This window comes from Microbulbifer maximicatervae (SeqCode) (assembly GCF_052467815.1).
Window position 1 is genome coordinate 4916640 of sequence record NZ_CP174326.1, and the last position, 57671, is coordinate 4974310.

The window sequence follows — 57671 nt, forward strand, 5'->3', positions numbered from 1 at the left end:
AAAGCCTGATTCGCGGTCGCCAGGCCAACCGAGCTCTGGAGCAATGGCTCTACGCTCAATTTATCGAGAAAAAAGTTGGCCAGGAATTTACAGGGAAAATTACCCTGGTAAACGGCGCAGGCATCGGCGTGCGACTCGACGACTTTGGTATTGACGGCTTTGTGCGCATGAATGGCGATAAGAAGAATCTGCCCACCTTCGATGGCAAGCACCTGGTTCTTACGCACAATGAAAAACGCTTCCACCTAGAACAGGAAGTTTCAGTTAAAGTAGCGTCTGTCGATGTAGACAAACGACGCATCGCCTTTGAACTGAACGCTGAAAAAACTGAGGCTGCCGACGCGGCTCAAAAATAAATTCCTGCACATTTACCCAAGCCCGGCTCTCGCCGGGCTTTCCTGCCGGGGGCCAAAGCCCACCACCTTTGATCGGCCAGCTAGCTTATAGCTCCGGCACCAATAGAATAAATCGAGGCCACTCATGAGCAATATTGCTGAATTGAACCCAACTCCACTGTGGGCACACTTTTCCAAGCTCTGTGAAATTCCACGCCCATCCAAGCATGAAGACCGTGTAGTGGAGCATATCGTTAACTTCGCTAAAGCACGCGGCTTAGGCGTTCAGCTGGATGAAATCGGCAATATTGTTATCAAGAAGCCGGCCACTCCAGGTATGGAAAACCGCAAGACACTGGCCCTGCAGAGCCATGTAGATATGGTGCCGCAGAAGAATGCCGACACTGAGCACGACTTTCTCACCGACTCAATCAAACCCTACGTGGATGGAGACTGGGTAACTGCGGAAGGCACCACGCTCGGCGCAGACAATGGTATTGGTGTTGCCGCAATCCTGGCCCTGATGGAATCTACTGATATTCCCCACCCCGCCTTGGAAGCCCTGCTGACAATTGACGAAGAAGCAGGCATGACCGGCGCCAAGAATCTTAAGCCTGGCTATTTTGAAGCTGACCTGCTCCTCAACCTGGATACTGAAGATGAAGGTGAGCTGTATATCGGCTGTGCCGGCGGTGTCGACGTCAATGTCAGCCTGCCCTATACGCCAGAAGCGATCCTGCCCGGTGCCGAAGCAGTAAAACTCTCTGTTCGCGGCCTCCGTGGCGGGCATTCAGGCTTGGATATCGACAAAGGCCGAGGCAATGCCAACAAGATCGCAAACCGCATTATCCACGCCGTTCTAACCCAGGTCCCCGAGCTGCGTATTGCCAGCCTGGATGGCGGTAGCCTGCGCAATGCGATTCCCCGCGAATCCTTCACAACCCTGGTCGTGCCTTCAGTAGCGGTCGATAAAGTACAGGAAATTGTAAAAAGCGAGAGCGCTCAAATTGCCCGTGAACTGGACAATGAAGCGGCACTGGACATCACCCTGGAAGCTACCGAAACTCCAGCCAACACCCTGGACGCAGATAGCCAATTGACCCTTATTCGCGCAATCCGCTGCTGTCCCAATGGTGTTGAGCGAATGAGCACTGCTCTCGAAGGCATTGCTGAATCATCCAACAACCTGGCCCGTGTTGTAACAATGGAGGAGAACGGTGAGCATCGAGTAAAAATCCAATGTCTTGTACGCAGCCTCTCTGACAGTGCCCGCGACCAACACGGCCTCAATGTCGCCGCCACCTTCCAGCTGGCAGGTGCGGAAACGACACTGGACAACGACTACCCTGGCTGGACACCAAATCCCGATTCACCGCTGTTGGCGATGATGAAGGATGTCTATAAAGAAATGACTGGCGAGGAAGCTGAAGTAAAAGTTATTCACGCCGGCCTGGAGTGCGGATTGCTGGCCAAACCCTACCCCAACTGGGATATGGTTTCCTTTGGCCCAACCATTCGCCGCGCTCACTCTCCTGAAGAGAAGGTACATATCCAGAGTGTCGCCAATTTCTGGGATTACTTTATTAAAGTGGTCCAAGCAATTCCCACTCGCGACTAATCGCCCAATCGGGCCTCGGGTTGCTCCGAGGCCCCACACTTTGCCTTCCCTCTCCACCCTCCAATTACTACACCCAACGTATCAATCACACTAAAAACTGCTTTCTAGCTATTGTTAGAGAGCCACTGGGCTATTTTAATATTTCTTGACTCCGCAGGTGGCCGGGGGAAGTTGCAAAAGCCTCAGAGCAGAAACGGCTGCTATAACAGAGGAAAACTTACGGGGATACAGAAGGCCTAAATTTTCCGCACACAAGCAATCTGGAAAGCTACCGCCCAAGTTATCTAGCGGTAGAGAAATTGGAGATCCAATGTTGCGCTACCTCGTTGCGGCGACAAAGCCAAATGGGTTCGAATCCCTGGATATATTTCAAGAAACGATAAACTCCAGCAGCCCTGGCAGGGTGGCCGCTGACTCGCCCATGTAGTCCAACACTCATCAACTTAGGACTCACGCTCCCTTCCCGCCAAAGCTGATCGAAAGCACCTTTTAGCAACAAAAAGAAATCATCGGCAGTCGTGCACCCACTGGGCAGCAGGTACTGAATATCGTTATTCACCAAGGTGTAGGGAATCACCAACAATGAATCTGATTTCTGTTCCCAAAATGGTAAATCATCACTGTAGGAATCTGACGTATACAGTAATCCATCAATTTCTCGTACCAGTGATCTAGTATGGGAGCTTACCCGACCTGTATACCACCCAAACGGAGTCCTAGCCGTTAATTGTTCGATTATCTTAACAGTGAGCTGAATATCGTGTTTCTCCCGACTCTTAGGAGTATCTTTATAATCAATCCACCGGTATCCATGGCCAGCAATCTCATGTCCCGCTTCAACCAGGGCCAGCGCTAAATTCGGATTAAGCTCTAACGCCTGACCGGTAGCAAAAACTGTTAAAGGTACGTTGTAAGTATTAAAGATATCGAGAAGCCGCCAGACACCAGCGCGAGAACCATACTCATACATACTCTCTACACTGAAATCCCGCCCTCCAACCCGTGCAGGCCTGCCAGGAAGTTCATGCAGGTAAGATTCAGATTGGGTATCGCCGTTTAGCTTGGTGGATTCTGACCCCTCCTCTAAATTCAAGACAAACTGAATTGCAATGCGGGCCTGATCAGGCCAGCGGGGATGAGGCGGACGCCCAGCGTAACCCTCCAGATTTCTCTTGTGCATCAACCCAGCTCAAATGTCGTTACACCAAAAATTCTATCCCGCGCAATATCCGGCATTGGCCCCAGGTACATTCTTGCGCAGCCAAAAACCTCCTCCATTCCATAGTGCTTGGCCAGCGACATAGCCGCAGGATTATTTTCCGGCACATCCAGAAAGATAGGCCCATCATCTGCAAATGAGACCAGTCGCTTCAGCAACATATCTGCCACTTTATAGCTATTTGCAAACAGAGGACCTACTTTACATCCATTGCGGCAACGTCTGATTACACCATAACCACAAAGACTTCCAAATTGGACATAGCCCAAACTCAGAGCCTCTGGCTGGGAAAGCCATGCTTTCAGAAATATCCGTCTACTTGCGGGAAAGCAGGTCCTGTCGTAAGCAATTATTTGATCGAAAGAAACTTCACTAAGCGGGATAATTTCATCAGGGCATTGAGTACTCACACCCTCAAAAGCAGAGAGCTCGACTCGATAACGGAGATTACGATGGGAGAAGTTAAAACCGCCGCGGGCATAGTAATCCTGCATCGCAAATACCCCATCCATACCGATGCTTGCATCAGGTCTCAACCGGGTTTTTAAGCGGTCCCGTCGGATATGCCAAAGCCTGTTACCAAACCCATGACCCCTGAATTCAGGCCTAACGATAAAAAACCCCATAAAACCAAAATCATCACCGTACGCAGTAATTGCCCCTCCTCCGATCAAGTCACCCCGAACTTCCGCCGCAATGTAAGCTTCTGCATCTGTTTTCCAGAAAATTTCTGCATCGTGCAACCCCGGATTCCAGCCTTCAAGTGCAGCCCAGTCAACCAGTAAATCCACTTCTTTACGTGTCATCTCCCGAACAGTAAATGATTCATGCATTGACTTAGACTCTTCTCGTTATCGTATTTATTCAGCTACTTGGAGCGAGGAACTTAAAGGGTTCTGAAGGACTCAACTTAGATGCCACTTCCCCACCAGTATCCATTGGAGTATCTAATTTCATTGTCATTACTTTAGATCCCGGCTCAATAGAAACACTATCCATATCCAGCCAAATTACTGATGGATTAATAACAGAGTCGAAATAGTAGCGGCTACTTTTTTGATCAATAACCGACCGCCACAATGTTGAGGCTATATTGGGTTTATCGGGATCATCCATTCCCAGCGGCACGCTGACAGCACGAATTTGGGAGAATGCGGATGCTAATGCATCGCGATACTTTTTATATTCTGGTGATGTTTTTAAAGCATAACTCGCCCGTACAAATCTGTCCGCCGCACTAATTGTACCCGGTAGAAAGTTTTGGCCTCCAATTGAATTCCAATAGGAATTGATTGCCAGTTGCTGATCATAAGGAGGAGAATTAGTCATTACCGTAAACTGCTTACCGTGATGGATCTTTAGCACACCATCAAGATATTCAAAAATAGCGGAATCACCACTGGGGTCTGAAATTGCAATATGTGTACTTGCCGGTCTCCCATTGGGAAGATCTGCGCCAACCACAGTGAATGGGTCACTCTTTAACCCCTTTACCGCAGCATCAACCGTTGCGTAGTTATCCAGGATGTATTGCAACCAGGCCCCAACAGAGATAGTCGGCTTATCCCTATCGGCAGCACTCCCATAATCTGCCTCAGCCAAGTATAAAAGGTTGCCTACGAGGCCCTTTTCATTGAGCCCATCAGTTGTAGCCGCATCGTAAATACTGATAACAATTGAGCCAAACTTCGATGTCCAAGTAATAGATTTTGGGCCCAAGCCACCATTGCGCTCCATCCCCTGAGGGAAAACCCAAAATGCCATAGCTGCATCGGTATCACTCCAGTCCATGCTACGGGCAGTAATATAGGTCTTATCGCCAGTTTCATAGAGTATTCGGGTACAAGCAATCGAAGACCTGGGCTCGAGTAGGCACAGTACTACAACAACAAAAACCATAACGGAGTTTATAGCTTTAGGAAAACATGAAATCCTTTTCACTTTGTCAACCATCCCTCAAAATCATTAATTAATATACTGATCGTTTACAGTCACTGTAATCGGCTATAAACAATAGAAAGTCCGGTTTCCATCTTAGATGGCCAACAATGGGGAGACTGTCTTTCATTCCAATACTTAGCAACCTTGGCGTAAAGGTCCAGAAACTGACACCGCTTTCGACATGTACAGTTCAAATATTTTGTAACTTCAGTAAACTTTTACAGCTTATCAGCTTCACGCTAAAAGCATTCATTTTGGTATAGGCCACTCAAATAAAAACTATTTGAAAAACTGTACACCTATTAACCAGAAAGAAGTGACCCCTCTTACTCGAAGTAGCAATAAGGCCAATCACGGAGCCCCTAATGAACTCAATTGGCAGACTGGTAATCCTAGTCAACAACTATGAAGAAGCTATTGCCTTTTATCGTGACAAATTGGGGTTTGAAGTATTTATTGACTCTCAAGCAGCACCACATCGATTTGTTCATATTCGACTTCCGGCACAAAAAGATATGGGTATATGGTTACTTCAGGCAACTTCTGAAAGCCAGCAAAAGAAAGTGGGAGCACAAACTGCAGGGCAGCCTTGTGCCGTTATTTATACAGATAATTTTGACAGAGAATATAAAAAACTTGCAAAAAATGGCGTTCACTTCAGCAAGCCACCCACTTCTGAAGGGGGTGCAGAGTTTGCCCACTTTGAAGATCTCTACGGCAACGAATTTATTTTAGTTGAACTACAAAAAGAAACCGTAGAGTAAATTTTAACCTGTCGCTTCTGATTCCCCCATAGAGTGCGGTGTAAGCAGCGACAGATCTTCACCTTCGCTAGTCTACCCCCTTAACCGCGATGAAATAACTTCCGACAAGTAATTTAAGAAAAGAAGTACGAAGCGGCTTTTCCTCTCCCAATCAATAAATCTTTTTCTTTTCTATATTTACATCTCGTTTTGTATCACATATAAATCGAGTAACATTCAGTTGACATGCACCTATATCCAATGTCCTTCGGTTAGTATAGAGCTGGCCATCGCACAAAATTTCACCACTGAGATACACCGTAGCTAGCTACTGGCTAGCGTACTTATATATGGAAATACTCACTTACTGAAACGATTTTCACACAGAAAAAACAAAGGCAGGAGCAAACCTTGGCAGAAGGTTATATCTCCAGAATAGAGCCAATTGGAATAACAATGAGAAGAAGCTTAATTATGCTGGTGCCCGGACTGACACGAGTCACCAGCACCGCCCAACTGTCAGAGTTCACCGAGGGAATGATCGCAGCCAGTGAGCGTATGCCTCTCACTCAGATTTCTGATCCTACCGTCCCTGCCGGCATCAACCGCCTGAGGGTCAACGATAAGCAGGAGCTTGATCTGGTTGAAGCTTACTGGAACGACTTGGTTCCTAGCATTACCCAGCAGAGCCTGAAAGTCCGCTTAGCCCGAGGCTTCTCCCTAATCTGGTTCTGGCTGGCCAACCTCCATATTTGGAAAGGGGTGCTTAAACGAAAGTACCTGACATTTGGTCTAACCCTTTCAGCATTAGCCTTTATTGTTTGGTACATTGGTACCATCATTTTGTTTGTCGAAGCTGTTGAGCCCACCAGTGACAGCCCGTTTTATCCCGCAGTACAACAGCTCAAGCAAGGTGTTGAGTATATAGGGGGCTGGCGGATCTGGCTGATTGCTACTGCCGTTGTTGCCGTTATGCCGGTTGCCTTACTAGTAGATATTTCTGACTTTTGTAAGCGCTATCTCACCAATGAGCCGGCGGCCAAGGGCAAGCCTGCAGTCCGCTTTGAGATTATCCGACGGGTCAGAGAACAGCTCGAAAACAGTATTAAACTTTACGACTACGATTCCGTAACTATTGTCGGACATAGTTTTGGCAGTGTTGTTACTGTAGACCTTTTTGCCGATCTTCCGCCAATCGGTAAACCAATCCGTATCCTAACAATGGGGTCCCTAATCGAAGTTCTGGGTAAGCAGGCTCCTTGGCTGCAGAATGAAGTAGAGCAACTGTCACAAAGAAAAGATCTAATCGAGTGGATTGATATCAAGTCTCACTCAGACTGGTTTGCCAGTGGTTCTGCGGTCCCAGCACGCCACCACTGTTATGAGCGAATTATCGGGTCTTACGGTACTTTTCCGGACAAATTGGCAGCTCGAGTTCACTCCCGATATTTCGATAATCAGGAGGCTGTTCGCTTACTGCTGACTTACTTTGAAAAGCAAAATGATCCCAGTATTTCGCCAACCTCGCACGAGATTTTGGAACCGGTATAAAGGGGTACCCAGACGACCAAATCAGAAATAAATGTATCTATACCTCAGCCCCCTTCCGGCGACTGGAGAGGGCCGAGCAGGACTATTAAAATGAAAATTAAAGAGGGAGCGATCATGATAAGGCAGCCAATAGCAATCTTTGCAGTTTTAGCCTTTCTTACCATTCTAGTTAGCGGATGCTCACAAATGGCGCCGCGCTATGATGCTGCGCTATACTCCGATTTAACCACTGTCAATGTAGAGATAATGGAATTTTTCTCTTCAGTTTCCAGTGGAACCAACAAAGATTCTTACTCAAAAAGAGATGAGAGATACCATGCATTGATCGGCAAAGTAGATGCGCTGGCAATGCAATCGAAAACCCGCCCTGCGCCTGAAAGTAAACTACTCAAAAAGATTAACAACTATTTGGAATCCTCTGGCAGGAATATTAGCTTTGAGCGGGAACCCCCCAGTGTTGCGTCATTGGAGAAAATTTCAGAGAGTTTGAACATGATGCGCACGGTAGATGAAGATAAGGGCCTAAACGCAACCGCTGTTTCTCTATTCAAAAATGAAATTGTTGTTTCCATGGACCAAGCACTCACTTATGAGTCTTTTCTGAATCGCTGAGGAAATTACTATGTCTATTGACGTTAACCAACTCGTTGCAGATATCAAAGGGGCAGCTTCTGCGGTAATTAACAGTGATATTTCTGAACTCAGGGGGTTTTCCGAGCGCCAGTTATCCGCAATGGCTCAGCAAACAAAAATGATTGCTAAAGCAATTGCATCTGATGAAATATCTGGCGATCTGCAAGATTACTTTCTCGACTCCCTGGAGGATATGGCCAAGAACTTCGCCAACACTTTACGTGGACTCCTGTTAGTCACCATTGAGAAAGTCTGGAATGCAGTTTTGGGAGTTCTCTGGGGAACAATTGAAGCTTGCACCGGCATTTCCTTGAAAGCTGCTATCTGATTTCTATTTAAATTGGGCTGGGGTAACTCAGCCCTCCCCCCTACACTCAATCAAGATTACTCACCGGATCACCCCCACTACCAAGGACACTATTCAGTCAGTCTGAAACAGCTCATGTTTCTGGCTCTCAGGATTTATTGAGCATTCACCAACGGGTAAAAAGAGTTTAACCCCCCTGTAAAGAATTATTCATCAAGACGCGTCAATGTACGCGCGCAAATAACTCAAGCCGCTTACCAGGCTGGTTAACACTTGCTGAATCACTACAAACTGGGGTATCCCGATGAATACTAAAAAGACCTACCTGGCAGCCGCCATTTCGGTGGCCACAATAATGAGTGCCAGTCCCGTGACCGCTGAAGACCTCAGCAACGCACAAATTGAAGAAGTAATGGTTCTGGGCTCCGGTAGCACTTTTAACAGCAGCGAAGTATCTGAGGCAATGCGCAAGCAACAGTCCTCTATCACCAGCGTTAATGCATTGATCGATAACCTCCCCGGTGTCTCAGTCAATGAAGGAGATACTTACGGCTTTGACGACTGGTCAACCAATATCAGTATTCGCGGATTTACTAACAGCTTAGATGAACAGCAAATTGGCACCACCATCGATGGTATTCCCAATGGCGGTTCGAATTACGGTGGAGGCTCAAAAGCAAACCGCTTTGTTGATCCGGGTAATATCGGTTCAGTAGAAGTATCACAGGGTACTTCAGATATCGCTTCACGTTCCCACGAAGCCCTGGGAGGCACTATTGATTATCGCACTGATGATCCTTTGGACACACAGCGCAGTCGAATAGAACTGTCCACAGGCGAATTTGATGCACAGAGAGTATATTTTCGCTATGACACTGGTATTTTTGCCGGGAACAGCAAAGCCTGGATCTCATACTCTAACCAGGAAGCGACCGACTGGATTACTGAAACTGCTGAGAATGAACGAGAGCACATCGCGGCAAAACTAGTGACCAGCTTGGAAGCTGGTACCATCAAGGCCTACCTATCTTACGACGATATCCACGAAGATAACTATCAACGAGTCTATTCGGACGCCCAATTTGAAGAGTACCCTGAAAACGATTTCCTTACCGGCAACTGGTCCGGTATTCCTTATATCGATCAACTTTATCGCCGTGGCTGGTCTACCTTGCGTGAGAACCTGCTGGCCTACACCCAGTTCGATTTTGACCTGACAGATTCATTCAATCTACAGGCCGGACTCTATTACCACAGCAACGAAGGCCGCGGGGACTGGGTGCCCCCTTACCTGGTTGATATTACAGATGACAGTGAACAGGGCGAGTCCGAGTTCCTCGGCGGCTCAACTGCCTACGGCGGTAGCCAGTCGGGCATCATTTATTTTGTTGATGTTAATGGCAATGCCCTTACTTACGATGAAACATGTACAGCGTCAGTCACCAATATCTATGGCGATTCAGGACCGGCCTACAACCCAGATTGCTATGCAGTAGGTGCTATACCCGCAATGTCTTATCGGCACACTCATTATGAGAAAGAGCGTGCCGGACTGACTCTAGACTTTACATACGCTACCACCATCGCCGGATTGGACAATGAGCTACGAGGCGGCCTCTGGTATGAAGACTCCACCCGTGACGAACACCGCGATTGGCACAAAGTCACTGATGCAACTCAAGGTGCCAGTTTCAATTCAACACCTTACTGGGTGCAATACGACCGCAGTTACCCCTCAAGCAGCACAAAGTGGTATTTACAGAACTCCCTGACCATCGACACTCTCACTTTGACACTGGGCGCCAAGCAGTTCTTTGTCGATGTTGAAAGGGAAGATCTATTTCAGGAGTCTTCCGATGTAAGTGTTGACTCTGACTCAGATATCCTGCTCTCCGCCGGTTTGATTTGGGAAACACCCCTGGAAGGTGCAGAGCTGTTCGCAGGCTACGCTGAAAACTTTAAGGCGATTGGAGACAGCGTATTAGAGCGGCCCGATTCAGATCTCGACAATATCGAACCGGAAACCTCAGAGACCACAGAGCTCGGGCTTCGCTATACTGCCGATAATTTCTCGGCAACTGCCACCTACTTTCAAAATGATTTTGAAAACCGGATCATTTTCCTGGATAACAACACTGCCGCAGGTAATAACTATTTGATTGGTACCAATGGGACCTATTTTAATGCCGGCGGAATCGAATCTGATGGTCTGGAACTTTTCCTGGACTACAATTTATCAGAAACTCTAAATCTCTATACATCCTATACCCTGCTGGACACTACCTATATTGGCTCAGGAAACTCAGCAGTAGATGAAACTCAAGGAATAACACCAGGGAATGACGTAGTCGGAATAGCTGATCAACTCTATGTGATTGGCCTGGATTGGAATTCTGAAATATTTTACGGTGGCATCTCCAGTAAGTTTACCGGAGATCGCTTTGTCGACTTAGACAATAGCTGGGCAGCTGACTCCTATGTAGTTGTCGATGCCTACCTGGGCATGAATCTGGGAGAATTTAGCCCGGCACTACGGGGAGCCAACCTGAATTTAGTGATAAATAATTTACTGGATGAGGATTACTTAGGAACTGTCGTTTCTGGCGGTGCCTGGATAGGTGCTCCACGGACAGCCTCACTCTCTGCAACTATTGATTTCTAAGATTTTTTTGGCAGCCACACAATCGGCTGGAAATGCTAGCCGATTGTGCGTATGTTTAGTCAAGCAGTAGATTCAAAAATAAAGTGCAATAAATAATAAATATAGTCGAAAAATAATTTTGATTATTTGCGACAAATATAAATAATCCAAAAATATGCAAAGAGCTCTTTCAATGAACAGATTGGCTACAGCAATCCTGACCCTGTTTCTTTCTACTCAATCCCTTGCCGCAGACAACCTCGTATTAGTTACTATCGACGGCTTGCGCTGGCAGGAAGTGTTCTCCGGTTATGACCCTGAACTTCTCAATCACACAGAGTTCACTGAAAATAAACAAGACCTTATCAATCACTTTCACGGCGATTCACTCACCGAAAAACGTCAAAAATTATTGCCTTTTATCTGGCAAACAGTGGCTAAAGAAGGGGTTTTAATTGGCAATCGCGACAAGGGATCTAAAGCACAAGTTACCAATAGCTGGTGGTTTTCCTATCCCGGTTACAATGAGATTTTAACCGGCTCCGCCGACCCCAAAATCAATAGTAACGACCCAACTCCCAATGCCAATACTACCTTTCTCGAGTGGCTAAACAGCAAATCTGAGTACAAAGGCCAAATCGCTGCATTCGGTAGCTGGGGGGTATTCTCCTCGATACTTAATCGTGATCGCAGTGGTATTTACATTAACGCAGGGCTGGAAGCTGCCAATTGGCCAAAATTGAGCCAAAGAGCAGGGTTTCTCAATGATTTGCAGGGGCAACTGCCGGTTTTCTGGGAAAACGTGCGGCCCGATGCATTTACCTATGGATTTGCAAAAGAGTACTTAATTAGCAAAAAGCCCAAGGTAATGTACATTGCCCTGGGTGAAACCGACGATTTTGCCCACGATGAGGAATATCACCAGTATCTCCACTCCGCACATCGGAGCGACATGATACTCGCCAAACTCTGGCAGACACTGCAATCTCTTGATCAATACCGAGACAATACCAACCTACTCATTACCGTTGACCACGGGCGCGGCAACACCGCTGAATCCTGGCCCCACCACGCCAGTGGCCCAGCCCTGACCCAATACTTCGGTAAAGAAGACCACCCCCACAAAGCGGGTATACCCGGCTCCAATGAAATCTGGATTGCGGCGCTGGGCCCAGACATTAAGGCCTTGGGAGAAGTATCCAGGGGAGAAGCCATTTTTCAGGATCAGATAGCCGCAACCGCACTACAACTGCTCGGCCATAAGTCAGAAGAGTTCTCGCAGGATAGTGGCAAAGCAATAGACAGTATTCTCAAATAAACCTTTGTTCAGCCAGGCCTGGCAAGTTCGGCTGAACAAATTTTCACCGCCTTGGACCAGTAATATTCTGGAGCCTGATAACAACTTAAAGAACCCATCAATTTAGTGTTAACAGGCTCTAGCTGCCCCGCCCCGGTTTCCGCATAATGCAGGCCGCACTCGCAACTGAAAACAGATGGCCTGATGTATGTGGTTTAAAAACCTCCGTATTTATCGTTTGACGAAAGAATTTTCCCTGGATGCTGAAAAATTGAACGAATTGCTGGAGCCCCATGCATTTGTTCCCTGTGGCAGTCAGGACAGCACTCGCTATGGGTGGGTGCCTCCACTAGGGCGCCACGGCAGCCAGTTGGTGCACGCAACGAATGGCTACCTAATGGTCTGTGCTAAGAAGCAAGAAAAAGTGATTCCTGCTGCGGTAGTCAATGAGAAAGTTGAAGAGCTGGCACAAGCTATTTCTGAAAAAGAAGCCAGGCAGGTAGGTCGCAAGGAGCGGCAAAACCTTAAAGACGAGATTCTCCTTGAAATGCGCCCCAAGGCATTCGCTCGCTCCCGTCTGCAATATGCCTATATTGCACCTCAGGATGGTTGGGTAGTGGTTGACGCCTCTTCTGCCTCCGCCGCCGAGGAACTGCTGGAGAACCTCCGCGAGGCTATCAGTAGCCTTGCCGTGGTACCACTCTCCGCTAAGAATCTGCCACAGCAAACAATGACCCACTGGCTCAGTGCCCCTGAAGCACCGCATCAGTTTGATTTTGGCCACGAATGCGAGTTGCGCGATCCCAAAGACAGCGGCAGTGTTATCCGCTGTAAAAACCAGGACCTCTGTGCCGAGGAAATTCACAATCACTTGGTAGCGGGACTACAAGTGCACAAGCTGGGGCTGACCTGGCGTGGGGGCGTTGAATTCCTGGTAGATGATCAGCTGTCTCTAAAGCGTATCAAGTTCAGTGACGAGCTTCTGGAGAAAGCCGATAGCGCCGATGCAGAAAGCGCAGCCCAGCGATTTGATGCAGATTTTGCGGTGATGACTCTGGAGATCTCAGCACTGACCAAAGACTTGCTCTCCGCCTTCGGTGGCGTCAACACCGAGTCGGCTAGCGTTGAGGAACTGGTGGCCAAAGCCAGCCGCCAAGAGGCGGAGGCTCTGGCCAAAGAGGTAGAAGAGGTCGTTCTTTAGGGAGCTCAGATAGTGATACGTGCCTGAAAGGCACGTATCACCTGCTCCCTTCCCCACCAATCAGATCTCAACCATTGGGCGGCCAGGTTCGGTCCACTGAACGTGGTACTTGCGTTGCTCAGGCTGGTCCACACGCGCAAAGGTATGGGCTCCAAAGAAATCCCGCTGTCCTTGTAGCAGGTTCGCCGGCAGCGACTCGGTGCGGAAGGCATCGTAGTAATTGAGCGCCGATGACAGGGCCGGTACCGGAATACCATTCAGAGTGGCGCTCGCCACCGCTTGGCGCCAGTTGGCCTGGTGATCGGCAATCTGCTGAGTGAAGAAATCATCCAGCAGTAAGTTGGAAAGCTTGGAATCTCGATCGTAAGCATCACTGATAGATTGCAGGAACACTGCTCGAATGATGCAGCCTGCACGCCAAATTCTGGCAATTTCAGAGAAGTTCAACTGCCAGCCCTGCTCCCGTGCAGCCAGCTTCATCAAATCGAAGCCCTGAGCGTAAACACAGATCTTTGCGCAGTAGAGAGCGTCGTGCAGCTGTGCAATCACTTCTTCCCGTTGCTCTGGAGCCACTGGTGTCAACTCAGGCCCTTGCAGTTTCTTCGCTGCGCGGGTACGCAATACCTTCCGGGTAGATAATGAACGGGCGTAAACCGCTTCGGCAATACTCGGGGCCGGACAGCCCACTTCCAGGCTGCTCATGGCTGTCCAGAGACCAGTACCTTTTTGCCCTGCTCGGTCGAGGATAACGTCTACCAGCGGTTGTTCTGTCACGGAGTCCAAGGTAGAGAGCACTTCCGCACTGATATTGATCAGATAGCTGTTCAGCGGGCCTCGGTTCCACTCGCGGAATACTTCTGCAATTTCCTCTGGGGCCATACCCAGCGCCGTGCGCATCACATGGTAGGCCTCACAGATCATCTGCATATCGGCATATTCAATACCGTTATGCACCATCTTCACATAGTGGCCTGAGCCTATCGGGCCGATATAAGCCGCACAGGGCTCACCTTCGCGAACCGGGTTGCCAGGCTCAAAGCGCTCAATCGGCTGGCCGCTGGCTTTATCCACTTTGGCGGCGATAGCATGCCAAACTGGCTCAATACGACTCCAGGCATAACGGTCGCCGCTGGGCATGAGGGACGGCCCAAAACGAGCACCCACTTCGCCACCGGATACTGCGGTGGTGAAGAAAATCAATTTGCCTTCATACCGTTTAGCCCGCTCTACAGAGTCGGTCCACAGGCTGTTACCAGTATCAACAACGATGTCGTCAGCCTTCAAGCCCGCATCGAGTAGCTTGCTGCATACGTCATCAACGGGGGCTCCAGCCGGAACCGAGAGAATAATCAAGTGCGGGGCTTTAACCTTCGCCAATAGCTCTGTGTAAGAGTTGCAGGCTTCAACACGCGCAGGCAGGTCTCCACGCTCTTTCTTGTCCTGCTCCAGCAGCGCATTCAGCCGGTTGTGATCCAAATCAAAGGCACAGACCCTATAGCCATTGTCGGCCAGGTTCAGGATCAGGTTCTTACCCATCACACCGGCGCCGATAAAGCCAATATCGCACTGTGAATCAGACATCAAGTTCTCCATATAAAGACAGGGGGCTTTCAAGGGCGCGGAGTATAGCAATATGAATCTGGAGCAGGGAGAGCAAAAACCAAACAAAATTGCCCAGAGCCCCGTAAATACAGCCTACAAGCGACAGAAATCGGCAAAAGCTTGGCTCTTCCCTCATACACTCCTCAATACACCTTGAAACAGGGATGCTTTTGCCTTTTAGTGCCAGGCAGCGATTCAATTGGGTCTATCTAAGATTCCGAGAGCAACTTTTGACGCTTGATGAACTATAGCGGGCGTTTTAACAACCTGAGAAGCAGGGAATAAGGCTTAATGTACTTCCTCATTCCGGCAATTAGTCCCCTAAAGATTGTAAAGATGGCAGGGTATAAGTATCTGCACCCAAATCTCATTCGAAGCTACTACATCAGTGAGGTTGTTAGATCCACCGCTAACGTTAATCTTCCATATAGCCACACCTTAATTTACTTAGCGATAAAAAAGCGCTTATTATCATCGACACCGCAAATATCCATAGTGATCCTAATTTACAAGTGAACTCGCAGGCTGTACCAGCCAGAAGTGAAACAGCAGGTCAGTGTTTATTTGGATCTATTCTAGACCTCTTTCGAAATATTCCTATTACAAGGAATACATACTAAACCAATCAGAAACTCCCACCGATAATTCTACAATACACTAAGACGGCCACCTTATATTTAAATTTTCAATATTGATTAATTAAATTTTAAATCACTTACATTATGAGATACCTCACCAGCCTAAACAGCAATAAAATACCAATATCAACTCTTACTTTCCTACAACTACACAACCTTAAATTACAGAGCTTTACAATAGACATTTTTTTAATAACCCACCAAAAGCATAAAATATTTTCTTATATGCGCACTTAAACCTAACAACAATTAAATCCCGCGAAAATAAAAACAATTAACCACTTAAATCTAGAAAAAATTACGACTGAAAATTAAATTCACGTCTATTTAGACAGGACACCCCCCCAACAAATGCCTCAATTCGTCTTTACTGGTGGGAGGTATTGGGATTTGTCCCAAGCTTATTATTGAATACAACCAAATTTCATTACCCCCAGCGATGATGATCACTTATAAAAATGACGCATATAAAGTGAAGTACAAGCGATGCGTCTAAATCAATAATTAACAGAGACATAAGGAATATTATTACCATGAAAAACATCCTTACTGCAGCTTCTTTCTGCATGGCATCTTTTGGGATAATCGGGCTAGCAAATGCGGAAACCTGGTCGCCCTCAGGCGCTATAGGCCTCGCAAATGTAGGTACTTTCACCGTTCAAAAAGGCATTTCGCTCAACTGCTCACTATCTGGCAGTGTGAGTTCAACTGGAGCCAGCGCTGAGGTAGGCAGCATGGCATTATCAGGGGGGTTCCTAAATATGTGCAATAGAGTGGTATTTAATAACTTACCCTATGACCTCGTCGGAAATGCTAACAATACTGTAACCATACAAAATGTATCTGTGAAAGCGGTAACAGGTGAATGTGCTGGAAATCTTACTGGATCATTTAACCAGTCAAATGGAAGAATTACTTTTTCCAATGCTCAAATCCCTAGTGTGGGATCCGGTAGCGCATGCGTAATCAACGGTGTAATATCAACAAACCCTCAATCTTCCTACACTGTCCCCTAAGCCACACCTAACCTCCAAATACCACTAGTAAAACTAGTGGTATTTGGGATCGTCCTAAGGTAGAAATTTATATTTTTATCTTCGACTTAAAGATATTTACCTTTACTAACATAACAACAAGATAACAAATCCAACATTATACAGAGGTACCTACAACCTCACCCGAACAATAAAAATACATGGGAGAAAGCTAATACGGGGCGTTATAGGAATAACAGTAGGCTGGCAAAAATTCCCCACACCAACCTACCGCTACCTCTCACCATCCAAATCATAAAGAATGTAGCAATTCACCACGTAAAAATCAGAACCCTTTACTAATATTAAAGCCGACGATCCGTGGTTCTAAAGTAAAGACATTAGTTGTAAGACCCGAATCATCACTATTGGTAAACATATCCGTGATAGGCGCATCATCAAATATATTCTTTACATAAAGCTGCATATATAGATCGGAATTCGGATTACTTAAGCTGACAGAAGCATTGAGATTACCCCAAGCCTTCAAACGGTCATATTCAGTATTATAAACCCGAGCATAAGTCTCTGATTGGCGATAGTAATCTGCGCGCAGAGTTAAATCCCAATTCTCAATAGGTATCGTATGCTCAACACCGAAATTAAAAGTAAAGCGTGGCGCATTGGGTAGCTCATTGCCACTTAAGTCAGCAGCAAAACCCCGACCTCCATTTGGAGCATCAGTTAGAGGGTTATAAGGGTCGACCCCGTAAGCCAAATCATGTCTCAACCAGTCTTCGACCTCAATCTCGGGTGAAAATGAACCATACCGCGCGGAGCCAGAACAGAGTGACCAGATAGCAAATATGTTAGGTGCACTCATAACTGTTTCTACTAAATCTACAGGAGCAATACAATTAGATGGGACTTGAATACTGGGGCGTACCAGTACCCAATCTTCATTGCCCTGTGTACGATCCATTACATCAATAGACTCCTCTCCATCGGCAATTCGGGTTTTAAGATATCCTAAATTCATATCTACCCGAGTTGCTTCTGTAAGCTGCCAGGCTAGCTCCAGCTCAACTCCCATCGTCTCTGCGTCAAAGTTTTCATTGAGAGAAATTCTGTCAACAATTTGAGAGACCTGGTAGTCGGTATAGTCGTAGTAAAAGGCATTAGCATTTAACGATAAACTGCCATCGAATAGAATGTTCTTACTACCAAATTCAATCGCATTTACAAACTCAGGCTCAAATGAATCCTCTAATGGCTGAAATTGAACTATTTCTGGATCAACCTCAGCTCGAGGAGGGTTAGTACCACCTCCCTTGTATCCATGGGCAAAAGATACATAGAGCATTGTTTCGTCCGTAAAAGGCGTTTCCGTACGCCAATCCAGAACTGCACGTCCAGTGTATTCACTCCAGTTTTGCGTGACTTGCTCACCCTCTGGATAACCACGATGTACAAGTCCTCCAGAGAGATTACCAGAGGAAACTTCGCCAGTTTCTGGATCATAATAAGTCCCCAGTAGTAACTGACTGGGAACTGGCGTAGAGCGTTTTCGATCATCAGTATAGCGAAGACCGGTAGTGAGTTTTACATCCTCATTAATTTGCCAATATGCTTCACCAAACAATGCCCAGGAACTAACTTCTACTAAATTTCGGCTCAGAAAATAGTTGTGCCCTTCCTCATCAATATTCTCTATTGAGTTAGGATCAACATACATACAATCCGAACCAATATTTTCTTCCGGATCAGTACAGTTTTGTGAATATAAGAGGAAGTTTTCATCGTACCCAGAATTGTATAGATACTCTGCTAACATACTGAATATGTTATTAAATACAAAATAGTCATCCTGGGTTTTGAAATCCAAATAGTTTGTGCCTACCGAGAAATTCCAAGGACCGTCAAAGGATGTCTGCAACCGGAATTCCTGGCTCCACTGCTTGTTATCCGATCGACTAATATCAACCGCTAACAATCCTTCTGCCGGCCCCAATTGTGGGTCGGTATAAATTCCTCCAGGAGTGGGCTCTAGGTCGCCACCATCATTAAAGATGGGATCTGATACATAACGGTTATAATCTTGGGAGGAGTAGTAATCATCCTTCGCATAGGTTGACTGAGAGTAAAATGTGAGGGAATCCGACAGGCCCCATTCAAAATTCAGTTGCACCAGGTCATTCTCGGCACGAAATACCGGGTCATAACTAGTCTCAATCTTGCGAAGATCTCGAGACTGAGTCGTACCTGCATAAGGATCAGTATACCAATCGATGACCTGGCCATAGCTCGTGAAAATTAACCCTGTGGCCAAAATACTTGCAAAACCTTGAGCATTGGGTGCACTGTAAGCCTCCTCACTATAAATCGAACTCGGCAAACAACCCTGACTAAAAAACACAGGCGTAAAGCCTGTTAGTTCAGTGTCACCAATATGTGTTCGGCCTGGATCTTTAGTACAAAGCTGCTTGCCCGTACGCGAGCGCTTATCATCCTCCTCAAAGTGCTGCCAAATTAGATTGGCACTAAAAGATTCACTAGGCTCCCACTCAAATATTGCACGAGTAGAATACAAATCACGGTCATTAACATCATTGCCGGTATAAGTGTTGTAATCAAAGCCATCGCGTTTGGTCATAGCTCCGGATAAGCGCAGCGCCATAGTTTCACCAAGAGGCATATTAAACATACCGCTGGCGCGTTTGGAGTCATAACTGCCTACCTCTGCCTTAATCTCAGAGGAAAACTCGTCCTCAGGCATAATTGGCAACATGTTAACCACACCCGCAGTAGCATTACGACCATAAAGCGTCCCCTGTGGGCCGCGCAACACTTCTACACGCTGGACGTCAAAAAACTCTTGCTCAAATAATCGATTACGAATTAAAGGCGTATTATTAAAGCTCACCGCAACTGCCGGGTCAGAAGCAGCAGAAACCGCCTTAGTGCCTATACCGCGAATAGAGAAGTTGTAGGTACTGAAGTTGGACTTGGAAAAATTAGCATTGGGGACGGCACGAAGCAGCTCTTCTCCACGCTCAATTTTAAGATCATCCATATTGTCGCCACTGAGTGCAGATACTGCAATTGGTACATCCTGAATACTCTCTTCAATTTTCTGCGCGGTAACCGTAACTTCCTCAATTGCCTGGCCGGGACGTTTAGTTTCTTCATTCTCCTGGGCAATGGAAATGGTAGGAGCAACTGCAATTGCCAGAGAGGCAAGAATAGTACTGTACCAAGGAGTAATTTGGTATGAATGTCCAGATTGATAAATCGCTTGTGCAATCAATGTTTTCTTTTTGACAGGTTTCATCATCACACTACGTCTCTCTTTATTGTCGGTATTATTGGGTTATTGACCTGATATAAACCTTTTTCAGGTACAACAAAACCTAAGACGCACAAATGATAAAGAAGGGGGGATAAAAAAATAAAATTTATATTTCTTAAACTGTAGCAGAATTTCAGACCAAAAAATCGCTAGACTACAACGGCATCCTCTATAAGAATACGCAAATGATATAGCGGTTTATCACTAATTATTCCAAGAAGTCTCATTACCCAACTCTATACCCCATACAGAATCACCTGCTAACCGGCACAACCTCAGAATAATATTCAATGGAGATCAGTACCCTCATGGTATTTCTTCCACCACTTGCCTAACCTTGACCAATGCGCGCTGTATTAGCTCTTTAACCGACTCCTTAGAAATCCCCATCTGTTCAGCAATTGCCTGGTAAGTCATCCCCTCAAATCGGTGAAAACGAAAAGCTGCGCCAGCCCTTGGCGGCAACCCCAAAATGGCTTCGAGTACACGAGCATAGGCCTGTATTCCCATTACCGTACGTTCAGGACTGATCATATAAGGAATATCCACCTTGTAATCAATTGAATCATGAAGACCACCGCACCGCGACTTCTGATGCCTGCCATGACTAATTAGAAGATTTTTTGCCATAGCATAAATATATATTCTTGGATTTTCGATTTCCCCCCCATACTTTTTGATTCGAACATATAACTGAATAAAAACCTCTTGTACCAAATCATCAACATCGGACAGGTTAACCCTGGATGAAAAGTAACGCTTCAAATCTAATCCATATTCCCCTACCCAGTGAGCCACATCATCCTGATAAGAATTTTCCATTTTCTAGTAAACCGCCTCATCTGATCGACTAGTTTTTTCGAGCTTCTGGAAAATTTTGCAATATCATCTTGCAATCTACAGAGATTCACCAGGGGCCACTAAGAAAACAAGCAGTCGACCAATTTTGCTTTTGATCAAATTATTTTTGTTGTACAAGCATAACCTTCTTTTTAAATCGCACACTAATCTAAGACTTTAGTTTTATCGAAATACAATCCCCCCTTCAACCCAAAAGAACAGACAAAGAAAACACACGATAAACGACCACCTCCAATAGGTGGGAAAAACCAACGCCTAAATTGCAACCAACAAAAAATTTGATAGTAAGGCAAAAAAACCAAAACTAATCAAATCGTAGCCTATTAACCTTCAAAAGGAGGAAAAATAAAAGAGCAATAGGTGGCACCACTAACAGAACAACCTCAAGCGCAGAAAAACTACATTGCGGAATACAAAAATAGCATTACTAACTTCTTCCAACTTCATAGTAATAAATTAAATTCTCATACTTATCTGAAATCCAGAAAAGATTCATACTCTTCATCCTATTAGAAAAAAATCACATTTTTTTGACTAAAAACTTATGCAAACGGTTTTCAATCTACAATTATTTCGCTATGCTGAAGCACTTTCCTGACTTTTTATTAGAGCCGACCTAGTGGTAACTTACTAAGCAAGTGGCACTTTCGTTTATGGGATATATCAAATCACCTTACAAAAAGCCCAGATTTGCAACTAGATTTCTTTTTGGCAGGCTGCTAAGTGCTGAGCCGATTGCTTCATAATGAATAAACTCTATGCTTGTTTATTCTTTATTCTATGCCCTGCCCTAGGCCTGTCGAGCTCGGTCAACACGGATACCATCCCCTTCCAAATCCCCCGCAGCCATAGCCTGGAACTAGCGGACCCAGCCAGTAAAAGGATTTACCCCCTATTCATTAAACTGCCAAAAAGTTACATGAACGCCCCTCATCGTCGATATCCTTTGGTGTTGATAACAGATGGAGACTCGGCCTTTCAGACCATTTCTGGTGCAACCCAAGTGCCGATGGAATTTGGTAAGCTACAAGAAGTCATCCTGGTTGGACTGTCATACTCAAAAGGCTCAAGCGATCAAGTCAGCCGCATTCGAGATTTCACCCCCACTACAGACAACAACTGGAAGTATTTGACAGGCAAAGCAACTGAGCATGCAACTTTCATCCATGACGTCATTTTGCCCCACCTGTCCAACTCTTATCGCCTAACTGGAAGTGGGCATACTTTTATAGGACATTCTCTAGGAGGCCTACTAGGTACTTATATGCTGCTTACCAGACCAACCGGTTTTAACAACTACATCCTCGGCAGCCCCTCTATATGGTACGACAGTGAGAACATTCTCAGCATCAAAGCCGCTCCCAGCCCTATTCCCCGGAAGGTGTTTGTTGGAGTAGGCTCCCTAGAAACTCCAGTAAAGAGTCAAACCCGCAACGATATGGTAGGGGGAGCAAAGAAACTTCACAGAAAGTTAATCGAAGAAAAAGGAGTTGAGATAGAAAGCAAGCTACTCATTATTCCCGGAGCAAATCATGGCACTTCATTTCCAACAACAGCTATTCAAGGATTGGACTGGCTATATAAAACAAACCTACAGCAAGGGAGTAGCAAGCCCCAATAAGAGAAAGCTGCTTTAGTCAGTATCCCATAGCTCGAACATCTTAAGTCAGAAAGAGGAAAATAATAAAAATAAAACAGCCTCTTGAATTATAAAGCCTGCTTTTATCACTGTAATTCCTATAACAAAAGCATACAGGAGTCATATGAAGAAAAAAGCCACCCCCGAAGCCTGTGGTTATAGAATCCAATGGTACCACTCTTACTGTATGCCAAAAAATACAGCCCACATATTGTATTTTGCGTGGCTTTTCAGAACCCACCCTCTCTTGAGGCCACCAAATTGATGCTTTTACCATGAGAATATATAGAACTTTTGCCCCTAGCTTATTTAGTTCCGGCTTAAGCAATAAAATTAATGATGCATCAGCATATGGGACTACCGAAATCCACAATTATCTCATAGGCTCAATGAACGACTTAAAAATGAATGGAACTGTATTTTTCGGCCGTGACTGAGAAAGTTTCACTTAAGGTTATTTAGCGGCTTCCCCCCACTTGGAAAAATAAAATATTTAAACAGAAACCTAAAGAAATACCTAACAACAATGAAGAAAAAGCTCCAAAATATATTTACTCTTGCAGCAGCAGTTTTCATGCTACTAGCCAGCTCTATTAAAGGGGCCGCAACTCCTATTAACAATGAGGAAGCCTATACTTTTACCACATGGAGCAAACAAACGGCAGAAGGCTATAGTGGGGCTATTCAGGTACTTGAAGATCGCAGCAAAAAGAACAGTCGTAAAATCTCCCTTCACTATATAAGATTTCCGGCCACAGGAGAGAAAGCAGGGCCACCAATTATATACTTGGCGGGAGGCCCTGGCGGCTCAGGAATTATGGCAGTCAACTATCGATTCGATATGTTTATGGCATTGCGGGAATATGGAGATGTGATCGCACTGGATCAACGTGGCACCGGTCGCTCTAACGACCTCCCCAATTGTGAATCCAAACAAATTGTACCGCCTCTTGAAGCCACCACTGACTCTCAGTATATCGATTACCACCGCAAAGCCCTGAGGGAGTGTTTGGATTTTTGGGAAGCCAATGGCGTAAATTTAACAGCCTATAACACGTTAGAAAGCGCTCGCGATCTCGATGATCTAAGAATCCACCTGGGCGCCGAGAAAATGGTATTATGGGGCACCTCCTATGGAAGCCATCTATCTCTGGCAGCGATAAAAGAAATCGAAGGAACCATTGATAAGCTAATTTTATCCAGCGTTGAAGGTTTAGCTCAAACTATCAAGCTACCCGCCCGAACAGACTACTACTTAGATCGACTGCAACAAGCTATCGATCAACAGCCTAATGCAAAAGCACGCTATCCAGATATCAAGACTCTAATAAGTAGAGTCCACAAAAAGCTGGAGTTGCAACCATTGAAAATTCAAATCCCTCAACGAGATGGCAGTAAAGCCGATTACCTTCTACAGCGTAGGGATATGCAACAAATTGCTTCGGCATTTATTGCTGATCCCAAAAGTGCCAGCCTTCTTCTCCGATTTTACCGCGACTTGGATCAAGGCAAGACTCTAAATTTTGATAAAGTCCCCAGACGCCATTTTCCTAGTGAATTCCTACAACCCGGCACTCCCATAACCTTACACCCAATGTCAATAGCAATGGATATAGCCTCCGGAATTACCAGGGAACGTAAGTCACAAGTCGTAGCACAGGCTAAACAATCCCTACTTCAAGATTATCTGAACTTCTCACTTCACTACGATAACATGGCGCCACATTTGGACCTCGGTGATAAATTCCGGAATAAGCCGACCAGCAACATTCCCGTCTTATTACTAAGCGGCACCTTGGATGGAAGAACCTACCTGGAGAGCCAGCATGAAGCTATATCAGGGTTCAAAAATGCCATCAAAGTAACAGTGGAAAATGCAGGACATAATTTATTTATGGCCTCCCCTGAGATCCAGAATACGATCAACCTTTATATGGAAGATAAGCCTATTACCAAGACCCATATCGTAGCCAAACTACCTGATTTAGCACCATAGTTACCATTCATGGAGAGAAACTTGCAGCCATAAAGTACTAAGCTTCATAGCAATTTTCTCTCTTTCTCGCATCCAGAATCCCTCCACATTACCCTTTCCATAGATGCAACTGGAGGCTGGGGGATGACCAATATTACCGACGAAGTTCATCGCGGAGCCATCTGTGACCTCAGAGCGTTACAACAACCCGGCCTAGCCACATTTAAACGCTATATTCGTGGCAGCTTACCTGGTCCCCCATTTTGGCGCCTAACCGGAATGACTCCCACTGAGGCAGGTCTGGGAAAGGCCACCTACTCCATGCCCATTACACCCTGGCTGGCCGATGGCACAGGAATCTATTGGGGAGGTATTTATGCCATGTTTGCGGACGCCCCCTTGGCATCCGCCATTTGGACCACCTTGCCAGCAGGGAAGGTACTGAGCACGTCAGAGTTAAATATGTGCTTTATCCGCCCCATCACCAGCAGTACCCAAAATATTGTAGGCAGAGCTACGACTGTTCATTCAGGTAGCCAGGTGGGGTTATCAAGTATCCAGATTAACGATCAGGAGGGGAGGACCTTGGCTTTCGGTAGTACCCGCTGCCTTATTGCCGACTTTCCAGTCAACCCAGATCAGGAACTGCCCATGCCTGACCTAGGGCCAACGGACACACCCGACCCCTATCTTCGCCCTCCCCCAAAAACGTTCTTCTGCGATATGGCACACTTATCAGAGCAGGTTCCCATAGAGCTCCAGCGAACCACTATCAGTGAAGGAAGAACCCACCCCATCTGGATGCTTACCGGCTACCGTGCAGTGGAAGTGGAAAATGGTCGCTGCATCTCGACAATGCCCTCATCCCCCTGGTTTTCCAATGGAACCCTATCCATCTACGGCGGCCTGTTGGCATGGGCAGCAGATTTCACTATGGGAGGTGCGGTTTACTCAACTTTACCTGCCGGATCAATTTTTGCCACCCTGGACATGCACATTCGCTTTGCACGTCCCGCAAAACTCAACAGCGGCGACTTGATTTTGGAAGCTCAGGTCCTCCACCGGGGACGGCAGCTAAGGGTATCGTCTTGCAATATTGATACTCCCAGTGGCAAGCGCGTTGCAATTGCTACCGGTTCAGCCCTGGTGATTCCAGGCGGCGCACAAATGCTGACTGACGGCAAAGAGCCCGATGAAATCATCGCAACCGCTACCTCAGGTAAGCCATGGACCCCTTAAAAATCACTATCGGTTGCACAGCGATCTTCGGGTAAAATACTCCCACGAGTATTCACTCACACAATTGATCGTTTTTTAACCAGGCGTGTTAGCAAAACCTACTCAGGTGACAGCTGCCAAACCTTAGATTGTTACGGGGAAGAAACTATGGCCTCATTGCAAGACCAACTACTCCAGGCAGGACTTGTCGATAAAAAGAAAGCCAAACAAATCAGCAAAGATAAGCGGAAGCAACAGAAAGTTGCGAAGAAGTCTTCACAACCCCAGGTTGATGAAACAAAGCTCGCAGCACAAAAGGTTCAAGCAGAGAAAGCCGCTCGTGATCGCGCCCTCAATGCTGAGCGGGATGCGGCAGCGCAGCAAAAAGCTATTGCCGCACAAATCAAGCAATTGGTGGAAAAAAATCGCCAACCTTATTCGGGCGAAACTACTTACAATTTCACTTTCGACAAAAAAATCAAAACCATCTATGTCAGCGAAGAATTAAGGGATCACTTGATTGCGGGGCGCCTGATGATTGTTGTCCAGGGAGAACAATTTGAGCTGGTTCCACGGGTTATTGCCGAGAAAATTGCGGAGCGCAATAGCGATATCGTAATCAGGCCTGCTGAAAGTTCAGCAGTGGTAGATGAAGATGATCCCTATGCAGACTTTCAGATCCCCGATGATCTTATGTGGTAAGCAGTCAAATGGAAAAAGCTGTTACTCAGGCGGTAGAACAATGGCTTACTGATGTGGTTGTCGGTCTCAACCTCTGCCCTTTCGCACGCAAACCTCTGCGTGCAGGGCAAATTCGACTCAAGGTGAGTCCTGCCACAGGAGACGAGGCGCTACTCAGTGATCTATTGACGGAGTTACGTCGGCTCGATACCACTTCGGAATCTGAATTGCTTACCACCTTATTGATTATCCCTAATCACCTAGGGAAATTCAGCGACTACAACCAGTTCCTGGATTTAGCAGAGTGGTTACTGGAACGCAACGACTATGTAGGCACCTATCAATTAGCCAGCTTCCACCCAGATTATCAATTTGCTGGCACTGCAGCCGCCGATGCAGAAAACCTAACTAATCGCGCACCCTATCCTATCTTACACCTGCTGAGAGAAGAAAACCTGGAAAAAATGATTGATCTATATCCAGATCCAGAGAGTATTCCAGAAAATAATATCCGTCGCATGGAATCATTAAGCCATGAGGAAAAACTAAAGTTATTTCCCTACTTATTTCTTCAGGGCAACAAGAAATAATGAAGCCTCTGGCAGAATTATTACGATTAAGGAAGCAGATCCGAGTTATCGGTTTTGATGACGCCCCTTTTGAAAAACGAAGGGGTGCGCCGGTAAAAGTAAGCGGTATTGTCTGCACCAAAACTCGCTTTGAGGGGATGCTTTGGGGGCAGGTAAGCAAAGATGGGATGGAAGCTACAGAAACACTTGCCACACTGCTGAAAGAAAGTAAATTCTACAGCCAGGTAAATGTCGTATTGACCGATGGAGTAGCAGTGGGTGGTTTCAATATTATTGATCTACCCAAGCTGGCCGATATCTTACAGCGCCCTTGTATCGCGTTAATGCGAAAACCACCAGACATTCAAGCCATTGATAAAGCGCTGCAAAATTTTCCTGACTATCTACTGCGTAAAGAAACCCTGATGAAAGCTGGGAGTATCCATAACTACAATAACTTCCATTTTCAAGTACAGGGATGTGAACCGGAGATTGCCGCCCAGGTGTTAGAGCAAACCACTGACACTGGGTATGTCCCTGAAGCTCTACGTTTAGCCCATATGATTGGCGCGGCAGTAATGACCGGACAAAGTGGCAAACGCGCATAATTCCAATAGCATAACAGATCTACCATTTGTCGCGGGCGGCTATAGCTCTTCTTTTACCGCGAAAATTATTATATTGCCCACAAATCCTGATATACCCACCTTAAACCTTTTGCCAACCCCACCGGGAAAGTGGAATAGTGGTCCGTACCGCTCACCACCTCTTCACTAAGCTTTAATCCACGATAATTACGCGACTGTAATTTAGCAAGAAATCTCTTATGCCCATCTACCATATCATTACGCATGTGGCTCTTTTGTATTGTCTCCAAAGCGCCAGTGGCAATATAGACGTTTACAGGCAGTGTGTTGTTATGGCTTGCATATTTATTCTCCAAATCAAAGATCATTTCATCCTTAAACCAAAGAGAAGGACTTGTCAGGATATAAGTGGAAAACAACTGTGGATTGGTAAGTAATACCCAAGCACCAAAAGATCCACCCAATGAATGACCTGAAAGAATCCTACGTGTGGGATCCCCCCTAAAGCTCCCCTCAATAAAGGGCATTACTTCTTTTTCAATAAACTGTAAGTACTTACTGGCTCCACCAGTTGTATAACGCTTCCACCCACTATCGACTACGGGAGTGAGATCTCGAACTCGACTATACTGCCCGTTTTCTCCGTGAGCGAATGAAATAGCAACTACGATGGCTTTATCCATATCCTTAAAGTGTGTAACACCCGAGGCAACCTTAAATGTATGAGGCCCATCATTAAGGTAAATTATCGGGTAGGTCTTATTTTTATTGTCATCGTTCGAGTAACCTGATGGTAACTTCACGTACAAGTCGTATTTGCGTTTGAGAATATCAGAGTCAACTGTGTATATTTTAGATCCACTTAACTCAAAAGATTCAGAAACCTTGGTAATGAGGGGCTTTGCATTTAGTGAATTAGACAGCACCAGAATGGCTATCAGCAGAATAGCTCTAATCATATTTAACCTAGTTTAATTTTATACTCAATATTGCTTTAAGAAAAAATTCGCCACCAACAAAAATGTAAGTCATTTAAACTCTGAATATAATAAGGTGAGAGAGAAATAAAAAAGATAAAAAAAAGCTTAATTATGAATCAAACTGATTTTGTTGAGCGTACTTTATCAATTCATCTTGAATCTTTTGAACCTGTTGAGAAAATTGATTTAAAGAATCTCCTACCAGCCCCTTACTAATAGGGAGGTCAAGCCTTAATGGATCAACAGCCGTACCATTTTTATGAATCTCATAGTGCAAGTGACGCCCCTGCACACGACCTGTAGCGCCAAGGTAACCGATTACCTGCCCTTGTTTTACTCTTCCCCCTTTACTAATTCCTTTCGCGTACCCCTTAAGGTGCGCATAAATAGTCTTTATCCCGGAGCCATGGCGAATACGAATATAGTTGCCGAAACTACCAAAATAAGAAGCTCGCTCAATAATACCATCACCTGCAGCCAATATCGGCGTGCCCAAAGGGGCTCCAAAGTCCAAACCTTTATGTACTCGGGTATACCCTAGGACTGGGTGCTTGCGGCGCCCAAAATAAGATGACAACCTTGCATTCTCTAACGGAGTACGCATTAGAAACCCTCTAGAGCCTTGGCCATCAGGGTAAAAATAATCCACCCCCTGAGGTCCCTCAGTAGAAAACCGATATAAACTTATCTTTTCTCCACTAAGAATAAGCTCAGCAAATAAAATTCTATTTAGTTTTTCCTTTCCAGTTTGGCTATTGAACAAGGTATCATAGAAAACAGAGAATTGATCACCTGCTCGAATCTGCCGTTGAAAATCTACGGAATAACTAAATATTTCATTTAGTTTTGTGAGCACAGAATTAGATAGGCCAGACTCTTTTCCACTTTGGTATAAACTGCCAAAAATTTCACCTTTAACGTAGTATTTCCTGGCATCGACAGGAGATTCAAATTGATTAGTTCTATAATTGTCTCCATGTCTAACCAACTCCAAACTCTCTGCAAAGCCAACAACTAAGGTAAGCTTATTAAGCTTTCCAGTGGTATCTATTGTTAAGTTAAATTCCTTACCAACTGGTAGGATACTGACATTGACATGTTCCGACAAAGCCTGAATTATTTTATACGCTTCTGCACGATCGACTCCACTATCCACCAATAGTGATAAAACCCCTTGGTTTTTAGCTAGTTGAACTTTTTTTGTGCGCTCTAGATATTCTTCCTCAACTCTATATGGAGGGGCCACCTCCCTACGCTGCATCCCTTCATCTTGATGTACCAAGGATAGATCATTGAGTAGGGGCAATGTAAAAGATAAATCATATTGTACCGATTTAACATTGGAATTGTTTTCCAATAACGGCCCTGCTATCGCCAGTGATTGAATCGATAAAAGAACCAGCAACAAAGCCATCCTCCAGATATCGATCAGAAAGAAAATAGTTAATCGCCTCACGGGTAACCCTACTTTTCTTAAGTAATAAATCACACTCCCCCCTTACTTCGCAAGCAAAGTGTCTGGGTTGATTCGCTTGCCTTCTTTGATAAGTTCAAAGTGAAGATGTGGCCCTGTTACACGCCCTGATATACCCACAGTTCCTATCGCCTGGCCGGCACGTACTGACTGCCCTGCCTCAACCTCCCGCTCATTTAAATGGGAGTACAGAGTTTTCGTATTATTACCATGATCAATAATTATGATTTTCCCATAATTTTTATGCTTATAATCATCAGTAGAGACTATTACAACACCACTTTCAGCTGAAACCACCGGAGTACCAATCGGTGCCGCAAAGTCAGTACCTTCATGGGGTTTTTTGCGAATTTTACTGAAATCACCAAAAGGGCTACTAATACGGGCACTCTCAACCGGGACTGTCAATTTGGTAATCTCCACTGAAGCCATTGTTAATCCCGGTTTTAACAGTAGTCCTCCGAGTATTAAAATGGTTGAAAAACTGCAGAACAACATAGCGCGTAAATAGACACCTAATTCGCCATTATTAGACCCCGCCCTTGGGGCTTCCATAATATTCAAAAGTCTGCGTCGGAAAAAAGGAGCCTGACTCGTACCACCAGAGAAAGAGAAAGATACAACCCAGTCACTTGTTCTTTGTGAAGAGTTCCGTCGAAGAGTGTCAATCATTGCTTGTGCATAAACACGGTGCAATTCTCGCTTACATGACTTTAGAACTTCGCGATCGCACCCCAACTCTATCGCCCAGCTGAATCGAGACTTCATCCAACCTAAGAAGGGATTGAACCATAGGATGCAAGTAAATATATGCACAATCAGAATCAACAAGGGGTCAAGCCTTTTCAAGTGCATAATTTCATGCTCAATGATTAGATGACGCTCCGTTTCATTCATTGATAAAATATAGGAGGGAAGCACCAATTTACGACTGAATAGCTGCATCACAAATGGTGTAATCGTTGAGTGTGTTATAAACACCTGAGTCTTACTTCCGATTAGAAAATCACTTTGAGATGAAGTAAAAAACTGGTCAAATTTAACAACAGAAAGCTTATTATTTGCTATTAAACGCAATTTCTTGCCATAGAAAAACTGACTCACTACCACTTTAGATAAGGTAAAAAACACCCCGGACAGATATATAAGCAACCAAAGAAAAGCCAGTAATTCAACAGAACTCAAAGAGGTCGATACATACTCATGCAGAACTATGTTAATTGGTGGTATAGAGGTAGCCTCATAAGCTGGCGGTAATTCAAAATTCAGATCCGGAGCAATACCCAACGTTAACTGGTCGCTCAATTGCGCAAGAAAAAATGGGGAACCAGCAGCAACCATTGCACACAACCAGAAACTTCGCCAATGGTATATCGCATTAAAGCTGTCTTTATTTCTAGCTGTTGCCAGCCAAATAACAATAAAAACCAACCCCGCCCAAAATATTGAGAAGAAAGAAGTAGCTAGAAAATCCAGTGCAAATGGTAGAACTGTAGAGACTATCTCGGCCATAGCCTATTCACCATCCTTGCTGACCGGCTCAGAGTTAGGCCAGGAATCGAGTACTGCCTGAAGCTCCTCGATATCTTTATCACTCATTAACTTACTGCCGGCAAACATCGACACAGGAAAGGGACCATCAAGCTCTAATACTCTTTCAGCGAAATCTTTTGCATATGACGCCAGAGTTTCCACCTTCTCAATCGCAGGGCTATAAACATGGATTCCATGGATCTCAGATTGAGCCACAAACGACTTATCCCGCATCCGATCTAGTGTCTTTCGAGTAGAGGAGTATGACCAACCCAATTCAGGTCCCACCCGATCATGTAACTCTCTGGCACTCAGCGGTTCTTGCCTCCAAAGGGCTTTCAACAGCGCAAGTTCTGATGGGGACGGTTTTACCTTTTTCATTTTATCTTCCCGTGTGACAGTCAGGGCTAGTGTGCGACAAGTGTCGCATTCGGTCAACCACCCTGCAGGGAAACTTGTTAGGTTGTTTTTTATACAGTCAGAATCGTAAACAGTTCTTGCCGGCTGGCAAAAAGTTAAAAGCTATCGATAGACCAATCGATTTTGATCAGTTTAAGCACCAACCAATATAAGGTTTGAAAGCGCTTGCAACCAACTCAAAGCCTCAGGGCTTGCTGCACCAGCGCCAAGCAAAGCCCCAATCCAAAGATATAAGTGCCTACGGCACCCAAGAAGCGCATTGGGTTAGGCTTTGCCATAGTGGAGGGAAATAAGATGCCTGCAACAAAAAGAAATCGACAAGCGGTCAGCAGAATAACAAGCCACCAAACCCAGGCAGAAGACTGCCCTAAGCTTACCAAGTAAATAAGCACCATCAAAAGGGGAGCATATTCTGCTGTATTTGCATGGGCCCTTACCCATTTGTGCAGGGTATTATCGGGGTCGAAAGAATGCCCAACTAAAACCTCATACTTACCGCGCCCAACAGTAACCAAGGCACCAAGCAGAAGAGATAATGCCGCTAAGAGCCCAATACACAAATAGTAAACATTCATAGAAATCTCCATTTTCTATGTTATTTGTACAGGGAGGGCATTTTAAGCCTCGCCTCCCCGTCCTAGTTGTTCACACTATATAAGCATCGCTTTCAGCTATATTTTAAAGAATCACAGCAGTATCTCTGGAGCCTGCCGCGAACAATGCAACCAGAGAAAACTGTGAAAAACCTTGATCAGTAGATAGATACTCTTTACACCAAAACCTAAGTTCATCCGACCATTTAACCAAAGCCTCCTGCCTCTTCAGCTCAGCATCATATTGGGAAGCCAGTCCAGCAAAGTGACAGTGCACAACTACTTTAGAGTCATTGCTCCGACTATCATCAACTACAGATACAGTCATAGAAGCAGATACAGACTCCCAACTAATCAGGAAGTACAGAGAAGTATCATTTACATTTTCATCAAGCTTGGAAATTGCAAGCTGTAACACCTCGGAAAGGTCCTGATAAATATCATCAGTCGCCAAGGCAGTACTTTCCGATCGGTGTAACTCATGCTCCGTAACAGCTTTATTTTCACCACCAAAGACGCATGTCGAATTTTCTATCTGCCAAGCCAATCTCATAAACCCTCCAAATACATCAAGACTGAACAAAGAAATATTCTACGAGATTTATGAGTAGAGCACACTTCATCGCCTCCTAGCCTGCATACTCTTCTCCATACTCAGACCCAAAGTAAGGCAATTTCCCTTGTAACCACACCAGGAGTTGACCTCAAATGACAACTCTACTACTTCGCACTGGGGCGCTCTGATACATGCATGGTAATATCGGCATGAAACACCTCCTCTCCATTGGTATCAATAACGCTCACAGGCATAACAACATCGCCAGCCTCAATGGATTTAAACTCTGGATACTCACAAACGGCTCGAAGATTAGTCTTCGCCATCTTTAAATACTTGACCTCCATCCCTACCGGTATCCAGCGAAAGCGTCGATCCAATGACACATCCAAACAAACACCGCCAGCTAATTCAGCGGCATTACACATGGCGATAGCATGTACAGTACCAATATGATTTGTCACGCTCCAACGCTTATTCAGTAAAACCTCCACTTTACCCGGTGATAATTCCAGGAAACGTGGCTTGATTGAACGAAAATACGGCGCCTTAAGTGCCACTAATTTAGATACCAGCCAGCGGCCCAATGCTGAGCTACCAAATCGCCCCCAAAGATTAAGTACCGGGCTTTTAGAAGATCGATAGTCCACCTTACCTCTCCATCCTATACATCGAACCGCCACTCTATATGGGCGGTCTTAAGCTATTTAGGCCACTATATATCAATTTCCGGTAGTCCAGGATAATCAGATCTATCAGATTTATTGACATGGGCTATTCCAAGCACAGAGATATCCCAGAGGAGGTTTGACTCACAAGCGAGTGCAACTCATAGGGCTAGAGCTAATAATTTGTATTCCTTAAGATCATATCCATTAACAGGTAGAGTAAGTATATCTGCAAACCAAGAGGCATACTTAATGGCAATCGCTACTGCGCACCTTGAAAGATTGTTTTTGATGTCCAAAAAGTTTACCCAGACAAGCACTTACAAAAAAGTTTAGATTGAGTAGCTAGTCATATATTAATTTATACGGGAGAATAGATATTTAAAATTATCAGACCAAAAAATTTGGGTCTACATTCTGAGTACACGCCTAGCTGTGGCACTTGTTTTAACGAGCTTAAATACATCTAGTTTTCAACGACAATCCAGCCAAAATTATGGGACGTATTGAATATTTTTCAAGAATCCAATATTACAAAGGGTATGGCAGAAATTCCTACAGTGTATCAACAATATCAGGGCCTCAAAAAAGCTACCCCACCAAAGGCTTCCTCCCCTTTCGTATACCTAACTTTATAGTGCTAAAAATCTTGCGCTATTTTTCTCATCCCACTTATATAGATACCGTGATTATAATCTCAAGGCTGTATCAGCTACCATTCGCTACCGAAGCAACTCTAATAGAGGCCGAGAAGATCACAGTTCATCCATTTATCATTTACTTCGCTATTAATACCATACCCCCAAATATGGACAGCCCTCCATCTGCGGGAATTAGTACTTCAAGTTTACGTGAAAACTTAATTTCTACTAATGAAGCCTGCTGAGCCAGTCTCAGCAGAACCCTATTATGGGAAGAACCAAACTGTGTCAGTTTTTATGTAAGAATGAAAGCCAACTAAAAGGTTTTTACTCGGTTACAAGGCTAAAAAAGGGCTATTATATAGTGAAGGCTTATTAGATCTACTCAACTCAGATTCAGATATATATCTAGTGGATGCACACTCAGAGGAAAGCAAATCAAGGATCAGATGAGAAGAACGGAAATCTCTAAAAGAAAATGAGGCAGCTCTATTGACTAAGCCGCCTCCAAAATCATTTATGATAATTTTTGACGGTATTCCCTTGGCAGCATACCTTTATTTCGGCGAAATGCTCTTCTAAGCTGCTCTTGAGATTTAAAACCACAGATGGTAGCTATACGCTCCTGAGTCAACACTTGAGTGGCTAAAAGCTGACAAACCTTTTCAATACGAATTTTCTCAACGAACCGACCTGGCGTTACTCCCATATCTCGAGTAAAACAGCGAGCAAAGTTTCTCGGACTCATTGATGTCTTTTCCGCGAGACTATTAACGCATAAAGCTTTATCCAGATTATTGTGAATCCACTGAACCAGCTCTAAAAATCGATCACTTTTTAACTGACTCATAAGATAAGTACTACTTTGCTTCTGATCTCCATCTCTCTTGAGATATAAAACCATCAACTGAGCAACAGCTAAGGCAATACCCCGACCAAAATCATCCTCCACCATTGCCAAAGCCATATCAACACCAGCACTGACACCCGCTGAGGTATATATATGATCATCCTTAACAAATACTGACTCTGAATCAACATCCACCTCTGGAAACTTCTTCAGATGGTCAATGTATCTCCAGTGGGTTGTAGCCCTCCGACCATTAAGCAAACCTAGTTTTGCAAGGATCAGAGCCCCGTTACCAATAGAACCTATACGTTTAACCAAGCCAGACTGCAGAGACAGCCATCGATTTAGACATTCACTTATCTTAAGATTATCAGTAGCTCCAAGATTACCGCTTACAAGAAGTGTATGAATTCCTGTTGAATCAGTGAAACATCTGTCAGAGCAGATCCTTAAACCTGATGATATTTGCTTGGTGTCTCCATCTTCAGCTAAAAATTCTACCTCATACTGATCATCACAACTAAAGCCCCTATCCTTTAACTGTTGATTTGCAAGTGAAAAGACCTCCGCTGGCCCCATCACATCCAAGGAGTGCGCCCCAGGATAAAATACGATAGATACTTTCTTTTTACAGTTCATTTTAAATTGCAGAATAAGCGTAAACTATATAACAACCTCAAAATCAATGTATGCTTTACTGACCTATTACGGGAAACTTCAGGGATACTATCTTGGGTAACCCACACCCCAAAAGATGTGCAAAACGCTATAGCAGAAGCTGAAATATAAACCAGCAATAAACCCCAGCAACAACTGGGAATAATAAAAATAAGTTAATTCTTCACTATACCCGAGTAATCTACTGGGTATTTACGACTATCCAATAGCTAGAATTATTCATACAGTGATTTCTTACCCCAATTAGAGAGTTGTGACAAAACCACATCAGCAACACTCTCAACACCCAGACATATGTGGGTACATCGCCTACAAACAAACTCCTTTAACATCTGTATTAACGGTTATTAGACCTGCTCAAATAAACAATCTTGCACCTAAGGTACCAGCTTTTTCTATTCTGTAAAGTAATAACAGTATTTTTTTTTGGAATATACAGTCGCCCATCAAGCAGCCCAACTTCCTGCCAAATAAACCCTAATTGCAGCCACTTACCCTCATGTCTACCAATTTAAAAATCACAGGAATAGTTAAAAAACTTAAAAGTAAAAGATAATCATTCCTAAGAATGGAAGCCAGAAATGTTACAAGATTAATTTAGCTAATTTAGTAACTTATAGCGTAGAAACATCATAGACACTGACATTGAGCCTTATAAACATTTTACCGCACAAATCAGTCATCTTATCGCATACCATCCTATAACGTGGAAAACTAAGCAGCCTCTATTTTTACACCATAGTGCCACTTATCAAATCACAGAAATCAATATTCCACCTCACCTTTCCATCCAAATTTACCCCTCCAATCTTTTATCTCCACCCCGAGATTAAAATCCAACATTCCAAACATAAAATTTCAAAAACTAGATATAGCAAAGCATCAAATAATTCCCTTCTTGGTAATAAAGATATTCCGAGTATTAACATTACTAAAATATCCCCCCCTAGACACCAAGTCAGGGATTCCTGAAATCCAAAGAAAACCACTCAAACAACTTTTAATTGATCAGATTTGGCGCAAGAAATCGCTATTCAAAAAGATCTATTCGCGCAGCCACTAAAAAGTCCCCAATCAATAAAAAGCAAACATTAAGAACTTTACAATTATTTACTTGACACCAGACCGATACTGTAAAAATATTCCACAAAACAACAAAAACACTAAGAAATCGAGAGAGGTCTCCAATGCTCCGAGCAAAGACATTCTCACAAGAATTGATATCCATAGTTATAATAGGGGAGGCGCGCCGAGACAATATCTTCACACTTTTCGGACTCAACAATAATAATGCCTGTATAGATATTAAAAAAAATTTTGTATCCCAATCATCAGGACAAAACATTGAACTTATTCCAAAAGCATCTACCCAAGTTTATATAAAGGCGTGTAGAAATCTAAGGAACCCTCCATCAAGAATATCTATTTCAAAACTTGGCAACCTATCGTTTTACACCATCAAAGCTTCTCGAGATCAACACCTACTTTTAGATAGTGGCGTTAAAACTTACCCTCAAGCAATAAAGTATTCAAACTTTACAACCCTCTCAAAAGCTCACACAAAATCTTACAAAGCAGATAGTACAGCATCAATCGACCCAACCTAAACAATTTCATTACACAACCAGGAGCCATAAATAGGGAGAAGGCGGCAAGGGATAGCCTTTATATTTCTGAGAAATATCTATAAATAATTTTTGCGCAAGCAATTATTTCATACGATAACACTAAAGAGAATAAACCCATGCCAAAATTTGTTACTGAAGACATCGACCCCACAACTGGGCCCGCTTCACTTCAAAGAAATGCTTTTTATAAAAATGTCGTCCCCAGTGATCTAAACCCCCTTGACTTGGTGGCAAGACAAATACTTACCTACAAGTTCACTCACTTACACAATCCTCAAGATTCAGTACGGCAAGCCATGAGAGATGTAGAGACTGTGGCATGTGCAATTGCTGGTAAAGGAACTTTACTCGTTGCCCATAATAGTAGCTTTGGGGCTCACGGCGGAAACAATAGCGCTGTGGAAGCAGCCACTGTCAAAGCGTTGAAAGATCTACGAACTCGCGGATTCACCAACATTACTGACTGCTTCGTTCTTAGCCCGATTAGAAGGCAAAGGAAAACATTTCATGCCGAAATGCAATTATTAAAAGCCTGCGCCGAGAATAACAGACCCATTCAAGGAGGTGTTATTGGCGTTTCGAAACCCTGTTGTGGTAAATGTGCAAAATATCTCAAAGCATTAGGGATTGATTTTTCTCTTTACAGTAAATCCCCTGTTGGGGACTGGATCTCACCAGAAATCGATCAGGTAAAAACCACATCCAATCCAGCCATTTAAACTCCCAGGCACTCGGCAAACCTAATGGGTTTGCCGAGCATTTTTTTGATATAGGCTTCCACACTAAAGCTCTTGAAGAATAGAAGTATCACTCCAAAGAAATTTGGTGTTTTCATTAAAGCTGTTCTTTTCGACACATCGGCCCAGGGGATCATATTGGTATAGAATTATATCGTGAAATTTCTCCACCCCTTTTTCAACCCTTATTTCATCAACCCTTACTAACTGTTGACGGTAATTATAGTGGTATCGAAGTTGTTGTGGCGCCCCCTCTGCTCGCCTATCCTCAACCCCGGGCTCTTGCTTTCCGCAATTGTAAATAGTGTTATTTTTACAACCATTACCATTTTTATTGAAATTTTTGGTGGGAAAGTGTTTCCAATTATCCAAGTGAGAACATGAAAAGATAAAGTTAGCCGGATCAAATTTACAAAGATTTAATCCACCATCAAAGTATTGCCCTAAAATATTTCTGTGTCTGCTACAAACATCAGGTAAACTATCCTTAACTGCTGCAGCCTCTAGTGCTGGATCGAGCTTAAAAAACAGGTCAACAAATATACCAAAACAATCTAACGAAAACTCACTATACTTATTGGGCGCTCTAACAGAAATGCCCTGTACACGACTTTGGGGGTCATAATTTTTTAAAAGGTCCAAGCTGCCCCTTGGCTGTTTATGAGTATTTTCACATAGATCTGCATGGGCATTTGGAGCACTTTGAATATTATTATTCCTATCGGAAAAATAATTTAGTAATCCACTAGCATTATCAAAAGGAAGCTTATATATCTTACCATCAGGCAGTGTTGTAGATATCCGATTGCCTGCCATGTCGTATTGATGGCTCAACTTATTTGCACCCTGCCATTCTGCTATTACACGACTATCATTGTCATATTCCCATCGTAATTTACAATGACGATTCTCGGCGCTAATCAAATTTCCTGTACAGTCATATCTGAATTTGCTAATACCTTCTTTAGAGCTTTCTTTTAACAGCCGACCTAACCGATCTCGCTCAAAATGAACATCGATCTCCTCATCTCCTTGTATGCAGGCTATCAATGTTACGGTTACTAAATGGCCTGCGCAATTATAGACATAGCGGGTAACACAACCATCAAAATCAACCTCTTCTATTAGGCGATTATTAAGGTCGTATTTTAGTCGGTAAGACTGTCCCTTTTCATTTTTTAGGCCAATCAAATTTCTCTCACCATCATAGCTATACTCCAACCTTCCGCCATCAGAATTAGTACGGGTTTCTACTTGAAGAAGAGCGTCATAGGTATAAACTGTTTTGGCTCCAAATTCATCTGTTATCTCTTCAAGCATTCCATAGTGGTTGAAGCTGTAGTCAGCTTTATTATCTCCATCAGCTACCACAGTATTAGCTAAAGTTAGAACACCATACCCACAATCTATTTCCTCAACGCTATTACCCTTGATGAGACTCTGAATATCATCATTGATATGTCGATAGTTAAATGAGTAATTTAAATGTTCTACAATCTTTAACAACTTCCTTCCCGCGCTCCATAGGTAGCGATTAGTTTTTCCATCTGAGTTAGTAATGGTTCCTAATAAACCAGAGGAAGTATAGTTATACCGTATATTATTATTGAACGAATCTTTTACAGTGGAAATCTGCCCTTGTTTGTTGTAACTATATAGCCAAGTATTATTGAATGGCGCAGAAATTTTCTTGAGACGACCTTTTTCATCATATTCAAGATGGTAGTTATTACCTGTAACATCAGCCGTGTTAATTAATCGGGTCTGCTTATCATACCGGAATAGTTCTTCACATACAGTATCGTTATTATTACGCAGCATGACCCTAGTTACTTGGCCTTGCTCGTTGTAAGAGTTCAGTGTTTCTCCACCCTCAGCATCTCGATAATAGGTAAGTTGTGCGTACTCATTAAAGCGAAAATACTGGCTTCCGCCTCGAATATCACTAACTGTAACTCCGTAATTATCATCATCCCAAGAAAATTGATAACTACAAGTAGCTTTTCCGGCGATCGGATCTCCCCACTGGCGTATGCAACGAGCAAAAGGGTTGGTTGCTTTCCATTGGAAATGGAGTCGGTAACCAGTTTTCAATACTCTCTGCGTAATAATATTATTATGATATTCGTACTTTTCACTATTGCCAGATTTGTCAACAGCCTTAATCAAGTTGTTCTCGCTATCAAACGTATATTGAGCAAGAATTTTAGAATTACCAAAGTGGGTATCTTTTGTAATTGTATTAACATGAAGGCTCTCAGGTGATTCTCCTGACGAACTTATAATTATAGTCTCACCAAAGCTACTCTCAATTGAAGCAAGAACATCATCACTATAGTGAAACAAATAAAAATTATTGTGACAATCTCGAATTTCAGAAATTTTTAATGCGCCGGTCTCTCCAATAGCTTTAAAATGTTTTTGCGCCCCATTGGGAACCCCATAGCGAGAGATAACCCAATGTTCATCATTTACACGGGTTAGCGTGATTTTCTCAAAAATATTATGACTGCAACAACTATTTCCGGGGGCAGGTATACTGATTATTCGACCCTCAGCATTAAAGAATAGAATTGACTTACCTGGACGCCATACTAAACGCTCACTAAATGTATGAGTCCATCCATAACCCAATCCGCTATCCCGAAGGTTGCTACTACGATATGTTCTAGATATAAATAGAGGCAGCGGGCCTCCTAGTACAGCATCAACTACAGTAATCTGTACCTCGCCGGTTTTTAAATTTACCGACCGCCCCACCTCAAATTTATTTATAGTGTTTTGGCAATTATCATTATTATAATTTACACCTACTTCATTGCACGTAATATCAACATCTTCAGAAATATCTTTAGTGCAGTTAAGCTCATTGGAGCTCAGACTAGAATCCTCTTTAGGGGTTTTATTAAGTAAATTGGTATATGTGTGACTTGGAAAATGGCCACTATTACTATTTCGAGACGAGCCTTTACTATTTAATCGATTAACGCTCACCTGAGAGATTCTTATATTGGGCAATACTGGCCTTTTTTTACTTGATGCATTATTTGATACTTCGGTAAGTAGTTTTCTCTGCCGCTTCAACCGGGCAAATTCAAACATTAAATTACCAATTTTTCTAAATGAATTCACCAGCCGTATATTCTTAGCCAGAGAATTAGCAGAAACATCACCTTTTGTTAGTGCCGAAAGTGCTATCGTTAATATTACTTCGAAAACACCACCAACATTTGACTCCGTTATTGACAATCTATATTTCGTTTTCACGTAATCTTTAGCAAAACGGGAAACAGCCTCCTGAAGGGTCTGATCACTATAGATAACCTCAGCTATATTAAAACTTAGGTGAAGCTGCTTCTTGGAAACGGAGTTTGAATTAAACCCTAATATTTCTACTAAACCTCTATACAATAAGGTCGCACACTCGGCGTGTACCTTCTCCGAGCCCTCGTCATAAAGCACATAATTGATCGCTTCTGTACTTAGCTCAAATGACTGGCGTGCTGGGGTTACCATCGCCTCTACTTTAGCAAAATCTCGTGACCATATTGGCAGGCGCCAGTTGTCAAAGGAAGATGTTTTTTCCGAATACTTAAGGATATTCATAGTCCGCCACAGGTTGGCATAACTACAATCGGATTCATTGTTCAAACTTGTATCCGCATCCTCTTTTACAATAACTTGATGCAAACCCATACGAATCTTAGCCACTAATTCCGTTTGTAGGTCAGCTAACGCCGAATGTGGTAAGGGAGCCTCTTCAATAACTAAGCGGCTTTGCAGTATCGCCCTATAGATAGCCTTATCTCGCTCATTCAGATACCCAGGAGGGTCACTTGGCGAGGTATAAGAGGCACTTTTCTCATAAGCCATACCTGGTGTGCGAGTGATATATGCCCCTAGATACTGGTCATAGACCAGCTGGAGCGTATTGCTATCAAACATTCCCAGAAATTCAGTAACATTAACTTTCTCGCCGGGGCTTGCCTTGTACATATGACCAGCACGTACCGTATAACGAGCACCTTTAGAATCTTCGATATAAAGCTGTATCAAAAGTTAAATCCTATCAACCACTGACAAATAGTTGTATTGTCATAAAACAACCGGATCCATCCGGGTTCCCTACATTTAGAGGCTAAGAATAGATATTGTAAATTTCTGCGGAATTTAAACTAAATATCTGCAAAAGTACCTGCAATCTCTTTAGTCAATCTGTCGCGACCTCAATGAGGCACACGGCAGAACTACTTTAAATCTAGATTAAATTATATCAATCTTGAGTATAGTGTCAGGAAAAATTGATTACAGAAGGGCACAAAAGGCTACACAAAAAAATTAAGATAAAATCTCGAGGGAAATGTCAATATTAATTAGTTTACAAAGTAGCAAATCCTGACAAAAGAGCCTCATTTACCCTCCCAAATGAGACTCTTTGTTACTAATAATTTTAAAATTCACAGAAGCAATGCTAAATTACCATATATTGATATAGAAATAACAAGCTGGATACTTGGCTTTTTCTATAAATTTAATTAGCTTATAGTCTTATACACGCAAACATCAACATTTTATTCAATCCAATATAAATAAGCTTATAAATCCTGTTCGCTGCATATAGCCGACCGGGTACCCCAATCAGCTATTTGAGAATGTTAATTATTGACGATAAAATTGCTCGACTTACCTGAGTAGCTGGAAATATTTCCGCTCCAACCACTCTTCCAATTTCCATAGTGCTTTATTCGGTAGGTACCAGATGGAGTATCTTCTCCAATAGTCCACTGTCCTTCAGCAAAGGAACAAGCCATGCAGTCGATGGCAGTATCTCGAGTCCAGATAAAACGAGTATCTAAATCGTCATCGGTAAGATAAGTTTCCCAACTACCATTAACTTTACGCTGTACCTCAATAAATGTACTCTCAGTCTTCAGGTCATTACGGGGATGACCAGAACGGAAAGTGACAGATACAGTATCGCCAGCACTGTAGCTGGTACCTACATCATCCCAGACTTGACCAAAAGACTCCCACAGACGTTTATCATCATAAACAACCCCAATTACATTAATGATTTGGTCATCAGACAGATCTTCCGGAGAGGGCCCTGCGGTAATATCTACGCCATTGACCATAGCATATGTCATTTCGGTATAAATCTGTCTATAGGCAGCAAGGGTATTGGGACCGTATATGGTATGTGCTCCCTCATAGTGCTGCCTATCAAACTCTTCAGGGGTAGTTATGTAACCGGAATAGGCATTTGCCAAACCAGCAATCACCACAGTGTTTACACCGCTTCCTTCAAAAGCTGACAAGACTTCTGCTTCAAGACGTCGACCTGCCATAGTCGTCATTTCACCCGGCGCGGCGACCAAAGCAAGTGAGCCTATGCGAAATATTTGGAAAGGTAGGTAAGGGGTATAAAGTGCTTGACCTATTACCTCACGCTCTACAAATGTAGGTTTGGGGTACTGGCAGGGGTCATCCTGAGTATCCTCATATACAGCGGCTGCAGAGAATGCACTCATCAGGCCAAAAAGGGGGTAACCATTAATCGCCGATTCGAATAGTCCCACATCTCTATCCCAATCCACCCCCTCATTTTCAACAGACATTCCCTCAAAAATACCATCAATATTGCTGGGACCGTCCCAACTTGATCCTGCAGTAAATGACCAGCCGACAGCGCCTTCACAAATATCCATTTGCCCCTCACCGGTAAATTCACCTGCTACGGTATAGCCAGGGAAATAGATATGTTGATGTCGATAATCTAACCCACCTTCAAGTTTTACATTAGCTGACTGGAAAAGCGACTGGGCTTTTGCAACTTGCTTTTCAGCTGCTAAAAGTAAACTTTCATACTCAGAATTTCCGCATCCATCCCTGGGGCCACAAATATTCGGAGACGCATCACCTAAATTGCTATTGGCAAATGCCGCAGTAAATTGACTTGCAGCACCCTTCTCGGTAGCCCAAGACTCGAGTAACTGACTCGCCGCCCCCTTATTATCCCCGCTAAGTTGGCGCTGCTCTGTCCCTAAAGAGACATTGTGTACTGCAAACCAATTAATAACTCCCAGTGCTTTGTTGTTTGTATCGACCAACTTGAGTTGGGTCATGGTTTTATTGGTATCGTATTGATAGTCGCTTGCATCAGTATTTTCTGAATAAGGGTCTGGGTTTCGATTGATACTGGTATCGAGCAAGATCCCCTGATCAATAAAGATATCACCTGCGGTTAGTCCACTGTCCGCTTCAACGATTGACTGAAAAATACCATCAACAATAGCGTCATAGTTATCTTCCGCATACCCGAGAGCACTCATATTCAACATAACATAATGATCATACCCCCCAGGACCTACATGGGTATGTGTAGCAGTCAGCATTACATTCTTTTCGGTGTACTTACTATTACCATAGAGATTTTTTAATTTATCTACGACACCCTGCTTCACGCCCTGCGGAATACCTTGCAAATCTGCTGATACGAATACCAAACGTTCATTTTCAGAGCTATCAGAAATTATGAATGCGCGGGACCATAAACGGGTATGAATTCCCTTGGTTGTCTGCCCCGTTTCTCCATATCCTACCATTCCAACATCTGCTGCCGGGCCAGTTATATCATACTTACCAACACCAACACGCCAGTCAGATGCTTTAACAGTGGAAGAAGCTCCAATAAATACCATTAAAGCAATGACGTAACCATTAATTATTTTTTTCATTTTTTCTCCAGAATCTATACACGCAGGAGTACATTCGCCAGTTCACAGAAGTGAAGGCGTATCCTTTTCGTTGAAAATTGATACCTGAATAAGCCACTTCCGATCGACTCGGACGCGGCTCTCTAGATAGTTAGCCAATGTAATCTTGGCTTTTATTATCTCATCCTGAAAAGCGGCCTTATTATTTTTAAAATACACATAGTAGCCATAACCTCCCTGCTGTCAGCACACTAAAACTGAGAGTACAGCTCTAGTACGCATGTTCAGAATACCCTAACTGGCTGTATTTGGTAGCACCCGCAGAGTAATTGCCCGCCATAAATCCGTTAATTTAGAGTCGAAAGTTAAATAATTTTAAATATGCGAAGATTTTCTGAACTACGGCAAATCTAAATATTTACAATTCAAGCAAGTACAATCTAAAAATGAGTGTAAAGAAAGGATAGATTAGGGGAATTTAATTACGTTTAGAGAGGAAATGTAAAAAACTTTCGCCATTCAAAATTAGCACTCAATCAGTTTCCAATTATATTCCATAGGTTGACTAATTGTTCACAAAAATAATTAATTAGGCAAACATCTGTACTTAACATTCAAAATTGTCTTGATAGAAAATAAGGTGGAAGTTGAATAACATTAATAATCGGTCCTTTTAGCATTTGACGCCCCTGACTATAAATATGTGAACTTTATGTAGCTATCAATATCTGACTACTCTGCAGTAATCCATATAGATACATATATAATGCACGCTAAACTTCTCCCCCTCTCAGTTTTTTCCATATTGACCTTCTTATCCCTACCATCCCTGGCCGGTCAAAAGTGCGATGTACAAATGACGATACAGAGTGAATGGGAAGACGGATATATGGCTTCAGTGGTTGATCCTACCCATCAACAACGGACACACCACTAAGCGACTAGTTGTTCCTCAAACGCCTCAGGGCTGAGATAGCCATTGGCGCTGTGTAAGCGATTTCGATTGTAGTCTATCTCTATATACTCAAATACGGTCTCTCGCATGAGGCACCTTGTGGGAAAGCGGTTACCATGGATTGCTTCTACCTTAAGTGAGTGAAAGAATGTTTCTGCACAAGCGTTATCATAGCAATTACCTTTGGCGCTCATGCTGCACCGCAGACCATAAGCTGTAATCAAAGATTGATAATCTTTAGAGCAATACTGGCTTCCCCTGTCAGTATGCACGATAACATTCGTAGGTTTCTTACGTCGCCATAAAGCCATTTGAAGAGCGTCACAGACCAATGTAGCTGTCATCGTTTCTGACATCGCCCAACCAATAACTAGCCGACTATATAGGTCTATCACTACAGCCAGATATAACCAACCTTCTTCCGTTCTCAGGTAGGTTATATCCCCAGCCCATTTCTGATTCGGCCCTTCAGCATTGAAGTTCTGCTCGAGCAGATTTGGAGCTACTGGCAGACCATGTTTTGAATAGGTTGTGGCTTTATATCTCTTGGCGGCTTTAGCCCGTAGGCCCTGTCGACGCATGCTGGCAGCAATTGTTTTTTGATTATATTTACTCCCCTCACTGGCCAACTCCTTCGTCAGGCGAGGAGAGCCACTACGTTCTTTACTGGCTATAAAGCGCTGCTGTACCAAGCTATCGAGCTGCATTCGGTACTGCTGGTACCTGGATTGGCCGGCCGATCTTGACACCCAGTCGTAAAACCCACTGCGAGATACGTTCAATACCTTGGCCATCGCTTTTATGCTGAATTCATGCCTGTGCATTTGCATGAAGGCGTACCTCATTTCAGGCTCTTTGCAAAGTACGCTGCGGCCTTTTTTAAGATCGCCAGCTCCTCTGCCTGCTCAGCCAGCTGCCGCTTAAGGCGAGCATTCTCTGTGGCCAGCTCTCTCTCGGCATCCCCTCGGCTCTGATGTAACTTAGCCTTGCTTCGCCATCCGTAAATCTGAGAAGGATGTAACCCAAGCTGTTTAGCGGCAACGCTTACCCCAACTTTGAGCGCAAGTGCTAGGGCATCCTTTCTATACTCCTCTGAGTACTGTTTACGAGTGGTTTTGGTTGGTTTATTTGATCTTGTCATAGAGCACCTCTGCTGCGTAGTTTATCGCTTAAGAGAGTGTCCGTCGTTGGTGGGTAGGATCAGGTTGTACGTAATACAGGTACCGAGCCAATAAGTGATTGGGAACTTTCATGGCAATGGCCCTCAGACCAAGAAGTCACACATATATGGAATGCTACTTCAGCCCAGGATGAAAACCTGATCTCTGTAGTTGGAAAACAAGGCTACGTAAGAGTACCCGTTGGCCAAGCCCAATCTTTTGGTTTTAATATTCGCTACTCGGGTGGTGAACAGAAGCCTGCTCATATTAACGCTAGTTGCAACAACACCATCAATGAACCAGATCCGCCCCCACCTTCACGAGACCTGTTAGACCCCCTTTCACAATACAATTTTATTTTAGGCACTCAAACGATAAACCCCAGGTATACATTTACAGATAAGGGATCACTTGTTGAAAGTGCTGAAGCCATTTACTCAATGGGCTCTAACTTACTCAAGATTGCCCTTTCTCCGAGCCTATATAGCGAGCTAAGTAACTCTGGACTCGACTATCAATTCAAGCGAATGCTGGAAGAAATACCAGAATTTCAGCAAGTCTTGGAAATGGATTTCTCCATCTACATGTTTTGGGTCGAGGACTCCGGTTCCTGGATGGATAACAAAGGAATGAGTGAAGAAGAGCTAAAGTGGCAATATGACAAAATTTATTCATTGGCTGAATATTTACTAACTGAATATAGCGGCTCCGGTAAGACATTCATGATCGGGCATTGGGAAGGCGATTGGAACCTGGTTCAAAAAACTGATGGTACTAGAGATGACGGTCAGGAAACTATCCCTCCTAAGCGTTTACAGGGTCTAATTGACTGGATCAATATTAGACAAAAAGCCATTGACGATGCCAAAGCAAATATCACCCACTCTGACGTTAACTTATATCACTATATTGAGGTCAATAGGGTTGAATCTGCAATGCAGGGCAAAGAACGAATAACCAATGCCGTACTTCCCCATACTAATGTAGATTTGGTGTCTTATTCAGCTTACGATCTCACTACCAAAGAAAAGCATTCAGATTTTGCCACTCTACATAGTGAGTTGACTTCAGCTCTGGAATTTATCAACTCAAATCTTCCCAAAAAATCTGGGCTGCCATTTGAAAAGCGGGTTTTCATTGGCGAATATGGTTACGGAGAGTCCTGGTTTAAGGATTGGGAAGCCCGCTCTGGCGAAGCCCAGGATTTGCTATCACGCAATGTAATAAAAACGGCACTCCAATGGGGTGCTCCATTTATTTTGTACTGGCAAATGTATGACAATGAGTATGATAGCTGGATCAATGAATTCGCTGGCTACTGGCTGATTGACAAGGATGGTAATAAAAAGGAGATTTATAAGACTCACCAAGAGTACTATAAGGACGCGAGGGCATTCTTAGATAACTATTATATGGAAAACTCCTCCCTTCCGTCAGAAAGTGAATTTCGAACCTATGCCTTAAAATGGTTTGAATCATCGAAAATCCCACCACAACAGCCCAAACCTGACACTCCCCCTACTATACCGGAAGAACCCAGTGAACCTTCAGGCCAGTGTAATGTGGAATATGCAGTGCAAAACGATTGGGGGAGTGGCTTTATGGCAAATGTGGTTATTTATAATAAAGGAAAGACTTCTCTCGATAAATGGCAGCTACAGTGGAACTGGCAAGGTAACCAATCAATCACACACTTCTGGAATGCACAAGTCGCAGAAAGTAACGGGACTATAACTATTACTAGTGAATCATCTATTCCGGCAGGAGAGGCCCGAGCTTTTGGGTTTAATGCAAATTACTCTGGAGAAAACACCCCACCAATTATAATTGGCAACTGCACGGGTACACTCACAACAGAACCTTCACAACCTAGTCAGCCCCCCAATCAGCCCAATGAACATTCAGATAGTAGCAGTATTAAGCTATGGTTTATTGGTGATTCGATTACTTACGGTATGACAACACTCCCTTATAATTCAAACGGATTTCGTAGCCAGATCTGGAACTATCTTGCCAAAGCAGCCGATGGCAACTCAATCTTTCCTATAGATCAAGAATCTACCAGTGAGCAGCTAATTCTAAAATACAATGGAAAACAACTAGAAACGATTGGCACTATCACTGGACCATCAGGCCCTGACGATATGTCTCAACAGACCAAGAATTACTGGCACTCTGGGATACCTGGAGCTACAACCAGCGATTTACTTTGCTATCTTGATCCGATAGGCCATCAAATCACCCCGGGCTACAATTTCACCAACTGCCTCAATTCCATCAAGAACTTCAATCAATTTCTCAGCGAAATGTGCAGGGAGGGCGAAACTAGTGCTGGCTGGCTCACTAATCAAGCCTGCAATTTAACGCGGGATATAACCTCTGAAGATAGCGTTGTCATACCTATACAGCTCGGGACTAACGACATCACCTTCCTTAGCATGAATAACGCGATTGATTGTAGCCTTCCTATAGAAGAAAATAGTGAATCCGCCCAGAAGCTAAATATGGTCGTTAGTAAGATAATATCATCACCCAATAATATTCAAGGCATATCAATAACAGATAGAATACAAAATTACTTTGAGAGCATAGATATTCCAACTGAGAAAATTGCATTCGTAATTTCAACTATCCCTCGTCGAAGTGATTTAGACGGACAAGATCCGAAAAATTACTGTACGGACTTTTATAATCAAAAAATCAGGAAGTCATTATCAGAGGCCTCCAATACCAAAAATATTTTCTTAGTAGACCAAGGAAATATTATCCCAACTGGAGACCCGGTACACCCTACAACTGAGGGCCACAAGATTATGGCTTGCAACTTACTTTATGGTAAAAATCTTGGCCATTCAGATATTCCTTCTTGTATTCTTCCCAGTAACATCCCAGATAAAGGGCTATTGAAAGCAATAGATCATGTATCCAATTAGCTAGGATTTCGCTTAACAGGCCCTGATTAGAAATTTTCAGGGCGCTGCTTTTACTCACCAATAACTTTGGGCGCCTTTATAAACCCGACTTCTATAGAAGCCGGCCTAACTCTGAACCAGATTTAAGAACTGCTTCCTATATTCTGCCCAAATCACTTTTCCTGAGAAATTACTTAAATCAACTTTTTTTAATTTTGAACCCGATAGAATTGACAAAAACATTGATTCCAGCTTTTTTACTGCATCATTACAGTCTGAATAACAGAAGTTTTCGGAATAGAACTCTGGGTAGCACTGTTCATCTGGCACCAGTGGAGTCGCACCGAGAATAGCTGCTTCCATCACCGCCAACCCTTGGAATTCATGGTAAGCCGTAGAAAGGAATATATGGCTATGTCGCAGTACTTGACGATAGTCTTTAGCACTTTCGAGATACCCGAGTACCAATAAATGGTCGGCAAACTCTTCTTGTATTTGAGCAAACTCAGCAGGGCTATTACGAAATGACTGCCCCATTAGATTAACAAGAAACTTAACATTTCTGGCTTTCAAGCCCCGAAGGATATCCAGCAATCGGTCCGCGCCTTTGTCATATTCCCAACGGGCCGCCCAACTGATAATCAAAGTATCTTGACCTATCTCGCCCCCATAAATGCTCTCTGCGCAGGAGTCCCAGGAAAAGGCCTCTTCAGTTTTCGCACTATCAAAAACGATGTCTTCTATTGGCACAGGAAGAACTCGCGACTTTTCCTCAATCTCCTCACAAATTCCGGGAGGAACACAATCAGGAAAGCGCTTGAGTAATTTCTTTACTCCTCCTAACAAGGTACTGCGGTTGTATTCAGAGTTAAACAAGACCAGATCACCGGACAAGGCCGTGTAAATATTCAACAACCGGGGTTCTACCGATCGAAACGCATCAGAGCTCACTGGGTAAGCAAATTGATTCTCATGAAAATATACAACTGTAGGCACCCTAACGATTTCAGGAACTAAACCGCGCAAGGCACTTAGATCGGTCATTGAGGTTGTAACAATAAGGTCCCAACGCTGCTTCAATAATTGCGCAGTTTCCCCTCGGCCCCAAGAAAGGCTATTACCACGGATTCGCCAGCTAAAGTATCGCGGTGGTAAGGTTAGTACGGTCCATTGCCAATCAGAAAATGCCGCTGCCAGCCCTTTACGCCAACGCTTGTGACTGTCCGCATCATAAGCGGAGAGTAATAAAACTTTCATCAAATAGTAACAAGAAGAAGCGGCACCGGGATCAAACTTAACCCCGGTAGCTATTGATCGGAGGGATTAATCGAAAGAGCGCACATTCATTAATCGTGCAAACAAGCTGGAAGTATCCCAACGAGCTCCACCAATAGCTTGTACCTCACTATAAAACTGATCTACCAGGGCAGTTACGGGCAGTAAAGCTCCGTTATGTTGTGCCTCTTGAAGGACTATAGCCAAATCCTTACGCATCCAATCCACAGCAAAACCGTGGTCATACTCCCCAGCTAACATAGTTTTTGAGCGGTTTTCCATTTGCCAGCTCTGTGCCGCCCCCTTGGATATCACATTGACAACCTGCTCTCCATCGAGGCCAGCTGCCTTGGCAAAATGTAAACCTTCAGCAAGCCCCTGAACGACACCCGCGATACAAATTTGATTGACCATTTTACACAGCTGGCCGCTACCTACTGGCCCCATCAGGTTGCTCGCCCGCGCATAACAGTCGATAAGAGGTTGCACCTTATCAAAGTCTGCCTTATCTCCCCCAAACATAACCGTTAAAGCACCATTCTCAGCGCCGGCCTGGCCTCCAGAGACAGGTGCATCCAGAAAACCGATTCCCTTTTCGCCAGCTGCAACTGCCAATTCCCGAGCAACATCGGCAGAGGCTGTTGTATGATCTACAAACAAAGCCCCGTCATCCATACTCGTGAATGCCCCCTGCTCTCCTGTCACCACTTGGCGGAGATCGTTGTCATTGCCTACACAGGCAAAAACAACCTCCGCGCCCTTTGCAGCTTCAGCGGGCGTTGCAAAGCTCTCTCCATCATATTCTTGTAGCCATTGATCCGCACGGCTAACAGTGCGATTGTAAATTCGCACCATGTGGCCAGCATTAGAAAGATGCCCCGCCATGGGATATCCCATCACCCCCAAGCCAATAAATGCAACTGTTGCCATTTCCTCTACCCCCATACCATCCAAATAAGTATTACACCGAGAACCAAGCGATAAATCGCGAATGGAGCCATCCCAATGCGGCTAATAAATTGAAGGAAAAAATGAATACACAAATAAGCACTAATACAAGATAAAACGGTACCAAGCAGCAAGTCATTCCATGGAACACTTTCCAGCGCAAGTAATTCAATCGTTAACAAAATAGCGCTGAGGGCAATAACAGGAATGGACATCAGGAACGAAAAGCGCGCTGCAGCCTCTCTCTTCATGCCAAGCATCAAACCAGCAGTCATTGTGATACCAGAGCGGGAGGTGCCAGGGATCAGGGCCAACACCTGTGATAAGCCAATCAGAAGTGCTTTTTTCCAATTTAACTGGGCTAGAGATTCGACCCTGCGCCCCTTTGCATCAGCCCACCACAGTAAAATACCAAAGCCAATAGTCGTAGCAGCGATAACACCGGCTGAACGCAGGTGAGTTTCTATGAACCCTTTGAATACCAGGCCTATCAGCCCCACAGGTATAGTAGCGAGAACAATTAACCAGGCCAGCCGCCCCTCATCGGTAAATTGTTTATCCGTAAATCCTCCTAGACCATCCCTAATCAGCACCCAAATATCTTTGCGGAAATAGAAAACTACTGCCAGTAAAGAGCCAAAATGAACAGCGACATCAAAGGCCAGCCCCTGGTCCTGCCAACCCAATACCTCAGAAGGTAAAATCAAGTGTGCGGAACTGGAGATGGGCAGAAACTCTGTCAGCCCCTGTATCAGGGCCAAAATTACAATCTGAAATGTTTCCATGTGTTATTAAGATCGGATTTTTTGTCTTTTCTTCCAAGTCACTTCATTGCGCAAATAAACAGGCTCAAGCTCTTCAGCGGTCACTGTATGGCCCTGCTCCCATAGTGGTTCTGCCAGCTGCGCTATATCCCGAGCGTGAATGAGGCTGGCTTGATCAACGGCAGCCAATGACGCCCCTTCAAAAGCCTCATAATGTAATCCCGGGCCCGCCCCATAGATCGGAGTACAAATCTCCGATTTCTCTAAAGACAGCAGAACCTCCTCCGGGTTCTGTACCGCCTCCGGGATCAAGCTATCGCAGGGAGAGTCACTGGAGTAAACCCCCCAATATACTTGTTGCATACGAGCATCCAGCATTGCCACGACCGGTGACTGTCCCCAGTCCGGGTGCGATCGCCGAGCTCCAAGTGCTAGGGCTGCGAGGCTGGAAACCGGAACCACCGGTAGATCTGCAGCATAAGCCAACCCCTGCACACTACTAATTGCTATACGGAGACCAGTAAATGACCCCGGCCCGCGGCTGACAGCAAGAGCATCCAGGTCTGCCAGCTTTATGCCGGCTTCTGCGAGAACGTCATCCACCATTGGCAAAAGGCGACGGGTGTGATCGCGCTCTGCCTGTACAAAACGCTCAATCAGCTGGCCATCAGATATGAGAGCAACAGAACAGGCGCCCGACGTTGTATCCAGGGCAAGTATTTTCACAGCGTTCTTAATCCTGGTCATAAAAAAGGGAGGGAATTGTGGCACGGGAGCGGAGGGGAGTCATGCCCAATATCGCAACCCGCAACTAAAAAACCCCGGACTAACCGGGGTTTATGAGGAGCCTGCCAAAGTTCACTTCGTTGAGCCCATATATATGACCCTAGGCGGCCTTTTTCGGTGGCCGGCCTCGACGGGCAGCACCAGCCTTCGGTGGACGGCCTCGACGGGCTGGAGCCTTCTTAGCAGCTGCTGTCGCAGTCGCTTTCTTGGGTCGTCCGACTCTTTTTGCTGGCTTAGCTGCTGAAGCTGCCTTCTTTGGGCGGCCGGCTTTTTTCGCCGTCGCTGTAGCGGCCTTCTTGGGGCGTCCAGGCTTTTTCGCTGCCGTGGCCTTGGTTGCAGGTTTCTTCTTGGCCTTTTGAGTTTCGGCTTTTAATTTGGCTTTAGCCTTCTTCTCTAACTCTTTAATTTTAGCGGCAGCTTTCTTTGCAGCTGCTTTAACCTTAGCTTCAGCCTTCTTCTCAGCAGCCTTCAATTTCTTGGCATGAGCCTTTTCTTTGGTTTTTACCCAGCGTGCTTCAAATGCCTTGAGTGCGGCAGCCAACTCTTTATCTGCTTTGCTGGAGAGGCTCTTAGAGAGACTTTCCACCTTTTCTTTTGCAGCAGCTTCAGCCATGTGTACGGCATCCATAGCCTTAGCTTTGGCAAGATCCATCTTTGCCGCTGCAAGCTTGGCGCGCAAATCCTTTGCCTTACTATTGGCACTGGCCAGCGAGGTTTTCGCTGTTGCCGCATTACTTTTCTGCGCTCGAGCCTTAGCCTTAGCAACACGGTCCATTTGCGCATCCAGCGATTTCGTCGCTGAATCTACCGCCTTCTGCGCTTTCACGACCGCTGGCGACGCTGCGGTCGCACTAGTTGCTCGTTTCGCGCGTGTACCTTTTTTTACTACTCTTGCCATCCCTTGTCTCCTCACTGAAAGAAGAAGTACATCCAAAAGTGTGCCGGCAGCATTGCCTTTTAGCTATCGAATAAAAACTGGAATCGGCCGTTTTTATTACTTATGCAGAGCGCCGCACCGCCTATTTCGATACAACTTTATCAAAGTTAATAAAAATACCCGGCATTGCAAGTAAAAAAGCGAAAAATGAGAAACTTTTTATAAAAAAAGTATCTTTTTCTTATCAATTTTCACTTTTGGGTCCCGTTTTAGCACTTTGGTAGAAATTATTTTGTCCCATTGAGCTTAGTTTGCACAATTTCCGCAAGCGCCTCTATATGATCCTCACGCAAATTTAATGCGGGAATATATCGGTAGTCACTGCCCCCAGCATCAATAAAATTAGCGCGATTCTCTACCGAAATTTCTTCCAATGTTTCCAGGCAATCCGCAGAAAAAGCCGGGCAAATTACATCGACACTACTAACTCCTGTTTTACCCCATTCAATAAGGGTCTTATCGGTGTATGGCTGTAGCCACTCTGCCTTACCAAAGCGCGATTGAAATGTGACTTGCCACTTATCCTCACTGATTTCTAGTTCATCCGCTAATAACCGTGCGGTTTCCATGCAATGGCGATAATAGGGGTCCCCCTTATCCACATTGGCTTTTGGGATACCGTGAAATGAAAGTAACAATTTTTCCGCTGGCCCTGCTTTTTCCCAGTGTTCTTTTACTGAATTGGCCAGGGATTTTATGTAGAGCGGATTTTGGTAATAATCTCGAATCAGAGAAATATCCGGAATATCGCGACTATTGCGAAAAATTTGCGCCACCTGATCATAAATTGCTGCAGTTGTGGTAGCCGAATATTGGGGATATAGGGGAAGCACTATAAAAGACTCGAAACCTTTCTCGCGCAGAGTTTCTATGGTGTTGTCGAGGCGGGGCTCACCATAAGTCATGGCATATTCAACAGCGACATCGCAACCTTTTGCTTTTAAACGCTGCTGCAACAGCTCTGCTTGCTTCTGCGTATAGTAGAGAAGCGGCGATCCTTCCACTTTTGTTTCATCTGCACTGCTATTCCATATTTCCGCATAGGCAGGGGCAATACGTTGTGGACGAAAAGGCAGTACCAAGCAGTTCAATATGGTCAGCCAGATTGGCCGCGGTATCTCGACAACCCTCGGATCTGAAAGGAATTCCCGCAAAAAACTACTTACTGCTGTAGGTGTAGGCTCAGCTGGAGTACCCAAATTCATCAAAATTATTGCCGTAGACATAAACCACCCCGTTAGAAATCTTATCCTTTCAAGAAATCCTGCCAGTTATCAGGCAGGGAAGAGCGCATACTGCCAGGCCAATACCGCCGTGATCAACTCGCTCAATATCACTTCTGGAGATACAAAAAAGCCCCCAAGTGGGGGCTTTTAAAAAATGTTAGTGACGATCTCAGCTGAGCGCTTCCAACACTTTCTCGCGAATCTCATCCATACCGCCAACACCCATTACCTTGCTGTACTTGGGAGCCGCTTCAGGAGAGCGTGCTTCCAGCTCGCGATAGAAGCCTACCAGCGGTGCTGTCTGCTCGTGATAAACCGCCAAACGGTTGCGAACAGTTTCTTCAGTATCATCTGTACGCTGGATCAGTGCCTCGCCAGTCACATCATCGACACCCTCAGCCTTGGGCGGGTTGTATACGATGTGATAGACGCGACCAGAGTTTTCATGAACCCGGCGGCCCGAGAGACGCTTTACGATTTCTTCATCGTCAACAGCGATTTCCAGAACATGATCGATATGTACATCGGCTTCCAGAAGGGCTTCAGCCTGGGGAATGGTGCGAGGGAAGCCATCGAACAGGAACCCTTTAGCGCAGTCTTCCTGGGCAATGCGCTCTTTAACTAACGCAATGATCAGGTCGTCAGAAACCAATTTTCCCGCGTCCATAACATCCTTGGCCTGTAGGCCAAGAGGGGTACCCGCCTTCACCGCAGCGCGAAGCATATCGCCGGTGGAGATCTGCGGAATGCCGAACTTCTCTGTTATGAATTGAGCCTGAGTGCCCTTGCCGGCCCCCGGCGCGCCCAAGAGAATAATTCGCATGTTCAGTAAGCCTCCAATACTATCGACGAACCAAAAGCCGCCGCGCTAAAAGAGCGCTACCTTACACTCACACCTCAGATTGGGCAAGATTGCTACCGATGCCCCCACAATCCATACAAGCCACAGAGTACTAAAAGGGGCACAAAGCTCCGCTCTACGTAAGCCTGTTAAGATCCCTAGCTATCAGCACCAGGCTCCCGCTGAACTTTGGCCTTGTCCCAAAGTCTGTCCAGTTCCTCCAGCGTTGCCTCTGATACTTGCCGCCCTTCACTGTGTAAACTGGACTCAACATAACCAAAACGCCGCTCAAATTTCCTGCTACACCCCCGCAAAGCCGCCTCAGGATCAACCTTCAGATGGCGAGATGCGTTCACACAAGAGAAAAGCAGATCCCCCAGCTCCTCCTTTGCATGCTCCGTATCCCCATTTGTCACAGCCTCCCGCAGCTCTGCAACCTCTTCCTCAATCTTATCGAGGACACCATCAATATTGGGCCAGTCAAAACCGACACGGGAGGCGCGCTTCTGCAATTTGGCTGCACGCGTCAAAGCCGGCAGCCCCACAGCTACTCCTGCCAGGGTTCCTGCATCCCCTTTGGCAGCGCGTTCGGCCTCTTTAATCGCCTCCCAACTCCTCTTTACTTCAGCTTCATCAAGAGCTTCGGCAGAGCGGTCGCCGTAGAGGGTTCCACTGGGAAAGACATGGGGATGCCTGCGCACTAGTTTGCGTACCAAAGTGTCAACAATCTGGGGGAAATCAAAGTGGTCTTTCTCACGCCCTAACTGGGCATAAAAAATGACTTGGAAGAGCAGATCTCCGAGCTCTTCGTGCA

At 44.5% G+C, this 57671-nt stretch carries 44 protein-coding genes and 1 pseudogene (2 of these 45 cut by a window edge); 20 read left to right on the top strand and 25 right to left on the bottom strand.

Annotated elements, in window-relative coordinates; genetic code table 11:
* Both ACJJIW_RS21275 and ACJJIW_RS21280 read left to right on the top strand, forming a co-directional pair.
* Window positions 1-356 carry the end of a VacB/RNase II family 3'-5' exoribonuclease gene (locus ACJJIW_RS21275; RefSeq protein WP_444936294.1) on the top strand. It extends 1612 nt beyond the left edge of the window, so only the last 356 of its 1968 coding nucleotides appear in the window; its start codon lies beyond the left edge, outside the window; the stop codon is at window positions 354-356.
* A gap of 124 nt (window positions 357-480) precedes the next feature.
* Window positions 481-1953, top strand: a complete 1473-nt coding sequence (locus ACJJIW_RS21280; RefSeq protein ID WP_444936295.1) for an aminoacyl-histidine dipeptidase — start codon at window positions 481-483, stop codon at window positions 1951-1953.
* Between the two features lie 280 nt (window positions 1954-2233).
* Here ACJJIW_RS21280 and ACJJIW_RS21285 read toward each other — a convergent pair whose 3' ends face one another.
* The 3 genes from ACJJIW_RS21285 to ACJJIW_RS21295 are packed head-to-tail and all read right to left on the bottom strand — an operon-like array spanning window position 2234 to window position 5071.
* On the bottom strand, window positions 2234-3133 hold the full coding sequence (locus tag ACJJIW_RS21285; RefSeq protein ID WP_444936296.1) for a polysaccharide deacetylase family protein: 900 nt from the start codon (window positions 3131-3133) through the stop codon (window positions 2234-2236).
* Window positions 3133-4005, bottom strand: a complete 873-nt coding sequence (locus ACJJIW_RS21290; protein ID WP_444936297.1) for a GNAT family N-acetyltransferase — start codon at window positions 4003-4005, stop codon at window positions 3133-3135. The genes ACJJIW_RS21285 and ACJJIW_RS21290 overlap by 1 nt, the downstream gene beginning before the upstream one ends.
* Before the next feature lie 31 nt (window positions 4006-4036).
* Window positions 4037-5071, bottom strand: coding sequence for a bile salt hydrolase (locus ACJJIW_RS21295; protein ID WP_444936298.1), 1035 nt, complete (start codon window positions 5069-5071; stop codon window positions 4037-4039).
* Between the two features lie 407 nt (window positions 5072-5478).
* Here ACJJIW_RS21295 and ACJJIW_RS21300 point away from each other — a divergent pair, with 407 nt between their 5' ends.
* The 7 genes from ACJJIW_RS21300 (at window position 5479) to rdgC (ending at window position 13486) form a co-directional block, all read left to right on the top strand.
* On the top strand, window positions 5479-5877 hold the full coding sequence (locus tag ACJJIW_RS21300; RefSeq protein ID WP_444897970.1) for a VOC family protein: 399 nt from the start codon (window positions 5479-5481) through the stop codon (window positions 5875-5877).
* Window positions 5878-6312: 435 nt separating this feature from the next.
* On the top strand, window positions 6313-7407 hold the full coding sequence (locus ACJJIW_RS21305; RefSeq protein WP_444917751.1) for an alpha/beta hydrolase family protein: 1095 nt from the start codon (window positions 6313-6315) through the stop codon (window positions 7405-7407).
* A 90-nt stretch (window positions 7408-7497) separates the two neighbouring features.
* Window positions 7498-8019, top strand: coding sequence for a hypothetical protein (locus ACJJIW_RS21310; RefSeq protein ID WP_444917752.1), 522 nt, complete (start codon window positions 7498-7500; stop codon window positions 8017-8019).
* A gap of 10 nt (window positions 8020-8029) precedes the next feature.
* Window positions 8030-8368, top strand: a complete 339-nt coding sequence (locus ACJJIW_RS21315) for a hypothetical protein (protein ID WP_413662708.1) — start codon at window positions 8030-8032, stop codon at window positions 8366-8368.
* Window positions 8369-8651: 283 nt separating this feature from the next.
* Window positions 8652-11009, top strand: coding sequence for a TonB-dependent receptor domain-containing protein (locus ACJJIW_RS21320; RefSeq protein WP_444936299.1), 2358 nt, complete (start codon window positions 8652-8654; stop codon window positions 11007-11009).
* Between the two features lie 172 nt (window positions 11010-11181).
* A complete protein-coding gene (locus tag ACJJIW_RS21325) occupies window positions 11182-12306 on the top strand; it encodes an alkaline phosphatase family protein (protein WP_444936300.1) in 1125 nt (374 codons plus the stop codon).
* 187 nt (window positions 12307-12493) lie between these two features.
* Window positions 12494-13486 carry a recombination-associated protein RdgC gene (gene rdgC, locus ACJJIW_RS21330; protein WP_444907720.1) on the top strand — a complete coding sequence of 331 codons (993 nt, stop codon included), beginning with the start codon at window positions 12494-12496 and terminating at the stop codon, window positions 13484-13486.
* 60 nt (window positions 13487-13546) lie between these two features.
* Here the strand turns inward: rdgC and gnd are convergent, their stop codons facing one another.
* Window positions 13547-15067, bottom strand: a complete 1521-nt coding sequence (gnd, locus tag ACJJIW_RS21335; RefSeq protein WP_282932002.1) for an NADP-dependent phosphogluconate dehydrogenase — start codon at window positions 15065-15067, stop codon at window positions 13547-13549.
* Window positions 15068-16259: 1192 nt separating this feature from the next.
* Between gnd and ACJJIW_RS21340 the strand changes: the two genes are divergently transcribed.
* Window positions 16260-16742 carry a PraA/PraB family alkane oxidation protein activator gene (locus tag ACJJIW_RS21340; RefSeq protein ID WP_444893259.1) on the top strand — a complete coding sequence of 161 codons (483 nt, stop codon included), beginning with the start codon at window positions 16260-16262 and terminating at the stop codon, window positions 16740-16742.
* A 304-nt stretch (window positions 16743-17046) separates the two neighbouring features.
* On the opposite strand, the gene ACJJIW_RS21345 is transcribed toward ACJJIW_RS21340, so the two are convergent.
* Both ACJJIW_RS21345 and ACJJIW_RS21350 read right to left on the bottom strand, forming a co-directional pair.
* A complete protein-coding gene (locus ACJJIW_RS21345; RefSeq protein ID WP_282932001.1) occupies window positions 17047-20034 on the bottom strand; it encodes a TonB-dependent receptor in 2988 nt (995 codons plus the stop codon).
* A gap of 321 nt (window positions 20035-20355) precedes the next feature.
* Window positions 20356-20871 carry an RNA polymerase sigma factor gene (locus ACJJIW_RS21350; RefSeq protein ID WP_444893258.1) on the bottom strand — a complete coding sequence of 172 codons (516 nt, stop codon included), beginning with the start codon at window positions 20869-20871 and terminating at the stop codon, window positions 20356-20358.
* A gap of 784 nt (window positions 20872-21655) precedes the next feature.
* On the opposite strand from ACJJIW_RS21350, the gene ACJJIW_RS21355 reads away from it, so the two are divergent.
* The 6 genes from ACJJIW_RS21355 (at window position 21656) to ACJJIW_RS21380 (ending at window position 27600) form a co-directional block, all read left to right on the top strand.
* Window positions 21656-22531 (top strand): alpha/beta hydrolase, encoded by an 876-nt coding sequence (locus ACJJIW_RS21355; protein ID WP_282932000.1) that lies wholly within the window; start codon window positions 21656-21658, stop codon window positions 22529-22531.
* A 592-nt stretch (window positions 22532-23123) separates the two neighbouring features.
* Window positions 23124-24545, top strand: a complete 1422-nt coding sequence (locus tag ACJJIW_RS21360; protein ID WP_444936301.1) for an alpha/beta hydrolase — start codon at window positions 23124-23126, stop codon at window positions 24543-24545.
* 123 nt (window positions 24546-24668) lie between these two features.
* The gene (locus tag ACJJIW_RS21365; protein ID WP_282931998.1) at window positions 24669-25763 is read left to right on the top strand and encodes a PaaI family thioesterase; all 1095 of its coding nucleotides are present in this window, start codon (window positions 24669-24671) and stop codon (window positions 25761-25763) included.
* A gap of 147 nt (window positions 25764-25910) precedes the next feature.
* The gene (locus ACJJIW_RS21370) at window positions 25911-26444 is read left to right on the top strand and encodes a DUF2058 domain-containing protein (protein WP_282931997.1); all 534 of its coding nucleotides are present in this window, start codon (window positions 25911-25913) and stop codon (window positions 26442-26444) included.
* 8 nt (window positions 26445-26452) lie between these two features.
* Complete coding sequence (locus ACJJIW_RS21375) at window positions 26453-27013, top strand: DUF1415 domain-containing protein (protein WP_282931996.1); 561 nt, start codon at window positions 26453-26455, stop codon at window positions 27011-27013.
* Window positions 27013-27600, top strand: coding sequence for an endonuclease dU (locus ACJJIW_RS21380; RefSeq protein ID WP_444893254.1), 588 nt, complete (start codon window positions 27013-27015; stop codon window positions 27598-27600). The genes ACJJIW_RS21375 and ACJJIW_RS21380 overlap by 1 nt, the downstream gene beginning before the upstream one ends.
* 68 nt (window positions 27601-27668) lie before the next feature.
* On the opposite strand, the gene ACJJIW_RS21385 is transcribed toward ACJJIW_RS21380, so the two are convergent.
* From ACJJIW_RS21385 to ACJJIW_RS21420, 8 genes are all read right to left on the bottom strand, one after another.
* A complete protein-coding gene (locus tag ACJJIW_RS21385; protein WP_444936302.1) occupies window positions 27669-28538 on the bottom strand; it encodes an alpha/beta hydrolase in 870 nt (289 codons plus the stop codon).
* 130 nt (window positions 28539-28668) lie between these two features.
* Window positions 28669-29967 (bottom strand): M23 family metallopeptidase, encoded by a 1299-nt coding sequence (locus tag ACJJIW_RS21390; RefSeq protein WP_444936303.1) that lies wholly within the window; start codon window positions 29965-29967, stop codon window positions 28669-28671.
* Window positions 29968-30057: 90 nt separating this feature from the next.
* On the bottom strand, window positions 30058-31545 hold the full coding sequence (locus tag ACJJIW_RS21395; protein WP_444936304.1) for a M56 family metallopeptidase: 1488 nt from the start codon (window positions 31543-31545) through the stop codon (window positions 30058-30060).
* Between the two features lie 3 nt (window positions 31546-31548).
* The gene (locus ACJJIW_RS21400) at window positions 31549-31947 is read right to left on the bottom strand and encodes a BlaI/MecI/CopY family transcriptional regulator (protein ID WP_444936305.1); all 399 of its coding nucleotides are present in this window, start codon (window positions 31945-31947) and stop codon (window positions 31549-31551) included.
* Window positions 31948-32162: 215 nt separating this feature from the next.
* Window positions 32163-32561 (bottom strand): MAPEG family protein, encoded by a 399-nt coding sequence (locus ACJJIW_RS21405; RefSeq protein WP_282931989.1) that lies wholly within the window; start codon window positions 32559-32561, stop codon window positions 32163-32165.
* Between the two features lie 103 nt (window positions 32562-32664).
* Complete coding sequence (locus ACJJIW_RS21410; RefSeq protein ID WP_282931988.1) at window positions 32665-33132, bottom strand: hypothetical protein; 468 nt, start codon at window positions 33130-33132, stop codon at window positions 32665-32667.
* A gap of 167 nt (window positions 33133-33299) precedes the next feature.
* A complete protein-coding gene (locus ACJJIW_RS21415; protein WP_444936306.1) occupies window positions 33300-33785 on the bottom strand; it encodes a hotdog fold domain-containing protein in 486 nt (161 codons plus the stop codon).
* Between the two features lie 1176 nt (window positions 33786-34961).
* On the bottom strand, window positions 34962-35933 hold the full coding sequence (locus tag ACJJIW_RS21420; protein ID WP_282931985.1) for a GlxA family transcriptional regulator: 972 nt from the start codon (window positions 35931-35933) through the stop codon (window positions 34962-34964).
* Between the two features lie 1226 nt (window positions 35934-37159).
* On the opposite strand from ACJJIW_RS21420, the gene ACJJIW_RS21425 reads away from it, so the two are divergent.
* Window positions 37160-37579 (top strand): hypothetical protein, encoded by a 420-nt coding sequence (locus ACJJIW_RS21425; RefSeq protein WP_282931984.1) that lies wholly within the window; start codon window positions 37160-37162, stop codon window positions 37577-37579.
* Window positions 37580-37716: 137 nt separating this feature from the next.
* Complete coding sequence (locus ACJJIW_RS21430) at window positions 37717-38319, top strand: nucleic acid/nucleotide deaminase domain-containing protein (RefSeq protein ID WP_444936307.1); 603 nt, start codon at window positions 37717-37719, stop codon at window positions 38317-38319.
* A gap of 63 nt (window positions 38320-38382) precedes the next feature.
* On the opposite strand, the gene ACJJIW_RS21435 is transcribed toward ACJJIW_RS21430, so the two are convergent.
* The 3 genes from ACJJIW_RS21435 to ACJJIW_RS21445 all read right to left on the bottom strand — a co-directional run bounded on the left by ACJJIW_RS21435 (window position 38383) and on the right by ACJJIW_RS21445 (window position 47149).
* Window positions 38383-42393, bottom strand: a complete 4011-nt coding sequence (locus ACJJIW_RS21435; RefSeq protein ID WP_444936308.1) for a DUF6531 domain-containing protein — start codon at window positions 42391-42393, stop codon at window positions 38383-38385.
* Between the two features lie 599 nt (window positions 42394-42992).
* Complete coding sequence (locus tag ACJJIW_RS21440) at window positions 42993-45074, bottom strand: neutral/alkaline ceramidase (protein ID WP_282931981.1); 2082 nt, start codon at window positions 45072-45074, stop codon at window positions 42993-42995.
* A gap of 912 nt (window positions 45075-45986) precedes the next feature.
* Window positions 45987-47149 (bottom strand): IS3 family transposase gene (locus tag ACJJIW_RS21445; RefSeq protein ID WP_282932943.1). Its coding sequence is split into 2 segments (ribosomal slippage): window positions 45987-46891 and window positions 46891-47149, totalling 1164 coding nucleotides; the frame shifts between segments, so codons are not numbered across the junction.
* A 78-nt stretch (window positions 47150-47227) separates the two neighbouring features.
* On the opposite strand from ACJJIW_RS21445, the pseudogene ACJJIW_RS21450 reads away from it, so the two are divergent.
* Together ACJJIW_RS21450 and ACJJIW_RS21455 are read left to right on the top strand one after the other, a co-directional pair.
* A pseudogene (locus tag ACJJIW_RS21450) lies at window positions 47228-47425 on the top strand (cellulose binding domain-containing protein); the annotation flags it as partial.
* Between the two features lie 270 nt (window positions 47426-47695).
* The gene (locus ACJJIW_RS21455; protein WP_444936309.1) at window positions 47696-50101 is read left to right on the top strand and encodes a cellulose binding domain-containing protein; all 2406 of its coding nucleotides are present in this window, start codon (window positions 47696-47698) and stop codon (window positions 50099-50101) included.
* Window positions 50102-50206: 105 nt separating this feature from the next.
* Here the strand turns inward: ACJJIW_RS21455 and ACJJIW_RS21460 are convergent, their stop codons facing one another.
* The 8 genes from ACJJIW_RS21460 to mazG all read right to left on the bottom strand — a co-directional run.
* A complete protein-coding gene (locus tag ACJJIW_RS21460; RefSeq protein WP_444936310.1) occupies window positions 50207-51337 on the bottom strand; it encodes a tRNA-queuosine alpha-mannosyltransferase domain-containing protein in 1131 nt (376 codons plus the stop codon).
* A 66-nt stretch (window positions 51338-51403) separates the two neighbouring features.
* Entirely contained in the window at window positions 51404-52285 is an 882-nt protein-coding gene (locus tag ACJJIW_RS21465) for an NAD(P)-dependent oxidoreductase (protein WP_413662732.1), read from the bottom strand.
* Window positions 52286-52290: 5 nt separating this feature from the next.
* Complete coding sequence (locus ACJJIW_RS21470; RefSeq protein ID WP_282931976.1) at window positions 52291-53088, bottom strand: undecaprenyl-diphosphate phosphatase; 798 nt, start codon at window positions 53086-53088, stop codon at window positions 52291-52293.
* A 6-nt stretch (window positions 53089-53094) separates the two neighbouring features.
* On the bottom strand, window positions 53095-53793 hold the full coding sequence (tsaB, locus tag ACJJIW_RS21475; protein ID WP_282931975.1) for a tRNA (adenosine(37)-N6)-threonylcarbamoyltransferase complex dimerization subunit type 1 TsaB: 699 nt from the start codon (window positions 53791-53793) through the stop codon (window positions 53095-53097).
* A gap of 160 nt (window positions 53794-53953) precedes the next feature.
* On the bottom strand, window positions 53954-54751 hold the full coding sequence (locus ACJJIW_RS21480) for a hypothetical protein (protein ID WP_444936311.1): 798 nt from the start codon (window positions 54749-54751) through the stop codon (window positions 53954-53956).
* Between the two features lie 266 nt (window positions 54752-55017).
* Window positions 55018-56016, bottom strand: a complete 999-nt coding sequence (gene hemH, locus ACJJIW_RS21485; protein WP_444936312.1) for a ferrochelatase — start codon at window positions 56014-56016, stop codon at window positions 55018-55020.
* Window positions 56017-56185: 169 nt separating this feature from the next.
* Window positions 56186-56839, bottom strand: coding sequence for an adenylate kinase (gene adk / locus ACJJIW_RS21490; RefSeq protein WP_282931972.1), 654 nt, complete (start codon window positions 56837-56839; stop codon window positions 56186-56188).
* Between the two features lie 176 nt (window positions 56840-57015).
* Window positions 57016-57671: the 3' portion of a nucleoside triphosphate pyrophosphohydrolase gene (gene mazG, locus ACJJIW_RS21495; protein WP_282931971.1), read on the bottom strand. It continues 172 nt past the right edge of the window; the window shows 656 of its 828 coding nt (coding positions 173-828); its start codon lies off the right edge, out of view; its stop codon occupies window positions 57016-57018.

Coding starts and splice junctions, on each gene's coding strand:
- ACJJIW_RS21280 (WP_444936295.1), top strand. CDS start 481: ATGAGCAATATTGCTGAATTGAACCCAACTCCACTGTGGGCACACTTT.
- ACJJIW_RS21285 (WP_444936296.1), bottom strand. CDS start 3,133: ATGCACAAGAGAAATCTGGAGGGTTACGCTGGGCGTCCGCCTCATCCC.
- ACJJIW_RS21290 (WP_444936297.1), bottom strand. CDS start 4,005: ATGCATGAATCATTTACTGTTCGGGAGATGACACGTAAAGAAGTGGAT.
- ACJJIW_RS21295 (WP_444936298.1), bottom strand. CDS start 5,071: ATGGTTTTTGTTGTTGTAGTACTGTGCCTACTCGAGCCCAGGTCTTCG.
- ACJJIW_RS21300 (WP_444897970.1), top strand. CDS start 5,479: ATGAACTCAATTGGCAGACTGGTAATCCTAGTCAACAACTATGAAGAA.
- ACJJIW_RS21305 (WP_444917751.1), top strand. CDS start 6,313: ATGAGAAGAAGCTTAATTATGCTGGTGCCCGGACTGACACGAGTCACC.
- ACJJIW_RS21310 (WP_444917752.1), top strand. CDS start 7,498: ATGAAAATTAAAGAGGGAGCGATCATGATAAGGCAGCCAATAGCAATC.
- ACJJIW_RS21315 (WP_413662708.1), top strand. CDS start 8,030: ATGTCTATTGACGTTAACCAACTCGTTGCAGATATCAAAGGGGCAGCT.
- ACJJIW_RS21320 (WP_444936299.1), top strand. CDS start 8,652: ATGAATACTAAAAAGACCTACCTGGCAGCCGCCATTTCGGTGGCCACA.
- ACJJIW_RS21325 (WP_444936300.1), top strand. CDS start 11,182: ATGAACAGATTGGCTACAGCAATCCTGACCCTGTTTCTTTCTACTCAA.
- rdgC (WP_444907720.1), top strand. CDS start 12,494: ATGTGGTTTAAAAACCTCCGTATTTATCGTTTGACGAAAGAATTTTCC.
- gnd (WP_282932002.1), bottom strand. CDS start 15,067: ATGTCTGATTCACAGTGCGATATTGGCTTTATCGGCGCCGGTGTGATG.
- ACJJIW_RS21340 (WP_444893259.1), top strand. CDS start 16,260: ATGAAAAACATCCTTACTGCAGCTTCTTTCTGCATGGCATCTTTTGGG.
- ACJJIW_RS21345 (WP_282932001.1), bottom strand. CDS start 20,034: ATGATGAAACCTGTCAAAAAGAAAACATTGATTGCACAAGCGATTTAT.
- ACJJIW_RS21350 (WP_444893258.1), bottom strand. CDS start 20,871: ATGGAAAATTCTTATCAGGATGATGTGGCTCACTGGGTAGGGGAATAT.
- ACJJIW_RS21355 (WP_282932000.1), top strand. CDS start 21,656: ATGAATAAACTCTATGCTTGTTTATTCTTTATTCTATGCCCTGCCCTA.
- ACJJIW_RS21360 (WP_444936301.1), top strand. CDS start 23,124: ATGCTACTAGCCAGCTCTATTAAAGGGGCCGCAACTCCTATTAACAAT.
- ACJJIW_RS21365 (WP_282931998.1), top strand. CDS start 24,669: ATGACCAATATTACCGACGAAGTTCATCGCGGAGCCATCTGTGACCTC.
- ACJJIW_RS21370 (WP_282931997.1), top strand. CDS start 25,911: ATGGCCTCATTGCAAGACCAACTACTCCAGGCAGGACTTGTCGATAAA.
- ACJJIW_RS21375 (WP_282931996.1), top strand. CDS start 26,453: ATGGAAAAAGCTGTTACTCAGGCGGTAGAACAATGGCTTACTGATGTG.
- ACJJIW_RS21380 (WP_444893254.1), top strand. CDS start 27,013: ATGAAGCCTCTGGCAGAATTATTACGATTAAGGAAGCAGATCCGAGTT.
- ACJJIW_RS21385 (WP_444936302.1), bottom strand. CDS start 28,538: ATGATTAGAGCTATTCTGCTGATAGCCATTCTGGTGCTGTCTAATTCA.
- ACJJIW_RS21395 (WP_444936304.1), bottom strand. CDS start 31,545: ATGGCCGAGATAGTCTCTACAGTTCTACCATTTGCACTGGATTTTCTA.
- ACJJIW_RS21400 (WP_444936305.1), bottom strand. CDS start 31,947: ATGAAAAAGGTAAAACCGTCCCCATCAGAACTTGCGCTGTTGAAAGCC.
- ACJJIW_RS21405 (WP_282931989.1), bottom strand. CDS start 32,561: ATGAATGTTTACTATTTGTGTATTGGGCTCTTAGCGGCATTATCTCTT.
- ACJJIW_RS21410 (WP_282931988.1), bottom strand. CDS start 33,132: ATGAGATTGGCTTGGCAGATAGAAAATTCGACATGCGTCTTTGGTGGT.
- ACJJIW_RS21420 (WP_282931985.1), bottom strand. CDS start 35,933: ATGAACTGTAAAAAGAAAGTATCTATCGTATTTTATCCTGGGGCGCAC.
- ACJJIW_RS21425 (WP_282931984.1), top strand. CDS start 37,160: ATGCTCCGAGCAAAGACATTCTCACAAGAATTGATATCCATAGTTATA.
- ACJJIW_RS21430 (WP_444936307.1), top strand. CDS start 37,717: ATGCCAAAATTTGTTACTGAAGACATCGACCCCACAACTGGGCCCGCT.
- ACJJIW_RS21440 (WP_282931981.1), bottom strand. CDS start 45,074: ATGAAAAAAATAATTAATGGTTACGTCATTGCTTTAATGGTATTTATT.
- ACJJIW_RS21455 (WP_444936309.1), top strand. CDS start 47,696: ATGCTGGAAGAAATACCAGAATTTCAGCAAGTCTTGGAAATGGATTTC.
- ACJJIW_RS21460 (WP_444936310.1), bottom strand. CDS start 51,337: ATGAAAGTTTTATTACTCTCCGCTTATGATGCGGACAGTCACAAGCGT.
- ACJJIW_RS21465 (WP_413662732.1), bottom strand. CDS start 52,285: ATGGCAACAGTTGCATTTATTGGCTTGGGGGTGATGGGATATCCCATG.
- ACJJIW_RS21470 (WP_282931976.1), bottom strand. CDS start 53,088: ATGGAAACATTTCAGATTGTAATTTTGGCCCTGATACAGGGGCTGACA.
- ACJJIW_RS21480 (WP_444936311.1), bottom strand. CDS start 54,751: ATGGCAAGAGTAGTAAAAAAAGGTACACGCGCGAAACGAGCAACTAGT.
- hemH (WP_444936312.1), bottom strand. CDS start 56,016: ATGTCTACGGCAATAATTTTGATGAATTTGGGTACTCCAGCTGAGCCT.
- adk (WP_282931972.1), bottom strand. CDS start 56,839: ATGCGAATTATTCTCTTGGGCGCGCCGGGGGCCGGCAAGGGCACTCAG.